The sequence below is a fragment of the Oceanibium sediminis genome (assembly GCF_003265325.1).
Taxonomy (GTDB): Bacteria; Pseudomonadota; Alphaproteobacteria; order Rhodobacterales; family Rhodobacteraceae; genus Halovulum; species Halovulum sediminis.
The window spans coordinates 397,416-450,999 of sequence record NZ_QGNX01000003.1 but is presented as its reverse complement, the minus strand read 5'-3'; the positions used below and the strand labels follow the sequence as shown (position 1 = coordinate 450,999).

61 protein-coding genes (2 of these 61 only partly in view) are annotated in these 53,584 nt (G+C 66.3%); 31 read left to right on the top strand and 30 right to left on the bottom strand.

What is annotated here, in order from left to right:
* Positions 1-559: the 3' portion of a tRNA pseudouridine(55) synthase TruB gene (truB, locus tag DJ029_RS10660; protein WP_112322408.1), read on the top strand. 356 nt of this gene lie to the left of the window's left edge; only the last 559 of its 915 coding nucleotides appear in the window; its start codon lies beyond the left edge, outside the window; its stop codon occupies positions 557-559.
* A gap of 382 nt (positions 560-941) precedes the next feature.
* Here the strand turns inward: truB and aspS are convergent, their stop codons facing one another.
* The gene (aspS, locus tag DJ029_RS10655) at positions 942-2,720 is read right to left on the bottom strand and encodes an aspartate--tRNA ligase (protein ID WP_112322407.1); all 1,779 of its coding nucleotides are present in this window, start codon (positions 2,718-2,720) and stop codon (positions 942-944) included.
* Positions 2,721-2,861: 141 nt separating this feature from the next.
* Here aspS and DJ029_RS10650 point away from each other — a divergent pair, with 141 nt between their 5' ends.
* From DJ029_RS10650 to DJ029_RS10630, 5 genes are all read left to right on the top strand, one after another.
* Complete coding sequence (locus DJ029_RS10650; RefSeq protein ID WP_112322406.1) at positions 2,862-4,133, top strand: SAM-dependent methyltransferase; 1,272 nt, start codon at positions 2,862-2,864, stop codon at positions 4,131-4,133.
* A 165-nt stretch (positions 4,134-4,298) separates the two neighbouring features.
* Positions 4,299-7,589 carry a carbamoyl-phosphate synthase large subunit gene (gene carB / locus DJ029_RS10645; RefSeq protein ID WP_112322405.1) on the top strand — a complete coding sequence of 1,097 codons (3,291 nt, stop codon included), beginning with the start codon at positions 4,299-4,301 and terminating at the stop codon, positions 7,587-7,589.
* A gap of 654 nt (positions 7,590-8,243) precedes the next feature.
* On the top strand, positions 8,244-8,699 hold the full coding sequence (locus DJ029_RS10640; RefSeq protein ID WP_112322404.1) for a hypothetical protein: 456 nt from the start codon (positions 8,244-8,246) through the stop codon (positions 8,697-8,699).
* 260 nt (positions 8,700-8,959) lie between these two features.
* Positions 8,960-9,205 carry a hypothetical protein gene (locus tag DJ029_RS10635; RefSeq protein WP_112322403.1) on the top strand — a complete coding sequence of 82 codons (246 nt, stop codon included), beginning with the start codon at positions 8,960-8,962 and terminating at the stop codon, positions 9,203-9,205.
* Positions 9,206-9,389: 184 nt separating this feature from the next.
* Positions 9,390-9,965 carry a thymidine kinase gene (locus DJ029_RS10630; protein ID WP_112322402.1) on the top strand — a complete coding sequence of 192 codons (576 nt, stop codon included), beginning with the start codon at positions 9,390-9,392 and terminating at the stop codon, positions 9,963-9,965.
* 60 nt (positions 9,966-10,025) lie between these two features.
* Here DJ029_RS10630 and DJ029_RS10625 read toward each other — a convergent pair whose 3' ends face one another.
* The 8 genes from DJ029_RS10625 to DJ029_RS10590 all read right to left on the bottom strand — a co-directional run bounded on the left by DJ029_RS10625 (position 10,026) and on the right by DJ029_RS10590 (position 16,532).
* Positions 10,026-10,988 (bottom strand): 2-hydroxyacid dehydrogenase, encoded by a 963-nt coding sequence (locus DJ029_RS10625; RefSeq protein ID WP_112322401.1) that lies wholly within the window; start codon positions 10,986-10,988, stop codon positions 10,026-10,028.
* Positions 10,988-11,326 carry a tRNA-binding protein gene (locus DJ029_RS10620; protein ID WP_112322400.1) on the bottom strand — a complete coding sequence of 113 codons (339 nt, stop codon included), beginning with the start codon at positions 11,324-11,326 and terminating at the stop codon, positions 10,988-10,990. The genes DJ029_RS10625 and DJ029_RS10620 overlap by 1 nt, the downstream gene beginning before the upstream one ends.
* Positions 11,327-11,465: 139 nt before the next feature.
* Positions 11,466-11,921: a phasin family protein gene (gene phaP, locus DJ029_RS10615; protein ID WP_112322399.1), complete on the bottom strand. Its 456-nt coding sequence runs from the start codon at positions 11,919-11,921 to the stop codon at positions 11,466-11,468.
* Positions 11,922-12,001: 80 nt separating this feature from the next.
* Positions 12,002-12,829, bottom strand: coding sequence for a pyrroline-5-carboxylate reductase (gene proC, locus DJ029_RS10610; protein ID WP_112322398.1), 828 nt, complete (start codon positions 12,827-12,829; stop codon positions 12,002-12,004).
* Positions 12,830-12,980: 151 nt separating this feature from the next.
* The gene (locus DJ029_RS10605) at positions 12,981-13,484 is read right to left on the bottom strand and encodes a type III secretion system chaperone family protein (RefSeq protein WP_112322397.1); all 504 of its coding nucleotides are present in this window, start codon (positions 13,482-13,484) and stop codon (positions 12,981-12,983) included.
* A 178-nt stretch (positions 13,485-13,662) separates the two neighbouring features.
* The gene (locus DJ029_RS10600) at positions 13,663-15,525 is read right to left on the bottom strand and encodes a methyl-accepting chemotaxis protein (protein WP_112322396.1); all 1,863 of its coding nucleotides are present in this window, start codon (positions 15,523-15,525) and stop codon (positions 13,663-13,665) included.
* 47 nt (positions 15,526-15,572) lie between these two features.
* Positions 15,573-16,154 carry a PDC sensor domain-containing protein gene (locus tag DJ029_RS10595; protein WP_112322395.1) on the bottom strand — a complete coding sequence of 194 codons (582 nt, stop codon included), beginning with the start codon at positions 16,152-16,154 and terminating at the stop codon, positions 15,573-15,575.
* A 123-nt stretch (positions 16,155-16,277) separates the two neighbouring features.
* Positions 16,278-16,532 carry an accessory factor UbiK family protein gene (locus DJ029_RS10590; RefSeq protein WP_112322394.1) on the bottom strand — a complete coding sequence of 85 codons (255 nt, stop codon included), beginning with the start codon at positions 16,530-16,532 and terminating at the stop codon, positions 16,278-16,280.
* 123 nt (positions 16,533-16,655) lie between these two features.
* Between DJ029_RS10590 and lgt the strand changes: the two genes are divergently transcribed.
* From lgt to pgeF, 3 genes are read left to right on the top strand one after another with little or no spacing between them, the layout of a single operon-like run.
* On the top strand, positions 16,656-17,552 hold the full coding sequence (lgt, locus tag DJ029_RS10585; RefSeq protein ID WP_112322393.1) for a prolipoprotein diacylglyceryl transferase: 897 nt from the start codon (positions 16,656-16,658) through the stop codon (positions 17,550-17,552).
* On the top strand, positions 17,549-18,619 hold the full coding sequence (locus tag DJ029_RS10580; protein ID WP_112322392.1) for a class I SAM-dependent methyltransferase: 1,071 nt from the start codon (positions 17,549-17,551) through the stop codon (positions 18,617-18,619). The genes lgt and DJ029_RS10580 overlap by 4 nt, the downstream gene beginning before the upstream one ends.
* Positions 18,609-19,361: a peptidoglycan editing factor PgeF gene (gene pgeF, locus DJ029_RS10575; protein ID WP_112322391.1), complete on the top strand. Its 753-nt coding sequence runs from the start codon at positions 18,609-18,611 to the stop codon at positions 19,359-19,361. Before DJ029_RS10580 ends, pgeF begins: the two co-directional genes overlap by 11 nt.
* 115 nt (positions 19,362-19,476) lie before the next feature.
* On the opposite strand, the gene DJ029_RS10570 is transcribed toward pgeF, so the two are convergent.
* Entirely contained in the window at positions 19,477-19,926 is a 450-nt protein-coding gene (locus DJ029_RS10570) for a hypothetical protein (RefSeq protein ID WP_112322390.1), read from the bottom strand.
* 478 nt (positions 19,927-20,404) lie between these two features.
* Between DJ029_RS10570 and DJ029_RS10565 the strand changes: the two genes are divergently transcribed.
* Entirely contained in the window at positions 20,405-20,995 is a 591-nt protein-coding gene (locus DJ029_RS10565; RefSeq protein ID WP_112322389.1) for an ATP-dependent Clp protease proteolytic subunit, read from the top strand.
* 78 nt (positions 20,996-21,073) lie between these two features.
* Here DJ029_RS10565 and DJ029_RS10560 read toward each other — a convergent pair whose 3' ends face one another.
* Together DJ029_RS10560 and DJ029_RS10555 are read right to left on the bottom strand one after the other, a co-directional pair.
* Positions 21,074-21,595 (bottom strand): PRC-barrel domain-containing protein, encoded by a 522-nt coding sequence (locus DJ029_RS10560; RefSeq protein WP_112322388.1) that lies wholly within the window; start codon positions 21,593-21,595, stop codon positions 21,074-21,076.
* Between the two features lie 171 nt (positions 21,596-21,766).
* On the bottom strand, positions 21,767-22,267 hold the full coding sequence (locus DJ029_RS10555) for an Lrp/AsnC family transcriptional regulator (protein ID WP_112322387.1): 501 nt from the start codon (positions 22,265-22,267) through the stop codon (positions 21,767-21,769).
* Positions 22,268-22,503: 236 nt separating this feature from the next.
* Between DJ029_RS10555 and trxB the strand changes: the two genes are divergently transcribed.
* Positions 22,504-23,469: a thioredoxin-disulfide reductase gene (gene trxB, locus DJ029_RS10550; protein WP_112322386.1), complete on the top strand. Its 966-nt coding sequence runs from the start codon at positions 22,504-22,506 to the stop codon at positions 23,467-23,469.
* A 120-nt stretch (positions 23,470-23,589) separates the two neighbouring features.
* Here the strand turns inward: trxB and aroA are convergent, their stop codons facing one another.
* From aroA to DJ029_RS10535, 3 genes are all read right to left on the bottom strand, one after another.
* The gene (gene aroA / locus DJ029_RS10545) at positions 23,590-24,861 is read right to left on the bottom strand and encodes a 3-phosphoshikimate 1-carboxyvinyltransferase (protein WP_112322385.1); all 1,272 of its coding nucleotides are present in this window, start codon (positions 24,859-24,861) and stop codon (positions 23,590-23,592) included.
* Between the two features lie 86 nt (positions 24,862-24,947).
* Positions 24,948-25,175: a DUF1150 family protein gene (locus DJ029_RS10540; RefSeq protein WP_112322384.1), complete on the bottom strand. Its 228-nt coding sequence runs from the start codon at positions 25,173-25,175 to the stop codon at positions 24,948-24,950.
* A 4-nt stretch (positions 25,176-25,179) separates the two neighbouring features.
* Positions 25,180-25,593 carry an Hsp20 family protein gene (locus DJ029_RS10535; RefSeq protein ID WP_112322383.1) on the bottom strand — a complete coding sequence of 138 codons (414 nt, stop codon included), beginning with the start codon at positions 25,591-25,593 and terminating at the stop codon, positions 25,180-25,182.
* Between the two features lie 134 nt (positions 25,594-25,727).
* Between DJ029_RS10535 and DJ029_RS10530 the strand changes: the two genes are divergently transcribed.
* Genes DJ029_RS10530 through DJ029_RS10520 form a run of 3 tightly spaced genes read left to right on the top strand, consistent with a single transcriptional unit; the run spans position 25,728 to position 27,533 of the window.
* A complete protein-coding gene (locus DJ029_RS10530) occupies positions 25,728-25,946 on the top strand; it encodes a YdcH family protein (protein WP_112322382.1) in 219 nt (72 codons plus the stop codon).
* A 29-nt stretch (positions 25,947-25,975) separates the two neighbouring features.
* Positions 25,976-26,464, top strand: coding sequence for a 5-(carboxyamino)imidazole ribonucleotide mutase (gene purE, locus DJ029_RS10525; protein WP_112322554.1), 489 nt, complete (start codon positions 25,976-25,978; stop codon positions 26,462-26,464).
* Positions 26,457-27,533: a 5-(carboxyamino)imidazole ribonucleotide synthase gene (locus DJ029_RS10520; RefSeq protein WP_112322381.1), complete on the top strand. Its 1,077-nt coding sequence runs from the start codon at positions 26,457-26,459 to the stop codon at positions 27,531-27,533. The genes purE and DJ029_RS10520 overlap by 8 nt, the downstream gene beginning before the upstream one ends.
* 51 nt (positions 27,534-27,584) lie before the next feature.
* Here the strand turns inward: DJ029_RS10520 and cysK are convergent, their stop codons facing one another.
* The 3 genes from cysK to DJ029_RS10505 all read right to left on the bottom strand — a co-directional run bounded on the left by cysK (position 27,585) and on the right by DJ029_RS10505 (position 30,034).
* Entirely contained in the window at positions 27,585-28,658 is a 1,074-nt protein-coding gene (gene cysK / locus DJ029_RS10515; RefSeq protein ID WP_112322380.1) for a cysteine synthase A, read from the bottom strand.
* Between the two features lie 110 nt (positions 28,659-28,768).
* On the bottom strand, positions 28,769-29,080 hold the full coding sequence (locus DJ029_RS10510) for a YegP family protein (protein WP_112322379.1): 312 nt from the start codon (positions 29,078-29,080) through the stop codon (positions 28,769-28,771).
* A 93-nt stretch (positions 29,081-29,173) separates the two neighbouring features.
* Positions 29,174-30,034 carry a DMT family transporter gene (locus DJ029_RS10505; protein WP_112322378.1) on the bottom strand — a complete coding sequence of 287 codons (861 nt, stop codon included), beginning with the start codon at positions 30,032-30,034 and terminating at the stop codon, positions 29,174-29,176.
* A gap of 96 nt (positions 30,035-30,130) precedes the next feature.
* On the opposite strand from DJ029_RS10505, the gene DJ029_RS10500 reads away from it, so the two are divergent.
* Complete coding sequence (locus DJ029_RS10500; RefSeq protein WP_112322377.1) at positions 30,131-30,577, top strand: NUDIX domain-containing protein; 447 nt, start codon at positions 30,131-30,133, stop codon at positions 30,575-30,577.
* Between the two features lie 43 nt (positions 30,578-30,620).
* Here the strand turns inward: DJ029_RS10500 and DJ029_RS10495 are convergent, their stop codons facing one another.
* The 3 genes from DJ029_RS10495 to DJ029_RS10485 all read right to left on the bottom strand — a co-directional run bounded on the left by DJ029_RS10495 (position 30,621) and on the right by DJ029_RS10485 (position 33,286).
* Positions 30,621-31,616: an NAD(P)H-quinone oxidoreductase gene (locus DJ029_RS10495; RefSeq protein ID WP_112322376.1), complete on the bottom strand. Its 996-nt coding sequence runs from the start codon at positions 31,614-31,616 to the stop codon at positions 30,621-30,623.
* The gene (locus DJ029_RS10490; RefSeq protein WP_112322375.1) at positions 31,613-32,485 is read right to left on the bottom strand and encodes a branched-chain amino acid aminotransferase; all 873 of its coding nucleotides are present in this window, start codon (positions 32,483-32,485) and stop codon (positions 31,613-31,615) included. The genes DJ029_RS10495 and DJ029_RS10490 overlap by 4 nt, the downstream gene beginning before the upstream one ends.
* A gap of 87 nt (positions 32,486-32,572) precedes the next feature.
* Positions 32,573-33,286 carry a COQ9 family protein gene (locus DJ029_RS10485; RefSeq protein ID WP_112322374.1) on the bottom strand — a complete coding sequence of 238 codons (714 nt, stop codon included), beginning with the start codon at positions 33,284-33,286 and terminating at the stop codon, positions 32,573-32,575.
* Positions 33,287-33,401: 115 nt separating this feature from the next.
* Between DJ029_RS10485 and rpsU the strand changes: the two genes are divergently transcribed.
* Together rpsU and DJ029_RS10475 are read left to right on the top strand one after the other, a co-directional pair.
* A complete protein-coding gene (gene rpsU, locus DJ029_RS10480; protein ID WP_112322373.1) occupies positions 33,402-33,608 on the top strand; it encodes a 30S ribosomal protein S21 in 207 nt (68 codons plus the stop codon).
* Positions 33,609-33,714: 106 nt separating this feature from the next.
* Positions 33,715-34,455: a metallophosphoesterase family protein gene (locus DJ029_RS10475; RefSeq protein ID WP_112322372.1), complete on the top strand. Its 741-nt coding sequence runs from the start codon at positions 33,715-33,717 to the stop codon at positions 34,453-34,455.
* Here the strand turns inward: DJ029_RS10475 and DJ029_RS10470 are convergent.
* The gene (locus DJ029_RS10470; protein WP_112322371.1) at positions 34,415-35,407 is read right to left on the bottom strand and encodes an L-threonylcarbamoyladenylate synthase; all 993 of its coding nucleotides are present in this window, start codon (positions 35,405-35,407) and stop codon (positions 34,415-34,417) included. The two genes, DJ029_RS10475 and DJ029_RS10470, sit on opposite strands and share 41 nt — an antisense overlap.
* Before the next feature lie 100 nt (positions 35,408-35,507).
* On the opposite strand from DJ029_RS10470, the gene DJ029_RS10465 reads away from it, so the two are divergent.
* From DJ029_RS10465 to DJ029_RS10445, 5 genes are all read left to right on the top strand, one after another.
* Positions 35,508-37,202 (top strand): acyl-CoA dehydrogenase family protein, encoded by a 1,695-nt coding sequence (locus tag DJ029_RS10465; RefSeq protein WP_112322370.1) that lies wholly within the window; start codon positions 35,508-35,510, stop codon positions 37,200-37,202.
* The gene (locus DJ029_RS10460; RefSeq protein ID WP_232823042.1) at positions 37,199-38,245 is read left to right on the top strand and encodes an MBL fold metallo-hydrolase; all 1,047 of its coding nucleotides are present in this window, start codon (positions 37,199-37,201) and stop codon (positions 38,243-38,245) included. The genes DJ029_RS10465 and DJ029_RS10460 overlap by 4 nt, the downstream gene beginning before the upstream one ends.
* A gap of 169 nt (positions 38,246-38,414) precedes the next feature.
* Positions 38,415-38,549 (top strand): aa3-type cytochrome c oxidase subunit IV, encoded by a 135-nt coding sequence (locus DJ029_RS10455; RefSeq protein ID WP_112322369.1) that lies wholly within the window; start codon positions 38,415-38,417, stop codon positions 38,547-38,549.
* Complete coding sequence (locus tag DJ029_RS10450; RefSeq protein ID WP_112322368.1) at positions 38,549-38,935, top strand: hypothetical protein; 387 nt, start codon at positions 38,549-38,551, stop codon at positions 38,933-38,935. The genes DJ029_RS10455 and DJ029_RS10450 overlap by 1 nt, the downstream gene beginning before the upstream one ends.
* Before the next feature lie 40 nt (positions 38,936-38,975).
* On the top strand, positions 38,976-39,551 hold the full coding sequence (locus DJ029_RS10445) for a hypothetical protein (RefSeq protein WP_157966340.1): 576 nt from the start codon (positions 38,976-38,978) through the stop codon (positions 39,549-39,551).
* A 24-nt stretch (positions 39,552-39,575) separates the two neighbouring features.
* Here DJ029_RS10445 and DJ029_RS10440 read toward each other — a convergent pair whose 3' ends face one another.
* Positions 39,576-40,589 carry a cytochrome d ubiquinol oxidase subunit II gene (locus DJ029_RS10440; RefSeq protein WP_232823041.1) on the bottom strand — a complete coding sequence of 338 codons (1,014 nt, stop codon included), beginning with the start codon at positions 40,587-40,589 and terminating at the stop codon, positions 39,576-39,578.
* Position 40,590: 1 nt separating this feature from the next.
* Positions 40,591-41,958 carry a cytochrome ubiquinol oxidase subunit I gene (locus tag DJ029_RS10435; protein WP_112322366.1) on the bottom strand — a complete coding sequence of 456 codons (1,368 nt, stop codon included), beginning with the start codon at positions 41,956-41,958 and terminating at the stop codon, positions 40,591-40,593.
* Between the two features lie 220 nt (positions 41,959-42,178).
* Between DJ029_RS10435 and DJ029_RS10430 the strand changes: the two genes are divergently transcribed.
* Complete coding sequence (locus DJ029_RS10430; protein WP_112322365.1) at positions 42,179-42,496, top strand: hypothetical protein; 318 nt, start codon at positions 42,179-42,181, stop codon at positions 42,494-42,496.
* Between the two features lie 71 nt (positions 42,497-42,567).
* On the opposite strand, the gene DJ029_RS10425 is transcribed toward DJ029_RS10430, so the two are convergent.
* The 4 genes from DJ029_RS10425 to DJ029_RS10410 all read right to left on the bottom strand — a co-directional run bounded on the left by DJ029_RS10425 (position 42,568) and on the right by DJ029_RS10410 (position 45,651).
* Positions 42,568-42,939 (bottom strand): Lin0512 family protein, encoded by a 372-nt coding sequence (locus tag DJ029_RS10425; protein ID WP_112322364.1) that lies wholly within the window; start codon positions 42,937-42,939, stop codon positions 42,568-42,570.
* Positions 42,936-43,283, bottom strand: coding sequence for a Lin0512 family protein (locus DJ029_RS10420; protein ID WP_112322363.1), 348 nt, complete (start codon positions 43,281-43,283; stop codon positions 42,936-42,938). The genes DJ029_RS10425 and DJ029_RS10420 overlap by 4 nt, the downstream gene beginning before the upstream one ends.
* A gap of 58 nt (positions 43,284-43,341) precedes the next feature.
* Positions 43,342-44,283 carry a pirin family protein gene (locus DJ029_RS10415; RefSeq protein WP_112322362.1) on the bottom strand — a complete coding sequence of 314 codons (942 nt, stop codon included), beginning with the start codon at positions 44,281-44,283 and terminating at the stop codon, positions 43,342-43,344.
* 108 nt (positions 44,284-44,391) lie between these two features.
* A complete protein-coding gene (locus DJ029_RS10410; protein ID WP_112322361.1) occupies positions 44,392-45,651 on the bottom strand; it encodes a Coenzyme F420 hydrogenase/dehydrogenase, beta subunit C-terminal domain in 1,260 nt (419 codons plus the stop codon).
* Between the two features lie 93 nt (positions 45,652-45,744).
* On the opposite strand from DJ029_RS10410, the gene DJ029_RS10405 reads away from it, so the two are divergent.
* The 8 genes from DJ029_RS10405 to DJ029_RS10370 all read left to right on the top strand — a co-directional run bounded on the left by DJ029_RS10405 (position 45,745) and on the right by DJ029_RS10370 (position 52,170).
* On the top strand, positions 45,745-46,545 hold the full coding sequence (locus tag DJ029_RS10405; RefSeq protein WP_112322360.1) for a S49 family peptidase: 801 nt from the start codon (positions 45,745-45,747) through the stop codon (positions 46,543-46,545).
* A gap of 4 nt (positions 46,546-46,549) precedes the next feature.
* Complete coding sequence (locus tag DJ029_RS10400; RefSeq protein WP_112322551.1) at positions 46,550-46,729, top strand: thymidine kinase; 180 nt, start codon at positions 46,550-46,552, stop codon at positions 46,727-46,729.
* Between the two features lie 27 nt (positions 46,730-46,756).
* A complete protein-coding gene (locus DJ029_RS10395; RefSeq protein ID WP_112322359.1) occupies positions 46,757-47,692 on the top strand; it encodes a calcium/sodium antiporter in 936 nt (311 codons plus the stop codon).
* 22 nt (positions 47,693-47,714) lie between these two features.
* A complete protein-coding gene (locus DJ029_RS10390) occupies positions 47,715-48,494 on the top strand; it encodes an SDR family oxidoreductase (protein ID WP_112322358.1) in 780 nt (259 codons plus the stop codon).
* A gap of 328 nt (positions 48,495-48,822) precedes the next feature.
* Complete coding sequence (uvrC, locus tag DJ029_RS10385) at positions 48,823-50,718, top strand: excinuclease ABC subunit UvrC (protein WP_112322357.1); 1,896 nt, start codon at positions 48,823-48,825, stop codon at positions 50,716-50,718.
* Positions 50,719-50,798: 80 nt separating this feature from the next.
* Positions 50,799-51,467, top strand: a complete 669-nt coding sequence (pgsA, locus tag DJ029_RS10380) for a CDP-diacylglycerol--glycerol-3-phosphate 3-phosphatidyltransferase (RefSeq protein WP_112322356.1) — start codon at positions 50,799-50,801, stop codon at positions 51,465-51,467.
* Positions 51,468-51,469: 2 nt separating this feature from the next.
* On the top strand, positions 51,470-51,715 hold the full coding sequence (gene moaD / locus DJ029_RS10375; protein WP_112322550.1) for a molybdopterin converting factor subunit 1: 246 nt from the start codon (positions 51,470-51,472) through the stop codon (positions 51,713-51,715).
* Positions 51,715-52,170: a molybdenum cofactor biosynthesis protein MoaE gene (locus DJ029_RS10370; protein ID WP_112322355.1), complete on the top strand. Its 456-nt coding sequence runs from the start codon at positions 51,715-51,717 to the stop codon at positions 52,168-52,170. The genes moaD and DJ029_RS10370 overlap by 1 nt, the downstream gene beginning before the upstream one ends.
* A 4-nt stretch (positions 52,171-52,174) precedes the next feature.
* On the opposite strand, the gene DJ029_RS10365 is transcribed toward DJ029_RS10370, so the two are convergent.
* Both DJ029_RS10365 and DJ029_RS10360 read right to left on the bottom strand, forming a co-directional pair.
* Positions 52,175-52,516, bottom strand: coding sequence for a hypothetical protein (locus DJ029_RS10365; RefSeq protein WP_112322354.1), 342 nt, complete (start codon positions 52,514-52,516; stop codon positions 52,175-52,177).
* 2 nt (positions 52,517-52,518) lie between these two features.
* Positions 52,519-53,584, bottom strand: partial view of an OmpA family protein gene (locus DJ029_RS10360; protein WP_112322353.1) — the end only. The gene runs 1,337 nt beyond the window's last position; the window shows 1,066 of its 2,403 coding nt (coding positions 1,338-2,403); its start codon lies off the right edge, out of view — the gene reads right to left on this strand; it ends in the stop codon at positions 52,519-52,521.

Genomic DNA, 53,584 nt, shown 5'->3' with positions numbered 1-53,584 from the left:
CCAGACACCGCCCGCCTTTTCCGCCGTCAAGGTGGACGGGCAGCGCGCCTATGACCTGGCCCGCGGGGGCGAGACGCCGGAACTTCAGGCCCGCCCGCTTTACGTTGATGAGTTGACGCTGGACGCCACCCCGGACGCAGACCACGCCCAGCTGCACATGGTCTGCGGCAAGGGCGGCTACGTGCGCGCCATCGCCCGCGACCTGGGCGAGGTTCTGGGCTGCAAGGGCCATGTCGCTAGCCTGCGCCGGATCTGGTCCGGCCCCTTCGCGCTGGACGACGCCAAGACCGTGCAGTGGCATGACGACATCGCCGCCGAAACGCTGGAGGCGGCCTTGCAGCCGCTGGAAGCGGGGCTGGCGCAGGTCGCCGAATGCCGTGTCGCCCCGGGGGACGCGGGGGCCCTGTCCAACGGCAACCCCGTCACCGTAACCCACACCACCGCCGAAAACGGCGATCCGGCCTGGGCCAGCGTCTCGGGCGCGGGGCGCGCACTTGGCACCTACAAGTTCGGGCATTTCCACCCGGCGCGGGTGTTCGTGCTGCCCGAGCAGGGGTAGGCGCGCGCGACCGGCGGCTAACGCCTTGAGACAGAACTCTAAAAACGAAAAGGGCGCGCCGTTCTGGCCCGCCCATATCGCGTCTTGCAAACTGTGAACCGGATCTAGAAACCGGCCAGCGGGGGGGTGCCCCATGTGGCGCCCGCGAGCACCAGCACCATCGTACCTATTACCGCGACGCGAATTGCGTCCATCAGACCAGACATGTCTGCCATCATAACAAACCCCAACTGCATAACTCGTTACAAAGACGGCAACCGCGCCGTCTGCGAATATCTATACCAGAATCTTCGCGAAATTGAAGAAAAATTGATGTGATTTTCGCAACGTAATGCAGGTTTGGTTAACCGGACCGTCGAAAATCCGGTTAACCCCGAAGGACTTACTTGTCCTGGGGGATCACCCGCAGGCCGAGTTCTCTCAGCTGTTCGTTGGTCGGCTCGGAGGGGCCGCCAAGCATCAGATCCTCGGCGCGCTGGTTCATCGGGAACATGATGACCTCGCGGATGTTCGCCTCGTCCGCCAGCAGCATCACCATGCGGTCGATCCCCGCCGCGCAGCCGCCATGGGGCGGGGCTCCGTAGCGGAAAGCGTTGAGCATGCCGCCGAATCGCTTCTCCACCTCTTCGGGGGGGTAGCCGGCCAGCTCGAAGGCCTTGAACATGATCTCGGGCTTGTGGTTCCGGATCGCGCCGGAAACCAGCTCGTAGCCGTTGCAGGCCAGGTCGTATTGGTAGCCGAGCACGTGCAGCGGGTCGTGGGACTCGAGCGCCTCCAGCCCGCCTTGCGGCATGGAGAACGGGTTGTGCGAGAAGTCGAGCCGCCCGTCGTCGTCCTGCTCGTACATCGGGAAATCCACGATCCAGGCAAAGCGGAAGGTGTCGGTTTCGCTGAGGCCCAGCTCGTTGCCGATCACGTTGCGCGCACGCCCCGCGACGCCTTCGAACGCCTCGGGCTTGCCGCCCAGGAAAAAGGCGGCATCGCCGACACCAAGGCCGAGCTGCTGGCGGATCGCCTCGGTCCGCTCGGGGCCGATGTTCTTGGCCAGCGGGCCGGCGGCTTCCATGCCCTCGCCCTGGTCGCGCCAGAAGATGTAGCCCATGCCCGGCAGGCCCTCGCCTTGGGCAAACTTGTTCATCCGGTCGCAGAACTTGCGGCTGCCGCCCTTGGGCGCGGGGATGGCGCGGATTTCCGTGCCTTCCTGCTCCAGCAGCTTGGCGAAGATCGCAAATCCGGAGCCGGCGAAATGCTCGGACACCACCTGCATCTCGATCGGGTTGCGCAGGTCTGGCTTGTCCGAGCCGTACTTCAGCAGCGCCTCGGCATAGGGAATGCGGGGGATGTCCTTGATGACCTTGCGCTCCCCGGCGAACCGCTCGAAGCAGCCCAGGATCACCGGCTCGATCGTGGCGAAGACGTCTTCCTGCTCGACGAAGCTCATCTCCACGTCAAGCTGGTAGAAATCCGTGGGCGAACGGTCGGCGCGCGGATCCTCGTCCCGGAAACAGGGGGCGATCTGGAAATACTTGTCGAAGCCCGCGACCATGATCATCTGCTTGAACTGCTGCGGGGCCTGGGGCAGAGCATAGAACTTGCCCGGATGCAGGCGGCTGGGCACCAGGAAGTCCCGCGCCCCTTCCGGGCTGGAGGCGGTGATGATCGGCGTCTGGAACTCGGTGAAATCCTTGTCCCACATGCGCTGGCGCAGGTCCTGCACCACCTTGGAACGCAGCATGATGTTGTTGTGCAGCTTCTCGCGGCGCAGGTCCAGGTAGCGGTACTTCAGACGCGTTTCCTCGGGGTAGTCGAGGTCGCCGAACACCGGAAGGGGCAGTTCTTCGGCCGCGCCAAGGACTTCGATGTCGCGGATGAACACCTCCACCGCGCCGGTGGGGATGTTGGAGTTCACAAGGCCCTCGTCGCGGGCCTTCACCTCTCCGTCGATGCGGATCACCCATTCGGAGCGCACCTTCTCGACCTGCTCGAACACGGGGCTGTCGGGATCGGCCAGCACCTGGGTCACGCCGTAATGGTCGCGCAGGTCGATGAACAGGATGCCGCCGTGGTCGCGGACCCGGTGCACCCAGCCCGAAAGGCGGACGTTCTGGCCGACATTGGCCTTCGTCAGGTCGGCACAGGTCTGGCTGCGGTAGATGTGCATTACGGGTTACTCCGGATCGGTCGGCGGGAAAGCTATGGCGATACACAATCTTGCACCCGCTTTGTCAACCCAAGGGCCACACAGCGCTTGCTTGCAGGCAGGGGTTCTGGTCTGAAAGTGACATTAAAGAAATGTAGGTAAATGCAAGACAGTCTTCATAAAGTATTCTCGCGCTCCATTACAAAGGGGCAACTTGGCGTCACCTATCCATCGGAGCGGACCGAAACCTATGGCGGCGCCCCGATGCCCCATGACGCGGACAGCGCGCTTGCCGCGCCGCACCTTGGGCCGGTGGCGATCCGCATCGCGGATGACGCGGCGCTGAAAGCCATCCTCGCCGATCCGGGCCTCGCCATTGGCGAGATGTACATGCAGGGCCGCCTCGTCGTCGAGGAAGGGACGATCTACGACTTCATTTCCCTGATGAAGCGCAACGGGGCGATGCGCGCCCTGCCCGCGCGCACGATCCTGACGCATCTGCGCCGCTCGATTACCGGGTCGGTGCGCAAGCGGGCCGGAATCAGCGCCGCGCGGCGCAATATCGCGCATCACTACGACCTGGACGAGCGCCTGTTCCGGCTCTTCCTCGATACGGACATGAACTATTCCTGCGCCTATTTCGAGCATGATGACCAGTCGCTGGAGGATGCGCAGACCGCCAAGCAACGGCTGATTGCGGGCAAGCTGCTGAGCAAACCGGGCGGCACCGCGTTCGACCTTGGCTGCGGCTGGGGCTCCATGGCGCTCTACCTGACGGAAGTGGCGGGGCTGAAGACCACCGGCATCTCCATCTCCGAAGAACAGGTGCGCGTCGGGCAGGCCCGCGTCGCCGACAAGGGCCTTCAGGAGCGGTGCGAGATCCGCCTGCAGGACTATCGCAAGGCGACCGGCACCTACGATCACGTCACTTCCATCGGGGTGCTGGAACATATCGGCCTGCCCCAGATGGACGCCTATTTCGGCAAGGTGGCCGAACTGCTGGACAAGCAGGGCACCGCGCTGATCCACTCCATGTTCCGCACCAAGCCCGCCACCTACTCCCAACCCTTTGGCGAGAAGTACATCTTTCCCGGCGGCTACATCCCCGCCCTGTCCGAGGTGCTGCCCGCCATCGAACGCGCGGGGCTGCTGGTGAAGGACGTGGAAATCCTGCCCCTGCACTACGCGCAGACCTGCCGCATCTGGCGCGAACGCTTCCTGGCAAACCGCGAGGCGGTGCTGGAGTTGTACGACGAGGCCTTCGTGCGAATGTGGGAAATCTACCTCGCCGCGTCCGAGGCCAGCTTTCGTCATGACCGGATCCACGTCGGCCACCTGCTGCTGGCCCGCCACCAGGACCGGATCCCGATCCGCCGCGGCTGGCTTGAGCCGGAACTCGACCGCCTGCGCCGGGCCGAGGCGGCGCGCAGATAGGCCGCCGCGCCGGGCGCGCCCATGCCCGGTGCACACCGCTTTCACGGTGGCCTCTGCCGCATGGTTCAGGCCCGCGGCAGGCCTTGGCCCGACGCCCCCTTGCGCAGCCCCCCCGCAGCCCGTAAACCACGCCCAATTTGCGCGTTGTCAGGCCCGGGGTAAGAGATGCCAAAAAGAACCGATATCAACTCTATCATGATCATCGGCGCAGGCCCCATCATCATCGGGCAGGCGTGCGAATTCGACTATTCCGGCGCACAGGCCTGCAAGGCCCTGCGCGAGGAAGGCTACCGGGTGATCCTGGTCAATTCCAACCCGGCGACGATCATGACGGATCCGTCGCTGGCGGACGCTACCTATATCGAGCCGATCACGCCGGAAATCGTCGCCAAGATCATCGAGAAGGAGCGCCCCGACGCGCTGCTGCCCACCATGGGCGGGCAAACCGGCCTAAACACTTCACTCGCGCTGGACGACATGGGCGTGCTGGAAAAATTCGGCGTGGAGCTGATCGGCGCCAAACGCGCCGCAATCGAAATGGCCGAGGACCGCAAGCTGTTCCGCGAGGCGATGGATCGGCTCGGCATCGAGAACCCCAAGGCGACCATCGCCAACACCATGCAGGAATGCATGGACGCCATCGATTACGTGGGCCTGCCCGCCATCATCCGCCCCGCCTACACGCTTGGCGGCACCGGGGGCGGCGTGGCCTACAACCGCGAGGATTACGAGCGGATCTGCAAATCCGGCCTCGACGCCTCGCCCGTCAGCCAAATCCTGATCGACGAGTCCCTGCTCGGCTGGAAGGAATACGAGATGGAGGTGGTGCGCGACACCGCCGACAACGCCATTATCGTGTGCTCCATCGAAAACGTGGACCCGATGGGCGTGCACACCGGCGACTCGATCACCGTCGCGCCCGCGCTGACGCTGACCGACAAGGAATACCAGCTGATGCGCACGCACTCGATCAACGTGCTGCGCGAAATCGGCGTGGAAACCGGCGGCTCCAACGTGCAGTGGGCGGTGAACCCCGAAGACGGTCGCATGGTCGTGATCGAGATGAACCCCCGCGTGTCCCGCTCTTCGGCGCTCGCCTCCAAGGCGACGGGCTTTCCGATTGCCAAGGTCGCGGCGAAACTGGCCGTGGGCTACACGCTGGACGAGCTGGACAACGACATCACCGGCGTCACCCCAGCCAGCTTCGAGCCGACGATCGACTACGTCGTCACCAAGATCCCGCGCTTCGCGTTCGAGAAGTTCCCCGGCGCCGAGCCGCTGCTGACCACCGCGATGAAATCCGTGGGCGAGGCGATGGCCATCGGCCGCTCGATCCACGAATCGCTGCAAAAGGCGCTCGCCTCGATGGAAACCGGCCTGACCGGCTTTGACGAGATCGATATTCCCGGCGAGGGCGAGGCCGCCATCATCGCCGCCCTGTCCCGCCAGACGCCCGACCGGATTCGCGTCATCGCCCAGGCCATGCGCGAAGGGCTGTCGGACGAAACCATCCACGGCGTCACCAAGTTCGACCCGTGGTTCCTGGCCCGGATCCGCGAAATCATCGACGCCGAGGCGGTGATCCGCAAGAACGGCCTGCCCGTGACCGAGCGCGCCCTGCGCCGAGTCAAGTCCATGGGCTTCACCGACGCCCGCCTCGCCACCCTCACCGGCCGGGACGAGGACCAGATCCGCCGTGCGCGCCGCAACCTTGGCGTTTCAGCGGTGTTCAAGCGCATCGACACCTGCGCCGCCGAGTTCGAGGCGCAGACCCCCTACATGTATTCCACCTACGAAGCCGACGCTGGCGGCACCGTGGAATGCGAGGCCCGCCCGACGGACGCGCAGAAGGTCGTCATCCTCGGCGGCGGCCCGAACCGTATCGGCCAGGGGATCGAGTTCGACTACTGCTGCTGTCACGCCTGCTACGCGCTGACCGACGCAGGGTTCGAAACCATCATGGTCAACTGCAACCCGGAAACCGTGTCCACGGACTACGACACCTCGGACCGGCTGTATTTCGAGCCGCTGACCATCGAGCACACGCTGGAAATCCTGCTGAAAGAGCAGGAAAACGGCACGCTCAAGGGCGTCATCGTGCAGTACGGCGGCCAGACACCGCTGAAACTGGCCCGCGCGCTGGAAGCCGAAGGGATCCCGATCCTCGGCACCACGCCCGACGCCATCGACCTTGCCGAGGACCGTGAGCGTTTCCAGCAGCTTCTCCAGAAGCTCGACCTGAAGCAGCCTAACAACGCGCTGGCCCGCACCGATGCCGAGGCCCGCGAAAAGGCCGAGCTGATCGGCTACCCGCTGGTGATCCGCCCCTCTTATGTGCTGGGCGGGCGCGCGATGGAAATCGTGCGCGATACCGATCACCTGGAACGCTACATCCGCGACGCGGTGGTGGTGTCCGGCGACAGCCCCGTGCTGCTGGACAGCTACCTATCCGGCGCGGTGGAGGTCGACGTTGACGCCATCTCCGACGGCAAGCAGGTGCATATCGCCGGCGTCATGGAACATATCGAGGAAGCGGGCGTGCACTCCGGTGACAGCGCCTGCTCGTTGCCGCCCTACTCGCTGCCGCCCGAAATCGTTACCGCGCTGAAGGAGCAGACCGAGAAGATGGCCCTCGCCCTCGGCGTCGTCGGTCTGATGAACGTGCAGTTCGCGATCAAGGACGGCGACATCTACGTGATCGAGGTAAACCCGCGCGCCTCGCGTACCGTGCCCTTCGTGGCCAAGGCGACGGATTCCGCCGTCGCCGCCATCGCCGCGCGCGTCATGGCGGGCGAGCCGCTATCGAATTTCCCGATGCGCGCCCCCTACCCCGAGGGCGTCGGCCCGGAAGATCCCCTTCCCTACGCCGACCCGATGACGCTGGCGGACCCGGACATGCCCTGGTTCTCGGTCAAGGAAGCGGTAATGCCCTTCGCGCGCTTCCCCGGCGTGGACACACTCCTCGGCCCCGAGATGCGCTCCACGGGCGAGGTCATGGGCTGGGACCGGTCCTTCCCCCGCGCGTTCCTGAAGGCGCAGATGGGTGCGGGCACCGACCTGCCCCAGACCGGCACGGTCTTCGTGTCGATCAAGGATGCAGACAAGGGCGAGATCATGGCCGAGGCGGTGGAAACAGTTGCCGCACTCGGCTTTCACCTGCTGGCAACCCGCGGCACCGCCAAATGGCTGAATTCCATCGGCCAGGCGTCCGAGGTGATCAACAAGGTCTATGAAGGGCGCCCCGACATCACCGACCGGATGAAGGACGACGGCGTGCAGTTGATCTTCAACACCACCGAAGGGGCCGAGGCGATCAAGGACTCGCGCTCCATCCGCTCGATCGCGCTTTACGACAAGATTCCCTACTACACGACCGCCGCCGGAAGCCGCGCCGCCGCGCGCGCCATGAAGGCAAGGGTCGAAGGCGGCCTTGGGGTGGCGAAGCTTCAGGGCTGACCCCGACCTTCGGAAACCACCCCGTAGGGTGCGCATTCATTGCGCACCTTCTAACATCAGGGCCAGCGCCAGCCCGCGGGATGGCGCAGCTGCCCCCGACGCTGCGCGCTTCACCCCCGCCCAAATCTTAACCGGCACCGCCCCTCCCGGCAGTCAAAGCGCCATCCCGCCCGAACGGGCTGGCGCTGGCCCGGCGCGCTTTGCTCTGGATTCCGGGTCGGGTGCGGGCCGTAGGGGGCGCGTTCACTGTGCACCTTTCCCGCCTTATCGGCACCTCGAAACCGTAACCTGAACATCGGGATATTGTGATGCCCGCTTCAGGCGACATCAAAAATTGACAAATCCAATTCATATATGCTGTGCTTGGGCTTAAATTTATAAAACACCCTAAGGTATTTGACATGCCAATTCCTTTACTGCCAATAGCCACGTTATTATCCCAAGCGACAGTGCAAGTGATGACAAAGCCATACCCATGGGTTGTTATAGGTGGCTGGATCCTTGTTTCGAAATTCGATCTGGCAGCCTTTGGGGAGGAAACGCGAAAGACTGTGGGCAGCCTGTGGTGGGTTGTCGTTCTTTTCTTACTCACTCTTATCGCAAAGGAGTACATAAGAAGATCGCATAACCGGGCTCAGGCAAGGAATGCTGAGGATGAGTGAAGGTAGCAACCGACGTTTCCTCTTGCGGCTTTTTACCCTTGTCCTGTTTGCCTTTGTGTTTTCGATGGGGGCCCTAGTCACCCTTGAGAGTCACGAGATGGAAAGCCTCGCAGAACGAACGAAGTTAAGAGATTTCCTGATAATTATAGGACCAGCGGCCGGATTGGCGCTCCTGAACTTCCACCTGTCGGTAAGATCATTCTCAACCAAGGGTCTGAAAACCGAAATCCTGGTAGTTTCTTCAATATGGCTCTTCTATTTCGCAATCGTTCTGGGGCGCATATCCCCATTCTCACCCGACAGTGAGGAATGCAGCATTGGAAACTTCCTCTGCACCGAAATAGAGCCCTATTTCGATTGGCGAATATCTCTCACACTTTTTGCGATTGGCGTATCTGCGATTGTTGCCGCGATTAAAAACGATGCCGGGCATTTTAGAGGCCGCTAGATACACTCCCACAGAAGCAAGGGTCATACACCCAGACCCCGCCCAGCCGCAGCCAGAACGCCATCACGCCCCTACGGGCTGACACTGGCCCGGCGGCGCTGAAGCGCCTTGGTCCGGGACCCTTTGGCCGCGCACTCACGCTCACCACCCACGCACCACACGCCCTCGTGATCCGCAAGCCCGGCGCTGACATGCTAGAGTTCGCTCGCGGCCTTTGGAGCCCACCCATGGCGCCGCCCAACCAGAAAGGGAGGATCACCATGAAACGGACACTTCTCGCCACCGCGACGCTGCTCGCCTTGGCCACCACCCCCGCGCTCGCGTTCCAATGCCCTGCCGACATGGCCGAGATCGACGCCGCCCTCACCACCGCGTCCCTCTCGGCAGAGGACTTGGCCCGCGTACAGGAATTGCGCGCCGAGGGCGAGGCCCAGCATACCGCCGGCAACCACCAGCAATCGGTCGACCTGCTGGCCGAAGCCAAGATGCTTCTGGGCCTGGAATAAGCCCCGCGCCACCGACCACGCATTTCCTGCGCCCCGCCTTGCCCAGCCGGGGCGCAGCGGATAGAGGTGAGCGATCCAAGCACAGGAGCTTTCGATCATGCGCACCGCCCTTATCCTCACCGCACTTCTGGCCCTTGCCGCGTGCGACGTTCCGATCGTTCCCCTCGTCTGACAGACCGGCCCCATGGCCAAGCTGTACTTCAACTACTCGACGATGAACGCCGGCAAGAGCGCGATCCTCTTGCAGGCCAGCTACAACTACAACGAACGGGGGATGGAGACCTACCTCCTCACCGCCAATTTCGACCACCGCTCGGGTGCTGGACGGATCGCGTCGCGCATCGGCATCTCGGCGGCGGCGGACACCTTCGACCAGGACAGTGACCTGTTCGCCATGATCGAGCGCCGCCTCGCCAAAGGCCCCATCGCCTGCGTCCTGCTGGACGAGGCGCAATGGCTGACCGAGGGGCAGGTCTGGCAACTGGCGCGCGCGGCGGATGACCTGAACGTGCCGGTGATGACCTATGGGCTCAGGGTGGATTTCCGGGGCAAGCTGTTTCCCGGCTCCGCCACGCTGCTGGCGCTGGCCGACGACATGCGGGAAATCCGCACCATCTGCCATTGCGGGCGCAAGGCGACCATGGTGGTGCGCCAGGACGATCAGGGTAACGCCCTGAAGGACGGGCCGCAGATCCAGGTGGGCGGCAACGAAACCTATGTCTCGCTGTGCCGCCGCCACTGGCGTGCGGCGGTGAGCTAGTGCGCCCCGGACCCGCGGTTTACCGCGGGCCGGGCCCAACCAACGGGCGGGAGCGCCCCCTCACACCACGCGTGCCGGGTAATCACTGCCCGCGAAATGCGCCGTCAGGTTGTCCACCGCCAGCATGCCCATGGCGGTGCGCGTCTCGATCGTGGCCGATCCGATGTGGGGCAGCAGGCACACGTTATCCAGTGCGATCAGCGCCTCGGGCACCTTCGGCTCCTCTGCAAAGACGTCCAGGCCCGCTCCGGCGATCCGGCGTTCCTGCAACACTTCGATCAGCGCCGCCTCGTCCACCACGTCGCCCCGCGCGGTGTTGACCAAGTAGGCATCCGGCTTCATCGCCCCGATCAACTCGGCCGAGATCACGCCCCGGTTCGCCCCGCCCCCCGGCAGGTGGAGCGAGATGACGTCCGCCTCCGCCATCACCGCGCGCATGCTGTCGCGCGCCTCGGCCGGGCCCTCGGTGTCGGCGACGGGTGAGCGGTTGTAATAGATCACCTTCATTCCGAACCCGTCACGGGCCCTGCGGGCCACCGCCTTGCCGATCCGGCCCATGCCGATGATGCCCAGCGTCTTGCCCTGAAGGCCGCTGCCCAGCAGCAGCGTGGGCTGGAAGCCGGGCCAACGGCCCTCACGCAGCATCCGCTCGCTTTCCCAGGTGCGGCGGGTGACGTTCAGCATCAGCGTCAGCGCGACATCCGCCGTGGCGTCGGTCAGCACGCCCGGCGTATTGGTGACGACGACGCCATTGGCCTTCGCCGCCTCCAGGTCGATGTTGTTCACGCCCACGGCGAAATTCGACACGATCCCGGCGCGCCGGTCGGCTGCGCCCAGCACATCGGCGGTGATCGCATCCGTCACCGTGCTGAGCAGCGCATCCGCGGATTGCATCGCGGTAATCAACGCCTGCGGCGTCATGGGCGTATCGTCGTGATTGAGCGTCGTGTCGAACTCCGCGGCAAGCCGCGCCTCGACAGCGGCGGGCAGCTTGCGGGTGACGACAACCTTGGGCTTTGGCATCAGTGCATCCTTTGTCCGGGGGCGACGTCCTGGTCCGGGGTGATCAGCACGATCGCACCGTCACTGTCCGCCACGCCGAGCACCAGCACTTCCGAGCGGACCGGGCCGATCTGGCGCGGCGGGAAGTTGACGACGGCCATGACCATGCGCCCCAGCAGCGTTTCCGGGGTGTAGTGCACGGTGATCTGGGCGGAACTTTTCTTCTCCCCGATTTCCGGGCCGAAATCGATCCACAGCTTGTAGGCGGGCTTGCGCGCCTCGGGAAAGGGTTCGGCGCGGGTCACCCTTCCGGCACGGATATCTACCGCCATGAAGTCCTCGAAATCGATCTCCGCCATTCTGCACCCCTCGCGCCTGTCCTTGTGTTTATCGGGGACGAGACGTGCCACGCTGTCGAGGTCACGGCAAGGGGCAGGCACGAAAACGCCGCGCCAGGGGGCTGGCGCGGCGTATCACGGGATTGCGGCTTGGGCGGGCTTACTTCGCCTTGGCGGCAATGTCCTTCAATTCCTCGACAGAGGCTTTCACGCGGGCGGACACGATCTCATACGCCTCGGTGTTGGCCTTCTGGGCGGTTTCGGCCAGGTCCTTCATGTTGGCGATGGCCTTCTCGAAGGCAGCCTTGGCCAGTTCCGCCTGGGCGGTGGCGGCTTTGCCGTCCAGCTTCATTTCCGTACTTTTAATCTGCTTCTGCGCTTCTGCGAGGGTTTCCTCGAAGATCGCCATCTGCTTCTGGAACAGCTCCTGGTAGCCGGAGGCGGCGGCCTTGTTGGCCTCGACCAGCGCGTTCATGTTCTTTTGCTGCGCGGCGAACAGGTCCGCGGTGTCGAAACCGGGGATCTTCGCGTCGGCGAAAGCCTTGGTGAAATCGTTCTGACGGAAGAAATCCATCATCTTCTCGGGGTCGAAGGCGAAAGCGTTTTTCTCAGCCATGTCATGTCTCCTCTTGGGGTGTGACCTCTATTTATGTTGCAGCGCAGCATTTGTCAACGTATTTTGTGCAGTGCAGCATATCAATCCTCGGACAACTCCCTGCTGCGCGCGGCGGCGGCGGCCACCGTTGCGCGGATCAGCGGCGGCAGGCCGTGATTCTCATCCATCAGAACCGCAAGCCCGGCCTGTGTCGTGCCGTTCGGGCTGGTGACATTGGCGCGCAATTGCGCCGGGTCCCCCTCCGCCGCCGAGGCAAGCAGGCCCGCGCCGCGCACCGTCGCCTTGGCGAGTTGCATCGCCATGTCCGCGGGCAGGCCCTCGGCCACTCCGGCGGCGGCAAGGCACTCGATCATGTGGAATACATAGGCAGGACCGGAACCGGAGACACCGGTCACAGCGTCGATCTGATCCTCGCTCGCCAGGCGCACGGTCTGCCCGATCGCGCTGAGCACCGTTTCGGCAAGGTCCAGGTCGGCGGCATCGGTCCGCGCATTCCCCACCATCGCCGTGATCCCCTCGCCGATCGCGGCGGGCGTGTTGGGCATGGTGCGGATGATCGGCGTGTCCGGGCCGAAGGTGCGTTCGAATTGCGCCAGTGTCGTGCCCGCGGCGATGGAGACGACCAGCGTGCCGCCACCGCCCAGCGCAGCGATGGCTGGCAGCGCCTCGCCCATCATCTGCGGCTTGACCGCCACGAGGCAGAGCGCGGGCGACTCGGGGATCGGCGCGTTCAGATGCAGACCCTCTTTCTCCAACGCCCGCAACCGGGCCGAGGGATTCGGATCGATCACATGGATCGAAGCGGGGCTCAGGCCGGCCGCCAGCCACCCCTCCATCATTGCGGAGCCCATCTTGCCGCAACCCAGCAACAAAATGCCATCCGCCTCCAGCCTGTCAAAACCGCTCATCCGTCCGTCCCTTTCATTCGCAACACCCCGAGGGGCAGATGGCCCCACATAACGTAAAAGCCGGAGAGTCTGAAACAGACCCTCCGGCTTTCGTGGCCCTGGTCGGCAGGTGACCCGGGATTCGCGTTGCGCGATACGCCGCTCGGGCGTGTCAGGCGCGTCCGTAAGCTTCCGTCATGGCGACCTGCATCGCCTTTTCGGGCGTCTCGCCGCTCCAAAGAACGAGCTGGAAGGCGGGGAAGAATCGCTCGGAAGTGGTGACGGCGTTGCGCACCATCTCGATAATCTGCTCGGCGCTGGCGCTGGCGCCGCCCGACAGGATCAGCCCGTAGCGGAACACCATCAGCTTCTGCTCCAGCCAAAGCGTGAAGGCCCCAGCCCAGCACTTGTCATTGGCCCGTCCCATCGCCTCGTAAAGGGCGGGCAGACGCTCGGTCTCGGGGTCCAGGTCGAAAGCGCAGATCATGCGTAGGGTTTCATCGTGGCCTGACCAGGCGAGCGTCAGCGAATAGGTCCGCCAAGACCCTTCGATGGCCATCGCGATCTGGTCGTCCCCCACCCGGTCGAAATCCCAGTCGTGCGATTCGGCCAGCGTCTCGACGATATCTATGGGGTGAAGGTCTTCTGAAAGGAAGTCTTGCTCGACAGTGCTCATGCCCGGTCCCTCTAGGTCTGGCCGCTGGCGGAGCAAAACCCCGCAAGGGGCTGTGGGGATATCAACAGATCGACAGTTCGTTGTGCCGGTCTACGAGATATGGTGGCAGAAAAATCGCCCCTGTAAAGACAAATTTGAGGAACTCCGTATGACGGCGGGGCCCGAAGGCCCCGCCGCTTCATTCCGCGGCGATCGACGCGGCAGCGCTGCGTTGCCCGTTGCGGAAGAAACTCAGCAGCTGCGCCAATGTCTTGGACTGCTGGGACAGGCTCGCCGCCTCGGTCGCCCCACGAGAAGCGATGTTGGCGCTGTGCTGGGTCATGTCATCGAGCTGGCTGATCGTGCCCGCCACTTCAGAAAGTGCGCCCGACTGTTCGGTCGTGGCCTGCGCGATTTCTGTCAACGCGTCAGACACTCCGGCGATGGAGACCATGATCTGGCCCAGCGCCTCGCCGCTTTCATTGACCAGCGCGGAACCGGAGGCCACCTGGCTGGTGCTTGTCTCGATCAGCCGGGTGATGTCGCGCGCCGCCTCCGCCGAGCGTTGGGCGAGGGTGCGCACCTCCGCCGCGACCACGGCGAAACCCTTGCCCGCCTCGCCGGCCCGGGCCGCTTCGACGGCCGCGTTCAGCGCCAGCAGGTTGGTCTGGAACGCGATGCCGTCGATCACCGTGATGATCTCGCTGATCCGCGCAGACCCCTGTTCGATCTCGCTCATTGCGTTGATCGCGCGGCCGACGACTTCCTGGCCGCTGGTCGCGACGCGTCGGGTTTCCTGCGCGCTGACCGCCGAGGATTTGACCCGCTCGGAGTTGGACTTGGTGGTGGTCGTCAACTCCTCCATCGTGGCCGAGGTTTCCTCGAGCGCCGCCGCCTGCTGGCCGCTGCGCTCGGACAGGGCGCGGCTGTCGTTCTGCAGGCGATCCACGGTCCCGACGATATTCCCCTCGGCAACGCCCAGTTCCTGGACGAGGTCGTTCAACGTCTCGAGCGAACTGTTCAGACGCTCGGCCATGGCGCCGAAACGTCCCTGGAAACGGCTTGGCATGCGCTGTGTCAGGTCACCGCTGGCCAGGGCCTGCACGGCGCGATCGACCTCGCCCAGGAAGTCGTCGATCGTTTCACTGAAGGCATTCATGCCATCGGCCATGCGCCGCAGCACCTCGTCATCGAACTGCTGGTCGATTCTGGTGTCGAACTGACCGCGGCGCGCAGACTCGACGACGGCGCCGAAGCTTTCCTCGAGACCCTTAAGCGTGGCCGCGTGGGCGCGTTCCTGCTCTGCCTTGTCCTCGGCCCTTGCAGCACGATCCGCTTCCGCGTTCGATAGCTGCTGACGCAGATCCTCGACACGGGCGGCGGTCTGGCCCACCTCGTCAGGGCGATGGGTCAGCGGGATCGCCGCAGTCAGATCGCCCTTGGCGACCTTTTCAATCGCCACCGCCAACTGGCCCATCGGTCGCGACACAAGTTGACGCATCAGAAGGAAGACCGCCGTCACCGCGAGCCCCATCAGAAGCAGCCCGACAAGCGCGGACGACAGGATCGACGCCTGAAGGTTCGCGATGATCCGGTCCTTGCTCCAGACAACGAGCAGGGCGCCCACCGGCTCTTCGCCCTTGCCGAAGTAGATCGGGACGGCCACCGTTTCGCCCACCATTTGGGCGGAAGCGCCCGTCACGACCTGTCCGGCCAGCCGCACGCCGGTCGGCTCGGGCGCGGGGCCGTTCAGGTATACCGTTGCGAGATCCAGGTCGAGCACCGCGACGGAAACGATATCCTCACCGGCATCCGCCAGGAAGCCGGTGACCGCCGCGTCCAGATCCTCCAGCTTGCGGAACCGCGTCGCGCCGCCAAGCCCGTCCGCGAGGAATTCCGAATCCAGCGCTGCATTCTGTTCAAATTCCGCCAGACGATAGGACCAGGTGTCGAGCACCTTGATCACCGTCATGGCACCGACCGTTATCAAAAAGGCGACGCCGACCATCAGCGACAACATCCGCCCCAGGCCAAGTCTCAACAGTGTGTTCGCGAGCTTCATGGCGTCGCCTCCACGCTAAAATGTGTTACGTTTTAATCTGTTACAGGTTACTGAAGCTGTTCGAGGTTGACCCCGACAGTGACGGTACCCAGCGGATCGCCGGTATCCGGGTCGTTGATCGGGAAGGATACCTGGCTCTGGTAGGCCTGGGTGCTTTCATCAAGCTCCACCTCGCCCATCTGGACGGTATCGGCGGACTTGGCGTAGGTCAGCTTCCACTTGTCCTCGTCACCCTGCCAGTAGTCGGAGGTGACATCGCTTTGCGCAACGTTCAGCCCCTTGGCGTCCACGACGAAGACTTCGGTGATCAGGCCACCCATTTCTTCCTTCATGTCGCGCAGCCAGGCAGACGCGGCATGATCGATGACACCATCGATGAGGGGGGAGTTCCCGGCCCCGACCTCCGCCCGCCACTTGGCGTCGAGCGCTTCGACATCGGCCTGGCTCAGCCCGGCGTGGGCGGCGTTCTGCGCGCGCAGCGCATCAAGGATGACCGGGGCCGCGGCGATCCGGGCCAGGTCGCCCGCCGCAAGGGCGCGAAGCTGGGGTTCGAATTCGTTGGCCCCGGCCGAGACACCCTGCGCAGCAAGGACAAGGCCGGCCACAAGACCAGTGATACGGAAAGACATGAATACCTCCTATACGGGCGTTACCTTGGCCAGCCCGGACCGGGTGACCTGCATAACGAACGAGGAAGTACGGCCCGCCCCCTTAAGAAGCGGTTACAGTCAACATGCCGTATATCTAAGGTTTTACTTATCCGCGCTTCTGGCGGATTCCAGCGCGTCTATTCTGGCGGACAAGGCGGCGTTTTCTTCGCGCGCCTTCTGCGCCATTGCCAGAACCGCGTCGAATTCCTCACGCGTGACCAGGTTGCGATCCGCGAGCCAGCGGTCCAGCAGGGATTTCAGCGCCGTTTCCGCCTCGTCCCGCGCGCCCTGGGCCACGCCCATCGCATTCGTCATCAGCTGGGAGATATCGTCGAAGATCTTGTCACGGGTCTGCATGGGGCGGCCTTTCATCAGCGTTCCCCCGAATATGGCAATGACGCGCCGGAACAACAAGGCGTTGCTTGACTTCACGCCTGCGGCACGGTTTCACGGGGGCTTCACGCAAAGCAAGGAATTCTCATGCTGGCGGCCATTCAGTTCCCCGGTCTGCAACCGGAAATCTTCAGTATCACGGTCTTCGGAACCGAACTGGCGCTGCGCTGGTATGCCCTGGCGTATATCTGCGGCATCGCCCTTGGCTGGTGGCTGGTCGCGCGGATGATGAAGCGCCCGGCGCTCTGGCGGGGTGGCGCGCCGATGGCGCCGAAGAAGGCCGAGGACCTGCTGACATGGATGGTGCTGGGCGTGATCCTGGGCGGGCGGCTCGGCTACGTGCTGTTCTACCAGTGGGATTACTACCGCGAGAACCTGGGCGAGATTGCCGCCGTTTGGCAGGGGGGCATGTCCTTCCACGGCGGGTTCCTCGGCGTGGTGCTGGGGGTCGTCGGCTTCAGCCTGGCCAACAAGGCGCCGATGCTGAAGGTGGGCGACGCGGTGGCGACGGTCGCGCCCATCGGCATCTTTTTCGGGCGGCTCGCGAATTTCGTGAACGCGGAGCTCTGGGGCCGGCCTACGACCCTGCCCTGGGGCGTGATCTTTCCCGGCCCCGCCGCCCAGGACTGCGCCGCCGAGTTCGGCGCGCTCTGCGCCCGCCACCCAAGTCAGCTTTACGAGGCGGGGCTCGAGGGGCTGCTTCTCGGGGCGGTGCTGTTCTGGGGCGTATGGCGGCGGGGCTGGCTGCGCACACCGGGCAAGGCGATCGGCGTGTTCCTGCTTGGCTACGGGCTGAGCCGGGTCATCGTCGAGGGGTTCCGCCAGGCGGACGCGCAGTTCATCACGCCCGACAACCCCTGGGGGCACGTCTGGCGGCTGGGCCAGGACGCAGAGGCATTCGGGCTGACCATGGGCCAGGTGCTGTCGCTGCCGATGGTCGCGCTCGGGGTGCTGGTGCTGCTGCTCGTGCGGCGCCGCGCATGAGCGAAACGGGCACCCCGGACGTGCTGCTCCAGCGGCTTCGCGCGCGGATCGCGTCGGAGGGGCCGCTGCCCGTCGCCACCTACGTGCAAGCCTGCCTCAGCGATCCGGAGGCGGGATATTACACCACTCGCACCCCGCTGGGGCGGGAGGGGGATTTCATCACCGCCCCCGAAATCAGCCAGATGTTCGGAGAGATGATAGGCCTCTGGGTCGCGCAGGTCTGGCTGGACGCGGGCCGCCCCGACCCCTTCGCCCTGGTCGAGCTTGGCCCCGGCCGAGGCACGCTGATGGCCGATGCGCTGCGCGCCGCCCGGATCGTGCCGGGGCTGGCCGACGCCGCGCGCGTGCTGCTGGTGGAAATCAGCCCGACCCTGCGCGCCGCGCAGGCGCAAGCCGTTCCCGGCGCAGAACACCTCGACCGGGTGGAGGATCTGCCCCGCGACCTGCCGCTGATCGTGCTGGCCAACGAGTTCTTCGACGCGCTGCCGCCGCGCCAGTTCCAGCGCCAGGGCGAGGGCTGGGCCGAGCGGCTCGTGGGGCTTGAGGGCGCACAGCTGTCGTTCACCACCGGAACGGCCCGCCCCCACGCAGGGCTGGACCAACGCTTTCCGCTGGCAGGCGATGGCACGATCGTCGAGGTGCACCCGCGCGCAGAGGAAATCGCGACCGAACTGGGCCGGCGCGACACGCGGGCGCTGATCTTCGATTACGGTGCCTGGGACGGGGTGGGCGACACCTTGCAGGCCGTCGCCGGGCACGGCTACGCGGATGTGCTGCAAAACCCCGGCGCGCAGGACCTGACCACCCATGTCGGCTTTCGCTGGCTGGCCGAGGCCGCCGCCCCCCTGCGCCCCGCCTTTGCCGAGCAGGGCGCGTTCCTGCACCGCCTGGGCATCGGCGCACGGGCCGAGGCGCTGGCCCGCGCCGCATCCCCCGAAGGGGCCGAGCGGATCGCAGATGCGCTGGAACGCTTGACGGGGCCGGATCAAATGGGAAGCTTGTTCAAGGCACTGGCGCTTGTGCCGCAGGACGCCCCACCACCACCGGGATTCGACCATGACGCTTGAGGTACTGACCACCCCCACCCTGCCCGCGGGCCGCCACGGGTTCTTCACCCGCAAGGGCGGCGCGTCCAGCGGCATCTTCGCCGGGCTGAACTGCGGCCCCGGATCGTCGGACGATCCCGGGGCTGTCGCCGCAAGCCGGGACATGGTGGCGGCGCACATGGGGGTTGGTGACCTGCGCTCGCTGAACCAGGTGCATTCGGCGGATGTCGTCACGGTGGACGCGACGCCCTTCGGCGAACGGCCCAAGGCCGACGGCATGGTCAGCGCGACACCGGGCGTCGGGCTCGGGGTTCTGACGGCGGACTGCGCCCCCGTCCTTTTCGCCGAGGAACAGTCCGGGGTGATCGGCGCTTGCCACGCGGGCTGGAAAGGCGCCTTCAGCGGCATCCTGGAAGCGACGGTGGACGCCATGTGCGCCCTCGGCGCGCAGAGGGGCAGCATAAGGGCGGTGATCGGACCGACAATTAGCCAGCGCGCCTACGAGGTGGGGCCGGAATTCCTGGAACGCTTCCTCGACGAGGATCCGGACCTGTCCCGGTTCTTCTCCAGCGGGCGCGACGACCGCTATCACTTCGACCTGCCCGGCTTCGTGCTGCACCGGCTGCGCGCGGCGGATGTGGGCGGCGCGGAATGGATCGGGCGCTGCACCTATTCCGACCCGGAGCGGTTCTTTTCCTACCGCCGCACCACCCACGCGGGCGAGGCCGACTACGGGCGGCTGATCTCCGTCATCAGGCTGTGAGGATCGGGGCGGCGTGACAGGCCCTGCCCCAAGGTAACGCCAGGAAGGTCACGCAAAAAAAACGGCGCCCCGCAGGGCGCCGAGTAGGCAGTTTCAACTCATCCGCGGGGGCAGCTTACCCCTCGATGATCGCCATGATCCGTTCTTTCTGGTCATCGCTGGACATCTCGCTTTCAAGGATGCCCTTGATCTCTGCCACTTGGGTGAAGGGAAGCGTGTCCACATCCACCTCCACGCCCATGGCGATGAGGTCGCCTTCGACAATGTCGCGCAGGCTGCTTTCGGGCGTCATGATCTCGAAGTCCACGCCTTGCGAGGTCATGGAGGTATCGACGATCTGCTCGATCTCGAACGCCTTGCGGTTGCTCGACTTGTCGCTTTCCAGGATCGCCTTGATCTGGGCCGTATCCTCGGTGGTCAAGTACTCGTAGGACGAGACTTCGACCCCCACGGTCGCCATGTCGTTAATCAGGCCATCCGCGATCTGAGTCTGTGCGGACGCCATCGGCGCCATGGCGGCAATGGCGATGGCGGATGCGAGAAATTTTGCTTTGATCGGTTTCATTTCGGAACCTCCTTAAGGCACTTTCGTTCAAGCCGGGCCCGGGCTCTGACCCGTCCGCACCGGCTGGACACTGACCCAACAAGGGAGCGGAGCGAAAGTTCCAAACGTTTCTGTGAAGGCGCCCATATACTGGATTTCAAACCAGAGTTTTACGACGCTCTCGTTTTGCACCATCCGCCACCAAGGCACGAAACCGGGCGCAAAGGACCCGGCGGGCCGGCGTTGCGCGGCCCCGGGCCCTGACGCGTCAGACGCCCGGCACCTCACATTCGGAATATAGAATGCGATTCCACCGCAACGCCAAACCGCGCCCCCTGAACAAGCGGCGTTATCCAAACAGTCACGTTTCCGCGCAATACATGGCCAACCCTGAGCGATCCGGCAGGGGCGCCCAGGGGGGCGGCGCGACGGGCGCTGCCCCTTGCCCTCGGCCGGAAACACGCTTACCTCCGTCTAGGACACCAGCAAGGAACGCCTCATGACCGCCCTTTCCGAACCCGAAAAAGACACCGAAGGCCGCACTGCCGATCCGATCGCCGACCGCCTGATGTCAGCGCGCAAGATCATCATCTGCGAGGCGATCGACCAGAAGATGGCCAAGCGCGTCAGCGCGCAGCTTCTGGCCATGGCCGATGAAAGCGACGCGCCGATCACGATGTTCATCAACTCTCAGGGCGGACACGTGGAAGCGGGCGACACGATCCATGACATCGTGCAGTTCATCAAGCCCAAGGTCCGCATGATCGGCACCGGCTGGGTCGCCAGCGCGGGGACGCATATCTTCCTCGCCGCGGACAAGGGCAACCGGTACTGCCTGCCGAACACGCGCTTCCTGATCCACCAGCCCTCGGGCGGAGTCGGCGGCAAGGTCTCGGATATCGAGATCCAGGCCGAGCAGATCGAGAAGATGCGCGAGCGCCTGGCGCAGATCATCTCGGCAACCACCGGGACCGACATCGACACCGTGCGCAAGGATATCGAGCGGGACAAGTGGATGAACACCGACGAAGCGAAGGCCTACGGCATCCTGTCCAAGGTCATCCGCTCGGAAGCCGATATTCCCGCCTGATCCGGCAATCGGCGGCACAACAGGAAAAGGGCGCCCTTGCGGGCGCCCTTCTTGTCTTCTGGCGGACATGTCCCCGGCTTATTGCACGGGTTCATACTCCGGCATGTCCTCCAGCGCTTCGCGGGTAAGGGTCACATCCACGCGCGCAGTGTTCTGGTCCTGCATCGTGACAGTGACGTCATTCCCGGACAGGGCGACCGTATGCTCACCAAATCCGAGGAAACCGCCCACATCCACCAGGAACCGCACGTCTTCATCGGCCGAGGCGAAGACGATGTCCGAGATCTCGCCCACATCATCGCCCTCGACGCTGTAGACTTCGGCGCCGATCAGCACATCCACGGGAACCGGGCCGTCCATACCTGTCACCACCACCGTATCAGCAGCGCCTTCCATCCCGGCATCCGGGGTTTCGACCAGTTCGGTCGCGCTCTCATCGGTTGGCAGCGTGGCGTCGGGGCCGGGCGCGACGGTCGCGTCGACCCCCGCGGAGGTTTCGGCTTCACTTTCCATCGTGCCGCCCGCGGCGACGTGACTTTCGGCCTGTGCCGATGCGCTCAGGGCAAGGGACGCGGCCGTTACCAGAAGAAACATTTTCATCGGTCATCTCCTTTCGTATGACATCAGGGCACCGGTCATCGGCAACCTGTGACGTCACAACGAAGGGAATCCCCGCTTCGTTCCCAAGGGCTTCTGGGATCGGCGGGAACCTGCCACAACCCCAAGGCGTAACTTCAATATTGCTTTGTTATCAGAGACTTGATCGAACGCTCAGTCGTCCAACGCGGCGCGCGCTTCGATCACCTCAAAGGGAATGCCCGGCTCATCCTTGGCGTTGCGGATCACCAGCGAGGTCTTCACGCTCGCCACGTTGTCGGCGGCGGTCAACTCCTCCGTCAGGAAGGTCTGGAAGGTGGACAGGTCCGGCGCGGCGCATTTCAGGATGAAGTCGATCTCTCCGTTCAGCATGTGACACTCGCGCACCAGCGGCCAGGAGCGGGCCTTCGCCTCGAACGCGGACAGCGCCGCTTCGGCCTGGCTGGTGAGCGAGACCATGGCGAAGACCTGCACCTCGAAGCCAAGCTCACGGGCGTTCACATCCGCGTGGTAGCCCCGGATCAACCCGGCTTCCTCAAGCGTGCGGACACGGCGCAGGCAGGGTGGCGCGGAAATGCCGACCCGCCGCGACAGTTCGACGTTCGTCATGCGGCCGTCAGCCTGAAGCTCAGCAAGGATCTTGCGATCGATGGGGTCGAGTTTGATACTGGGCATGTCGCTGTCGTTTCTAGATTGTTGCCGCACCTGCGGGGTCAGACGAAAGTATATTTCACGTTCGCGCAAGAAAGGAAAGCCTTGGCGACGCTGCGCCACATCAACGCGCGGCAGCGCCGGTGTGCGCGCGTCCCCCTTCATGCGCGCCCCGCAGGTCCGCCAGGCGGCGGCACGGGTGATTGCGCTCAACCGCCCGCGCGCTTATATCAGAGCACCGCTTTCGAAGGAGACGCGCCATGTCCGAGACCCGCCACACCCGCCTGTTGATCATCGGCTCCGGCCCGGCCGGATATACCGCCGCCGTCTACGGCGCACGCGCGATGCTGGAGCCGATCCTGGTGCAGGGCATCCAGCCCGGCGGGCAGCTCACCACCACGACCGAGGTCGAAAACTGGCCCGGCGATACCGAGGTGCAGGGCCCCGACCTGATGGTGCGCATGGAAGCGCACGCGAAATCCGTCGGCACCGAAGTGATCTCGGACCATATCTCGTCATTGGACCTGTCCAAGCGCCCCTTCACGGCGCAATCCGACAGCGGTACCGTCTACACCGCGGACGCGGTGATCCTGGCGACCGGCGCGCAGGCGAAATGGCTGGGCCTGCCGTCCGAGGAAAAGTTCAAGGGCTTTGGCGTGTCCGCCTGTGCGACCTGTGACGGCTTCTTCTATCGCGGGCAGGAAATCGTGGTCGTGGGCGGGGGCAACACCGCCGTGGAAGAGGCGCTGTTCCTGACCAACTTCGCCTCGAAGGTCACGCTGATCCACCGCCGTGACGAGTTGCGGGCCGAGAAGATCCTGCAGGACCGCCTGTTCAAGAACCCCAAGATCGAAACCCTCTGGTTCCACGAGATCGAGGAAGTCATCGGCGCCGACCAGCCCCTCGGTGTCGAGGGGGTGCGCGTGAAGCACACCAAGACCGGCGAGATTACCGAGATTCCGGCCAAGGGCGTGTTCGTCGCCATCGGCCACGCCCCGGCGTCTGAACTGGTGAAGGACCAGCTGGAAACCCACATGGGCGGCTACGTGAAGGTCAAGCCGGGCACCACCGAAACCTCGATCCCCGGGGTGTTCGCGGCGGGCGACCTGACCGACCACGTCTACCGCCAGGCAGTGACGAGCGCCGGCATGGGCTGCATGGCCGCGCTGGACGCGGAACGCTTTATTGCGGCGATGGACGCTGAAATCGTTCAGGCCGCCGAGTGAGCCGACGCCCGGGCACATCGGGATTTCCCGGCTGACTGCCCCCCTGAAAAACAAGCGCCCCGGCACCAATCTATTGCCGGAGCGCTGATAGCGGGGCGCCTGAGCCCCCACTCGGCGGCGTCAGTCGTAGCGCACGCCGAGGTCGTGCATCACCTGCCAGTACTCAGGCCAGGTCTTCCCCGTGCAGCCCGGGTCCAGGATGCTGAGGCCGCCCACCTTCAAGCCCAGCAGCGCGAAGCTCATGGCGATGCGGTGATCGGCATAGGTCTCGATCCGGGTCGGCAGGGTCTGCCCCGCAAGGCCGGGGTCGGCGTGCACGATCAGGTCATCGCCCTGCTCCTCGGCCAGGCCGGGGCGGATCCGGTTCAGCTCCGTCGACAGGGCCGCGGTCCGGTCGCACTCCTTGACGCGCAGGTTCGCGATGCCGGTGCACCGCACCGGCGTGGCGTTCAGCGCGGCAAGGACGGCAATGGTGGGAATGGCGTCCTGCATCTGGCTGCCATCGATCTCGGCAGGCATGTGGGGGAATTGAGCGATCACGGCGGCTGCCGCCGCGTCGGGCTGGGTGAAATCACCGGGCTGAAGGCCAAGGTCGATCTGCCCGCCGGTGATCGCCGCCGCGCCCCAAAGGTAGGTCGCGGCCGAGGCGTCGGGCTCCACCACGAAATCGGTCGCCGTGTAGCCGGTGGGCGCGACACGCCAGGCGGCGTCGCCGATCTGCTCGGCCACCGCGCCGAAGCTGCGCATCACCGCAAGGGTCAGGTCGACGTAGCCGCGCGCGCCGATGTTGGGACCTGTCAGCGCCACCTCGACCGGGCCGTTCGCACAGGCCGCCGCGATCAGCAACGCCGAGACGTACTGGCTGGAAAGCCCGCCGTCGATCTCGACCCGGCCGGCGCCGAAATGGCCCTGCCCTTCGACCGTGACCGGCGGCATTCCGTTCGTGTCGCGCGCCACGACGCCGACAGAGGTCAGCGCGGCGACCAGCGGGCCGATGGGGCGCTTGCGCATGTGCTCATCGCCATCGACGACAACCGTCCCGTCCGCCAGCGTGACCGCCGCCGTCAGGAAGCGCATCGCCGTGCCCGCGTTGCCGAGGAAAAGGGGTTTCGCCGGGGCCTTCAGCGCGCCGCTCGACGTGACGGTGAAGCTGGTCGCGTCCGGCTCGTCCACCGTGCAGCCCATGTCGCGCAGGGCCTGCGCCATCAGCGCGGTGTCCTTGCTTTTCAGCGCGCCGGTGATGTGACTGGTGCCGCGGGCAAGGCCTGCGACCAGCAAGGCGCGGTTGGTGATGGATTTGGAACCCGGAGGCGCGGCGCGTCCCTGCAGGGGCGCGGTGACTGGAATTACAGTCAGCGCCTCGAGTTTCGCCACATTCGTAAGATCCGCCATGATGCTTCGCCCGCCCTGCCCAAGTCTCGGCGGTTGTTCTGGCAGGGAATCGCAGCGCCGCCAAGGGGGCGGCGCACGCTTTTGCATCAGTGAACGCTGACCGGGGTCATCTCGTTCATGCGCGCGACCGAAAACGCCTTCTTCCGGTCATCGACCAGCGCCAGAACGCGGCCCGATCCGTCGTGGATCGAATAGATCGCGTCCATCCCGGCGGTCTGGACCTTAACTTCGTCGGGAAGCGAGTCCCGCTCGACCTTGCGGACGTAGACGATGCTGTCGTCCGTCGGCATGGTCATGAATTTGTGGTCTGCCATCTGCTCACCCCTTTCTGATCTTGATCGTCTGCACCACGTTGTCGGGGACCTGGCGATGCAGGTCGATGTGGAGCAGTCCGTTTTCCAACGCCGCGCCCGAAACCTCGACGCCATCGGCCAGCACGAAACTGCGCTGGAACTGGCGTGCGGCAATGCCGCGGTGCAGGAAAACCCGCTCGCCCGGATCGTCGGCCTGTCGGCCACGGACCACGAGCTGGGCGTTTTCAAGCGTGATCGAAAGATCCTCTTCCGCGAAACCGGCGACTGCCAGCGTGATACGGTAGGCGCCTTCGCCCCGGCTTTCGATATTATAGGGTGGGTAGCCATCTGCGCCCGCTTTCGCGGTCCGCTCCATCAGGCGTTCGAGTTGTTCAAACCCCAACAGGTAGGGATGGCCGGCAAAACTCGCCTTTGTCATCGTATCTCACTTCCGTCCTTCGTTTAAGCGACGTAGCTCTCGCATCCACGGCCCCATTTGCGGCAGCCTTGGCTCTTGAAAATATGGGGACCACATGGGCATAAGACAAGGGCCCAAAGCGCTGGAACCGCCTGATGACCGATGCTTCGAAGATGAAACGAGTGGAGGTGATCCGCGCCAGACTGGGCGGGTTGCGCACGGAGCACCGGGACCTGGACGATGCGATCCGCGCACTCGAGGAGCAGCCCGGCGTCGACATGCTCGCGCTGCGCCGGCTCAAGAAGCGCAAACTCGCGCTGAAGGACCAGATCGCACGCCTGGAAGACGACCTGACCCCCGACATCATCGCCTGAACCCCACCTGAACACGAATGGAACCGCGCATGTCCAACCCTTTGATCGGCATCGTCATGGGAAGCCAGTCCGATTGGCCCACGATGGAAAAGGCGGTCGAGATCCTCGATGAGCTCAACATCTCGCATGAGACGCGAATCGTCAGTGCCCACCGCACCCCCGACCGGTTGTTTGACTACGCCGAGACCGCCGCGACGCGCGGCCTGCGGGCGATCATCGCTGGCGCGGGCGGCGCGGCGCACCTGCCGGGGATGCTGGCGGCCAAGACCCGCGTGCCGGTGCTGGGCGTGCCGGTGAAGTCGAGCACGCTGAACGGCCTCGATTCGCTGCTGTCCATCGTGCAGATGCCCAAGGGCGTGCCCGTGGGCACCCTGGCCATCGGCCCTGCGGGCGCGGCGAACGCGGCGCTGTTCGCCGCCGCGATGCTGGCCACGACCGACAACGCCCTGGCCGGGCGGCTCGACGCCTGGCGCGCCGCGCAGAGCGACGCCATCCCCGAGGAGCCGGCTCATGACTGACGCGGCAGTGTTGGCACCGGGCAGCCGGATCGGCATTCTGGGCGGGGGGCAGCTGGGCCGTATGCTGGCGCTGGCCGCCGCCCCCCTGGGCCTGAAGGTGACGGTCTTCGACCCCGACCCCGCCGCGCCCGCCGCGCAGGTGTGCGATCAGCACACCTGCGCGGGGTATGACGATGTCACGGCGCTGAACACCTTCGCCGCCGCCGTCGATGTCGTCACCTACGAGTTCGAGAATATCCCCACCGCCGCGCTCGACGCGATCGAGGCGCTGGTGCCGGTGCGCCCCGGGCGCAAGGCGCTGGCGGTGTCACAGGACCGCCTGTCCGAGAAGCAGTGGCTCGAGGGGATCGGCCTGACCGTTGCGCCCTATGCCGAGGTGAACGACGAAGCCTCGCTCAGCGCCGCGCTCAATGCGATCGGCGCGCCCGCGATCCTGAAGACGCGGCGTTTCGGCTATGACGGCAAGGGGCAGGCCCGGCTGTCCGGGCAGCAGGACATACCCGCCGCGCTGGATGCGGTGGCTGGCGCGCCCTCGGTGCTGGAGGGGTTCGTCGACTTCACACGCGAAATATCGGTGATCGGCGCGCGCGGGCTGACCGGGGACGTCGCCTGTTTCGATCCCGGTGAGAACGTGCACGAGGATGGCATCCTGTCCACCACCACCGTTCCCGCGGACATCCCCCCTGCCCTTGCCACCGACGCGGTGCTGATCGCGGCGCGCATCCTGAACGCGCTCGATTATGTCGGTGTAATCGGGGTGGAGCTGTTCGTCACCGACGCGGGCCTCGTGGTGAACGAGTTCGCCCCGCGGGTGCATAACTCCGGCCACTGGACGCAGGACGCCTGCCTGATCGACCAGTTCGAGCAGCATATCCGCTGCGTCGCGGGCTGGCCGCTGGGCGACGGGCAGCGCCACTCGAACGCGGTGATGACCAACCTCATCGGCGAGGAGGCCGACGGCTGGCTCGCCAATGGCGCGCGCGGCGGGCTGCACCTTTACGGCAAGGCCGAGGCGCGGCCGGGCCGCAAGATGGGCCATGTGAACCGGATCACCCCGAAGTCGAAATAGGCCCGCCAAAATGCAGGGGCGTGCGCCAGGGCACGCCCCCTGCGAATCCTGTCAGAGCCGGGCACTCGGCGTGGAGGCGGCGATCTTCTGCTCCTCCTCGGTCATCTCCTCGGGGATGCCCTCGAACATCGGGGTGGAGAGATAACGCTCCCCCGTATCGGGCAACATGGTCAGGATCGTGGTGCCCGGCGCTGCCTTCTCGGCGATGCCCATGGCGATCGCGAAGGTGGAGCCGCCGGAAATCCCGGTGAAGATCCCCTCCTCCGAAGCCAGCTTCCTAGCCCAGGCGATGCCGTCGGGTCCGGCGACCGGGATCAGCTCGTCATAGTACTTCTTGTCGATGGCTTCCTGCAGGACGTTAGGAATGAAATCCGGTGTCCAGCCCTGGATCGGATGCGGCTCCCACGCGGGGTGGCCACGGGCAGGCGCGCCGCCCTCGCCCCGTTCCTGCGCCACGCCGCTGCCGATCAGCGCCGCGTTCGCCGGTTCCGAGAGGATGATCTTCGTCTGCGGCATTTCCTTGCGCAGCACCCGGCCAACGCCGGTGACGGTGCCCCCGGTACCGTAACCGGTGACGAAGTAGTCCAGCGTCGTATCGGCGAAATCATTGACGATCTCGCGCGCGGTGGTGTGCTCGTGGATATCGGCGTTGGCCTCCGTCTCGAACTGGCGGGCAAGGAACCAGCCGTGCGCCTCGGCCAGCTCGACGGCCTTCTTGTACATCCCCATCGCCTTTTCCGCGCGCGGCGTCAGCACCACTTTCGCCCCGAGCATCCGCATCAGGCGCCGCCGCTCGATGGAAAAGCTGTCGGCCATGGTCACGACCAGCGGATAGCCCTTGGCCGCGCAGACCATCGCCAGTCCGATCCCGGTGTTCCCGGACGTCGCCTCAACCACGGTCTGGCCGGGTTTGAGGGTGCCGTCACGCTCAGCCGCCTCGATGATGCCCACTGCCAGCCGGTCCTTGACCGAGGCGGCGGGATTGAAGAACTCGGCCTTCACGAACATGTTCACGCCTTCGGGCGCGAGGTTGTTCACCCGGATGCAGGGCGTGTCCCCGACGGTGTCCACGATGCTGTCGTACCGGCGTCCGCGGCCGTTGGTGGTGCGTATTGTGCTGGTCATGGATGGTCCCCCGTTTCTGTTGTCTGAGTCGAGGTAAATGTTACCACAGACGAAAAAGCCCGCCCGCATTTCCTGCGGACGGGCGCGCATGCCCTGCTTTCAGTCCAGGGTCAGCCGGTGTAGCCCTGCCGGGACGCGTTCGCCTCGGCGTCCGACTTCTTGGTGTACCCTTCCGAGGACGCGCCGACGACCTGCCCGTTGGACGCCGTGCGCCGCCAGCGGTATTCGCCCTTCTTGTCGGTGTAGAATTCCCACTTGTCCGACGGGTTCGGACCGCGGTTCATGTTCGCCTCGCAGTCGGACTTGTTCTTGTACCCCTCGCAGGAGGCGCCGACGATCTGCCCGTTCGTTGCCGTGCGCCGCCAGCGGTACTCGCCCGCCTTGTCCTGGTACACTTCGAATTTGTCGTTCTCGCCTGCCATGAGGTCCCCTCGCCTGTTGCCAATCCGGTTCGTCCACGAACCTGCGCCGGAGTTTGCGAGACACCGGGATTTCGCGCAAGTCCCTGCGCGCGATCAACCGCCCCGTGTGTTGCGCCCCGCCGACAGGCGCGGGCCGAAGACGGCCAGTACGACCCCGCCAAGGATCAGCCCCGCGGCCAGCGCGAAGGCCGGGGTCGGCACCTCCGCCAGCCAGATCATGCCCCCGACCAGCGCAATCAGCGGCACGGTCAGTTGCGCGATGGCGGCGATGGCCGGATCAAGATGGGGCAAAGCGCTGTACCACACCGCGTAGCCCAGCCCCGAGGCAAGCGCGCCCGAGGCGACCGCCAGCGCCACGCCGGCGGCGCTCAGCTGCGTTTCCGCGCCGAACCCCACGGGCAGCAGCAGCGCCACCCCCACGGGGACCGAGCGCAGGAAGTTGCCCGCCGTCGCCCTCAGCGCCGCGCCCGATGTCGCGCCGCGCAGCGAATAGACGCCCCAGGCGATCCCGGCCAACACCATCAGCGCGACCCCCGCAACCCCGGGCGCGGCGGCACCGGGCAGGAACAGCACGCCCAGCCCCGCCAGCCCCAGCCCCGAGCCGAGCCAGCGCCAGCCCCCCGGCCGCTGCCCGCCCAGCAGGCCGCCCGCGAACATCGTGATCTGCACCGATCCGAACAGGATCAGCGCCCCGACACCCGCATCGAGCCACTGGTAGGCATAGGAAAACGCCACCGCGTAGACCACCAGCGCCCCGGCAGAGGCCCAGCTGCCGCCGACGCCCCGCCCCCCGGAGAGGCGGAAGATCGCCATCAGCATCAGCGCCCCGGACATCAGCCGGATCGCGGTGAACAGCCCCGGTTCCATCCCCGCCCCGGCCAGCGCGGCGCGGTTCAGGACCGAGTTCGCCGCGAAGGCGACAAGGGCGAGCACGGTGATCAGGAACACTCTCATCGCCCGACTATGCGCCCGGGCAACCCGAACGCGCAATCTTTTCACACCGCGCCCCGCAGCACTGGACGGGGGCGGTATTTGCGCCGAAAAGGGGGCATGAGCCAACCCCGCCTTGCCGCCCGCGCGCTGATCCTGCGCGACAACCGCCTGCTTCTGGTCAACGCCTATCCGGGCGATCAAAGCGACCTGTGGTGCGCCCCCGGCGGCGGGGTCGAGCGGGGCGCGTCACTGCCCGACAACCTGGCGCGAGAGGTGTTCGAGGAAACCGGCCTGACCATCCGCGTGGGCGCACTGGCTCTGGTGAACGAGTTCCACGACCCGAAGGGCAGCTTTCACCAGGTGGAACTGTTCTTCCGCGCCGAGATCACCGGCGGCACCCTGTCCGACAACTGGCAGGACCCCGAGGCCGTGGTCACCCGCCGGCGGTTCTTTTCCGAGGCAGAGATCGCCACCCTGCGCTTCAAGCCCGACAGCCTGCCGCGGGTTGCCTTCGACGGCGCAGGCCCGGCGCGCTACGATCCGCTGGAAGCGATCGTTCGCTAGGCGATGGCCCGGCGCGCGTCGCGCTTGCTTCCGGGCAACTGCCTCACACCGTCAGCACGATCTTCCCGATATGGGCAGAGCTTTCCATCCGCGCGTGCGCCTCTGCCGCCTTTTCCAACGGAAAACTCTGATCCATGACCGGCGCGATCCGCCCCGCAGAGATCAACGGCCAGACCCGTGTTTCCAGCTCCCGCGCAATGGCGGTTTTCGCGGCCACCGATTGCGGGCGCAGGGTGGAGCCGGTGATCGTCAGGCGTTTCACCATCGCCGGAGCGAGGTTCAGCTCGACCTTCGGCCCTTGCAGGAAGGCGATCATCACCAGCCGCCCGTCCGGGGCCAACAGCTTCAGGTCCCGCGCGATGTAATCGCCGCCGACCATGTTCAGGCTGACGTCGATGCCCGCGCCGGCAGTCGCCTCGCGCAGGGCGTCCACGTAGTCCTCTTGCCGGTAGTTGACCGCAACTTCCGCGCCCAAACCTTCGCAGGCGGCGCATTTCTCGGGCGATCCGGCGGTGGTGAAGACCCGCGCGCCGAATTGGCGGGCCAGTTGGATCGCCGTGGTGCCGATGCCCGAGCTGCCGCCGTGGACGAGGAAACGCTCGCCCGCTTGCAGGCGCGCGCGCATGAACACGTTGCTCCAGACGGTGAAGAAGGTCTCGGGCAGGGCCGCGGCCTGTTCCATGCTCAGCCCCTCGGGGACCGGCAGGGCATGATCGGCGGGCGTGGTGACGTATTCCGCGTAACCACCGCCGGGCAACAGGGCGCAAACCGCGTCGCCGGGGCGCCAGCGCCCGACGCCGGGACCGACGGCGGCCACCTCGCCCGCGCATTCCAGCCCCGGCAGGTCCGAGGCATCGGGCGGCGGATCATAGGCCCCCGCGCGTTGCAGCGCATCGGGGCGGTTCACCCCGGCGGCGGCCAGTTTGATCAGGATCTCGCCCGGGCCGGGCACGGGCACGGGGCGCTCGGTCAGGCGCAACACCTCCGGCCCGCCCGGGGCGGAGATTTCGACGGCGCGCATCTTGGCAGCTTCGCTCATACCGTGGCCGCCATGCGGCTGTGCGCATAGTCCCAGTACAATTCGCGGGTGCGGCGGAACACCGGGCCGACGGACAGCGCGCGTTCCTCCAGCCGGTCCACGGGCATCACCTTGGAGGCGTTGCCGGTCAGGAAAATCTCCTCCGCCTCGTCGAAATCGGCAAGCGTGAGCGGGACTTCATGCACCCTGACGCCATCGCGCCCGAGCAACTCGATCACCCGCGCGCGGGTGATGCCGGCAAGGAAGGTCCCGTTCGGGACGGGCGTGAACACCTCGCCCCCGCGCACCATGAACACGTTGGTCGAGGCGGTTTCGGCGACGTTGTCCTCAAGATCCAGCGACAGCGCGTTGTGAAAGCCGCGCGCGCGGGCGTCGCGCACGATCCGCGCATTGTTGGGGTAAAGGCAGGCGGCCTTCGCCTCGGTCAGGGCCGTGTCCTGCCGGGGGCGGCGGAAGGGTGAAACCGTCAGCGACAGCGGGTTCGGCGCGGGCATCGGCAATTCCTCGATGCAGATCGCAAGCCGGGTGGAACCGGGGTCCGCGTCGATGATCGCGGGGCTCGCCTCGGTCGACCACATCATCGGGCGCAGGTAGAGCGACGCGCCATCGGGGCAGCGCGCGATGCCATCGCGCACCAGCGCTTCGATCGCCTCGGCCTCCATCGGGGGTTCCATGCCCATGGCGCGTACCGAGCGCGTGATTCGCGCGCAATGCAGGTCCAGGTCGGGCGACACGCCCTCAAAGGTGCGCGCACCGTCGAACACCATCGTGCCCTGCCATGTGCCATGGTCCGTGGCGCCCATGATCGGCGTGTTGCCGGTCTGCCAGCCGCCATCGAACCACGTATGCGCATACTTGCCGAGCGCCATGCCTGCCTCCACCAAATGCCTTTGCGAGGCAACCTAAGCGGAGGTCAGGGCCGGGACAAGTCAAACGACGGCCCGCGAGCCCGCCGATTACGGCTTCCAGCGCCCGGGCATGTCGTCCCGCGCGGGGCCGGGCGCGCGCACCTTGTCGAAAAGGCGTCCCGGGCCGGCCATGAACGCGCGCCCCAAGGGGTTCTCACGCAGCCGCGCCTTGGCCTTCTCGATCTGCATGACATCGCCGATCCGGCGCGCGATGAAGGCGCGGGTCGCGCTCATGTCCTCGCTCTCGTCCCCGAGCCAGAACAGCACGGAGGCGGAGTAAACGCCCGACAGCGTCGCGCGCTTGGTGTACCAGTTCACATCATCCGAGGTGTCGCCCAGCGCGGTCCAGATCGTGTCGGCCGTGTGCCAGATCGCCCGCGCCCCGTCCGGCGCGTGATGGGGCAGCGCGAACATCGCGACAGCACGTCGCACCGCCTCGCGGTGGGGGGCGATCAGCTCCAAGCGCAACTCTATCGCGCGCGCCACGCGGTCGGAATACCGCAGGCTGTTGAGGTCGCCGGCCTCCATCGCGTCCCCAAGGGCCGCGTCGTTCAGGTAGTGAAACGCCAGCGCCAGATCGATTGCGCCGCGCGGAAAGGCCAGCCGCGCCAACCCGGGGTCCACCCCGGCATCTTCGACTGCCTCGGCAAGGGTGCGATCGGACCAGCCGTCGAACGCGACGTTCGGCAAGGCGGCCTCAACCACCCGCGCACGCACCTCTTCCACCGGGTCGGGGCCCGTCTCGCGTTGTGTTTCCGTCATGTCTACTCTCTCTTGCTTCGCCGCATCCGGGTGTGGACACCACGCCGTGACGTTGCTATATAGCGCGTCCCTGCGATATTTCTAAAACTCTTAACCCGAAAGGTGGTGAAAGCCAGTGCAGGTACAGGTTCGCGACAACAATGTCGATCAGGCGCTTCGGGCGCTGAAGAAGAAATTGCAGCGCGAAGGTGTGTTTCGTGAAATGAAGCTTCGGCAGCATTTCGAAAAACCCTCCGTGAAGAAAGCTCGTGAGAAAGCGGAAGCGGTACGCCGTGCGCGCAAGCTCGCGCGTAAAAAACTTCAGCGTGAAGGTCTTCTTTAAAGACATTGCGTGACCAGCCGGGGTTTATCCCCGGCGTCAGACGGGCCCCGGGCGAAAGCTGCGGGGCTTTGTCATTTCAGGCGGGTGCATTCCCAAGGGGGGCCGGATGACGGACACCGACGGCAAGCGGATTTACGCGATCGGCGACATTCACGGTTGCCTCGGCGCGCTTGAGCATGTGCTTGGCCGGATCGCGGCGGACTTCTCCGCGCGCCCGCACCCTGCCCCGGTGACCCTGTGCGTCGGCGATTATGTCGATCGCGGCCCCGATGCGCGCGGCGTGCTCGACCGGCTTTTGGCGCTGGATGGCGCGGTGCTGCTGCTCGGCAACCATGACGAGCTGTTCCGGGACTTCCTGCTCGGCGACCTGCCGGGCGAGATGTTCGCCTCCTGGCAGCGCGGCGCGATGGGCGGGCGGGAGACGCTCGCCTCCTACGGGCTCAACCCCGGGGTCAGCCCGGAGGAGGCCCGCGCGGTCGCGCCCGCGTCCCACCTCGGGTTTCTGCAACGCGCCCCGCGCCTCGTGCGGATCGGCGGCTATGTCTTCGTTCACGCGGGGATTCGCCCCGGCGTGCCGCTTGATCGGCAGGACCCCCATGACCTGATCTGGATTCGTGAGCCGTTCCTCAGCTGGACCGGGCCGCATCCGGGCATCGTCGTCCACGGGCACACCCCGGTGGAGCGCGTCACCCATCACGGCAACCGGATCGAGATCGACACTGGCGCGGTCTTCGGCGGCCCCCTGTCCTGCCTGGTGCTGGAGGGGGACACGGCCATGGTGCTCGGCAGCGACGGGCCCCGGCCCCTTACGCCGGTGGGGTCGCCGCGCGGGAAAGCCGGTCGTTGATCGCGATCCCCAGCCCGTGGGCGGGGATCGGATCGACCAGCACCTGGCGCACCCCGGCGTCGCGGGCCACGGCGTCGATGTCGTGCAGGGCCGCGAACAGGTTGGCGGCGGCCTCGACCAAGTCACCGGTTTCGCTCAAGCTGATGCCGCGCCGCCCCTTCAGCGGGCCGAAGGCCAGCCACAGCGCCCCGGCATCCGCGACCTCGGCATTCAGGTGCAGCGCCACGTCCGGCGCGTAGTGCGAGGCAAGCTGACCCGGCGCACGCACGCCATCCCCCGGCCCGTGGGGAGTCGTGTCGCGCGGCACCGGGCCGATCATCGCCTCAACCGCCTCGATCGGCAAGCCGCCGGGGCGCAGCAGCGTCACCGCCCCCTCCGGCTCGACCGCCAGGATCGTCGACTCAAGCCCGACGCCGGTCGGCCCCGCGTCGAGCACCCCCGCGATCCGCCCCGAAAGCCCCTGCATCACGTGATCCGCCGTGGTCGCGCTGACCTTGCCCGACGGGTTGGCCGAGGGCGCGGCAACCGGGCGGCCGAGCGCGCGCAGCAACGCCTGCGCCACCGGGTCGGCGGGCACGCGCACGGCAACGGTCGGCAGCCCCGCGCTGACCAGGTCCGCCAGGCCGCTGTCCGCGCGCAACGGCAGCACCATGGTCAGCGGCCCGGGCCAGAAGGCCGCCGCCAGATCCGCCGCAACCTGCGGAACGCTGGCGATCGCCTCAACCTCGGCAAGGTCCGGCACATGCACGATCAACGGGTTGAAGCGCGGCCGCCCCTTGGCCGCGAAGATCCCCGCGACGGCGCGGTCGTTGGTGGCATCCGCGCCAAGGCCATAGACCGTTTCCGTCGGGAACGAGACAAGCTGCCCCTCGCGCAGCATCGCCACGGCGGCGCGCAATCCGCGCGGCGTGTTGCTCAGGCGAATCGTGTTGGGTCCGTCGGCTTCGGTCATGACGCGTGGTCCCTTCTTGTCCGGCGGGGCCGGAATACCTACTGTGCGCGCAAATATGGGATGATCCCGAATATCACAAGCACAGGCAAGGAGGTGGTCCATGGGATATCGGGCGCCATTGACGGAAATGCAGTACTACCTGACCCATGTTCTCGGTGCGGACCGCCTTGCCGCGACCGAGCTTTTCTCCGAAGCGACGCCCGACATGATCGACGCGATCCTGACCGAGGCCGCCCGCCTGTCCGAAGACGTGCTCGCCCCCCTGAACCGCGCGGGCGATGAAACCCCCGCGCGGCTGGAAAACGGCTTCGTGCGCACCTCGCCCGGTTACGCCGAAGGGTATCGCGCCATTGCCGAGGGCGGCTGGACCGCGATGACCGGCGCGCCTGACTGGGGCGGCATGGGCCTGCCCCAGGCGCTGAGCACCTGCGTGGTGGAGATGATGTCCAGCGCCTGCCTGTCGCTGGCGCTGAACCCGCTGATGACCCAGGGCCAGATCGAGGCGCTGGAACATCACGCCAGCGACGCGCTGAAGGACCTGTACCTGCCCAAGCTGAATTCGGGGCAATGGACCGGCACGATGAACCTGACCGAGCCTCAGGCGGGCTCGGACGTGGGCGCTCTGCGCTCCCGGGCCGAGGATAACGGCGACGGGACCTACGCGATCACCGGGCAGAAGATCTATATCTCCTGGGGGGATCACGACGTGGCGGAAAACGTCTGCCACCTGGTGCTGGCCCGCCTGCCGGATGGCGTGCCGGGCACCAAGGGGATCAGCCTGTTCCTGGTGCCGAAGTACCTGCCCGACGCGGCCGGCAACCCCGGCGCGGCGAACAGCCTGAAGGTCGTCTCGCTCGAACACAAGATGGGGCTGCACGGCTCGCCCACCTGCGTGATGCAGTATGACGGCGCGACGGGCTGGATGGTCGGCGCGCCCCACGGCGGCATGGCGGCGATGTTCACCATGATGAACAACGCCCGGCTCGGCGTCGGCGTCCAGGGGCTGAGCCAGGCCGAAGCCGCGTACCAGCACGCGCTGGCCTACGCGATGGAGCGCACGCAGGGCCGGTCGCTGGTGAAGGACGGCACCGGCACGATCCTCGATCATGCGGACGTGCGCCGCATGCTGATGACGATGAAGGCGCTGACCGCGATGGCGCGGGCGATCTGCCTGGACTGCGCGCTGTCCATCGACCTCGGGCGCAGCGGCGACGCCGCCGCGCTGGCCCGCGCGGCGGTGCTGACGCCGATCGCCAAGGCCTTCGGCACGGACACCGGCTGCCGCGTGGCCGAGCTGGGTGTGCAGGTCCACGGTGGCATGGGCTATATCGAGGAAACCGGCGCGGCCCAGTATTACCGCGACGTGCGCGTCACCGCGATCTACGAGGGCACCAACGGCATTCAGGCCATGGACCTTGTGGGCCGCAAGATGATGTCGGACGGCGGCGCGGCGATCTTCGCCCTGCTGGACGCGGTGGTCGCGACAGCCGCCGAAACCGGCGCGCCCGCGCTGGCCGATGCAGCCGCTGCACTGCGCGCCACGACGCGATCCATGCTGGACGCGGACGACCCGAACCAGCGTTTCGCCGGGGCCGTCCCCTACCTGCGCGCCTTCGCGCTGGTGCTGGGCGGGCACTACCTGCAACGCGCCGGCGCCGCGGGCGGCGGAAACCGCGCCGCGCTGGCCCGTTTCGCGCTGAACCAGCTGCTGCCCGAGGTCCACGCCCTCTGCGCCGCCGCCACCGCCCCCGCGGACGACCTTTACGCCCTTTCAGCGGAGGCCCTTTCCTCGTGAACAAGCCGCTCCTCAGCCAGGAAATCGCCTATCCCTTCGACACCGCCCCCGCCGCAGGTGAGGCGCGCGAGGTCGCGCCCGGCATCCTCTGGGCGCGGCTGCCGCTGCCTATGGCGCTGGATCACGTCAACATCTACGCGCTGGATGAGGGCGACAGCTGGACCATCGTGGACACCGGCCTGCACACCCGCGCATCCCGCGCGGCCTGGGACGGGCTGCTGGACGGCCCGCTGGCCGGAAAGCCGGTGGCGCGGGTGGTCCTGACCCATCACCACCCGGACCACATCGGCATGGCCGGATGGCTGGTCGAACGCTTCCAGGCAGAGGTCTGGACCACGCGCACCGCCTTCCAGGTGGGCCGCGCGCTGTGCCTTGACGCGCAGCCCGCGCTGACCGCCGAGGCCGAGGCGTTCTATCGCCGCGCCGGGATGGACCCGGCCATCCTGGAGCAACGCCGCACCACCCGGCCCTTCAACTTCGCCGATGTCGTCTATGCCCCGCTTGAGCGGTTCCACCGCCTGTCCCAGGGGCAGCTTTTCCACGCCGCGGGGCGCGACTGGCGGGTGGAAATCGGCCACGGCCACGCGCCCGCCCACGCGACGCTCTGGTCCGAGGATGACGCGCTGATCCTGTCGGGGGACCAGATCCTGCCGGGCATCTCGCCCAATCTCGGCGTCTATCCATCCGAGCCTGAGGCGGACCCGGTCGGCGAATGGCTGGAAAGCTGCGAGCGGCTGCTGGCGCGCACCCGTGGCGAGCCGCTGGTGCTGCCCGGCCACAAGCTGCCCTTCACCGGCGTGCACCCGCGGCTGGCGCAACTGATCGACAACCACCACGGCGCGCTGGCGCGGCTGGTCGAGCACCTCGCGACGCCGCGCACCGGGGGGGCGTGTTTCAAGCCCCTGTTCAAGCGCGACATCGGCGAAAGCGAATACGGACTGGCCCTGGCGGAAACCCTTGGACACCTGAATCACCTGGTCCGCACCGGCAAGGCGATCCGCACCCTGGGTGAGGACGGCGCCCACCGCTGGCGGCGCGCCTGAGCGGCGGGGCGAAGGCGGGGCGAAAAGGAACGCGTTTTCCTAGGGTTTGGCCCCGATGCACGGCGCGGATTCAATTGCCCGCGGGTGTCGCTTCCTACGTGACATTCTGCTAGCGTCGCATTAAGGCAATGCGCGAAAGACGCCCACGCGAGAACGGAGAAATCGTCAAATGAGCGATCATGAACACGGCAAGATGGACGTAAGCGATCACGAGAGAACCTTCGAAGGGTTCATCAAGTTCTGGATCTGGCTTTTTGGCATCAGCGCCGGCGTCCTCATCTTCCTGGCGATCTTCAACTCCTGATGGGTCTGGCGGGCGACCGGATCCGGCCTTGGCTGCTCCTGTCCGCCCTGCTAGTGCCGCTCATCACGGCAACACCCGGCTTTTCCGTTGAAAACAGGACGGTTGAGCGGTTCGTGCGCCTGTCGCAGGCGTTCCACGACCAGTTGCCCCGCTCAGGTATCGCGGGGCTTTCCCCCGCGGCGCAGCGTGCGCGGGCCGTGTGCATCCTGTCACGCTTCGAAACCGGATATGGCCCCGACGGGGTTGCGGCATTGATGCGATTGATGTCCGTGCTATCCAGTGGCGCGGAGTTCGATGATCCAAGCATCGTTGCCTTCAACGAGCGATTCGGCGGCTCCTACGACAGGATCGTTGGCGAATGCACCCGCGCCTCCAGCGGGTCCTAGGCCGATCAGGGGATCTGGTGGAAGGATGGCGATGCGAATCATGCGTATCATTGTCGGTTTGATGGTGCTGGGCCTTGTCGCGGCCTGCGCCGTGGAAGAAGGGGCGAGCGTCCAGCAGATCGACGCCGCGCGCGCGGTGACGGACAAGCCGCCCTCCATCGCGGTCGTGACGATGGTCAAGCGGCGCGACAACCGCGCCGCGCACTCCGCCCTTGTGATCAACGGTTCGCAGCAGGTGATCTACGATCCCGCGGGGTCCTTCAGCCACCCCGAACTGGTCGAGCGCGGCGATATCCTTTACGGCGCGAACGACCGGCTGGTGGACTATTACGAACGCTACCACGCACGCTCCGCCTATTTCGTGCATGTGCAGAAGTTCAACGTGTCGCCAGAGGTGGCCGAGATCGCGCTGAACCGCGCCCAGGCGCAAGGGCCAAGCCCCAAGATGTTCTGCAACATCGACACCGTCGCCGTCCTGAACGAGGTGCCCGGCTTCGGCGGGCTGAAAAGCAGCTTCTTCCCCGAGGACCTGCGCCGCCAGATCGCCCAAAAACCGGGCGTGCAGAACCGCTACCTGTACGAGGAAGACCACGGCAAGAACGTGCCCATGAACTGAGCCCGCCCCGCGGCGCGCGCCGCACTATTCATAGCGCAGCACCGTCGCCTTGCCCCCGAACACCCTGTAGGCGAACACCGTGTAGCCAAGGATGATCGGCAGCACGAACACCGCCCCGTAGAGGATGATCAGCAGCGCATCGCGGGACGCGGCCGCCTGCCAGATCGTCAGCTGCCCCGGCACGATGTAGGGGAAGAAGGAATAGGCCAGCCCCACGAAGCCGAGGATGAAGATCGCGGCGGTGATCCCGAAAGGCGCCCAGCGCAGCCGGTCCCCGGTGAAGGGCATGTCGCGCACCAGAAGGAACAGCAGGACGAACAGCCCCCCCGCCATCAGCGGGATCGGCGCGAGGTAGAGCGCCTCGGGCAGGCGGAACCATTTCGCGAAGATCTCGTCACTGGCCAGCGGCGAGGCGATGGAAATCGCCACCATGCCCAGCGCCATCGGCAGGATCAGCCGCCGCGCCCATTGGGCGGCCGCCAGTTGCAGCACCCCTTCCGTCTTGGCCAGCAGCCAGGTCGCCCCGATGAACGCATAGGCCGCCGCAAGGCAGACCCCGGTGAGCAGCCCAAAGGCGAAGCCCGACAGCGACTGATCCAGCCCGATCACGTAAACGCCCAGCATGTAGCCTTGCGCCAGCGCCGACATCGCCGAGCCGGCGAAGAACGTCATATCCCAGGTCCGCTTGCGCGCGCTCGGGGCCTTGGCGCGGAATTCGAAGGCAACGCCGCGCAGGATCAACCCGATCAGAAGCAGCAGCGTGGGCAGGTACAGCGCGGTCAGGATTGTGCCATGGGCCGCCGGGAAAGCCACCAGCAGCAGGCCGACGGCGAGGACCAGCCATGTCTCGTTCGCGTCCCAGAACGGCCCGATGGAGCCGATCATGATGTCGCGCTCGCCCTCGTTCACCAGCGGCGACAGGATGCCGACGCCCAGGTCGAACCCGTCCAGAACCACGTAGATCAGGATCGACAGCCCCATCAGCCCCACGAAGGCCAGGGGCAGCCAATCCGCCAACATCTGTTCGATCGTCATCATCCTACTCCGCCGGTACGGGCATCGGCCCGGTGATACCCTTGTCCAGGTCCTTGTCCTGCCCCTGCGTCGCCTTGCGCGCCAGGTGCAGCAGCGCCCCGATATAGGCCGCCAGCAGCACGCCATAGATCGCGAGATACAGCGACAACGACAGCCCGAGGATCGGCGCCGGGTGATCCGCCGCCGCCGTGGCCGTGTCCAACACTCCGGTCACAAGCCAGGGCTGGCGTCCGATCTCGGTCACGTACCAGCCCGACAGGGTCGCAACCCAGCCCGAGAAGGTCATCAGCACCAGCGCCCGCGCGCCCCAGACGCCGGGATTGGCATGACGCCACATGCGCCAACTCAGCGCCCAGGACACCGCCAGCATCGCCAGCCCGATGCCGACCATGATGCGGAACGAGAAGAACACCGGCAGCACGGGCGGGTGCAGCACTTCGCCCGTTTCGGTGACGAAGTCGTTCAGGCCCGGCACCACGCCGTCCGCGTGATGGGTCAGGATCAGCGACGCGCCGTTGGGGATCGTCAGCTCGAACCGGGTTTCGCGGGCCTCTTCATCGGGGATGCCGAACAGGACCAGTGGCACGTTGGGGCCGGTGTCCCAGTTCGCCTCCATCGCCGCGACCTTGGCGGGCTGGTGCTCCAGCGTGTTCAGCCCGTGCAGGTCCCCGACAAGGATCTGCGCCGGAATCAGCAGGGCGGCGGTGAACACCCCCGCGCGCAGCGCCTTCATCAGCCCGGGCGAGCGGTCCCCCCAGAGCCAGCGCAAAGCGGAGATGCCCGCGATCAGGAAGCTGACCGTCAGGAAGGACGCGATCAGCATGTGGACAAGGCGATACGGCATGGAGGGGTTGAAGATCACCGCCCACCAGTCCGTGGCGAAAACCTGCCCGTCGATCACCTCGTACCCGGCGGGGGTGTGCATCCAGGAGTTCAGCACAAGGATCCAGAAGGCCGACATAGTGGTTCCGAAGGCAACGAGGAAGGTCGCCAGCGTGTGCACCCGGCCCGAAACCTTGTTCCAGCCGAACAGCATGATGCCGAGGAACACCGCTTCAAGGAAGAAGGCGGTCATGATCTCATAGGCCAGCAAGGGCCCGGCGATATTGCCGACGGTTTCCATGTAGCCCGGCCAGTTGGTGCCGAACTGGAAGCTCATGGTGATCCCCGACACGACCCCCAGCCCGAAGCTGAGCGCGAAGACCTTCACCCAGAAGCGATAGGCCGCCATCCACGCCGGATCGCCCGAGCGGTTGAAGCGCACCCGCAGGTACAGAAGGAACCATCCCAGCGCGATGGTGATCGTGGGGAAGAGTATGTGGAACGAGATATTCGCGGCAAACTGGATCCGCGCAAGCATCAGGGCGTCCATGGCAGAACTGCTCCTATAACCATTATGCCCTCAGAAGTAGGCCCGTTTCCCCCCACACCAATACGCCGGGCCTGTGACAGACCGTAGCAGCAGGCCTGCTGGCCCGTCGACCCGGGCCACTTGTCCGGCGTGTAAATACACCTGCCGAAACAGATGACGGCGCGTAATCGCCACGCGCCTGTGGTAGTATTCAGGCGTAACGATCAGAGGAGTACTTACGATGACCATGATTGCACGCTGGCACTTCGATGCAAAATTCGGCCACAAGCAGGAGGCGATCGCCCTCAGCAAGCAATGGGATGAGCAGATCGGCAAGCAGACCGACATCGACATGGACAAGGCGCGCATGCTGTCCGGCTCGGTCGGGGCGAAGGAATCCTCGGTCCAGATCGAGTTCGAGATCGACGGCCTTAGCGAGTTGCAGGACTTCTTCGACAAGATCGCCGGCATCAAGATGCACGAGGATTGGGGCAAACGCATGGGAGAGGTGATCGTCTCCGGCTCCACCTATTGGGAGGTGTTCCGCGTCCTCGACTGATCCTGACGGGGCGGACGCAAGCTATTGCCCAGCCCGCCCCGCGATGCGGCCGCTACCCCCCTGCGGCGGGGCTACGCCTGTTCTTCGCGCAGCGCCCAGCCGGTCTGGCGTGGCAGAAAGGCTTCGACGGCGGCCGTCGCGATCACGATGGTGGTGCCGATCTCGTCGTTGACCACGTTCAGCCCGCCTTTCACGGCCCGCACCTCGGCCCGGCCGCGGGGCAGCTTTTCCGCCAGCGCGGCGGTGTCCACCTTATCGGGCTCGGCCACGGCCACGGTGACGCTGACGCGCATGTCATCATGGCTGATATCCAGCGCCTCGAACAGCGGCAGCGAGGAGTGGCGGATCGCATCCTCGATCGCGCGCGCCGCCGCCTTGGTATAGTCCTGACCGAAAAGGTCGTTGCCCATGCCCATTTCGATGATGATCCGACCTTCGCTCATGACCTGCGCTCTATGTCGAAGGACACCGACAGGGCGGCGTTGGCGATGATCGTCGGGTTGCCCTCCCCTTCCGGGCGGGGAATGTCGAGGCCGCCGTGCACGATCACCACCTCGGGCTGTCCGTAGGGAAAGAGCGCGCCGAGCACGCCGGCATCCACTAGGTCGGGCTGCTGCACGCCGATTTCGACCTTGATCCGCATCGCGTCCTTGGGAAAGCCGAACAGTTCCGCCAGGTTGATGGAATTGTGCCAAAGCGCATCCTCCACCGCGCGTTTCGCGGCGTCGGTGTAGTCGCCCCGGCGCAGGGATGTGCCCATGCCGAATTCGGTGAGTAGTCTGTGCATTGCGCGCCTCCCTCTTGCTGCCCCCTCGTGCCACAGGGGGGCAGCGCGGAAAAGGGGCTCAGCGTTCCGGCAGGGGGATGAACTCCGCATCGTCGCTCGGGGGCAGGTGGAAGCGGCCGTTCTGCCAGTCGCCCTTGCGCCAGGCCTCCTTCGCGTCCTCGATCCGCTCGCGGGAGGAGGCGACGAAGTTCCACCAGATGTAGCGCGGGCTGTTGAACGTCTCGCCCCCCAGCAGCAGCAGGCGCGCGCCTTCGGGCCCCGCGTGCAGCGAAACCTTGTCGCCGGGGCGGAACACCATCATCCGCCCTGCCTCGAACGTGTCCCCGCCGACGCTGACCGACCCGGAGGAGACATAGGCGCCGCGATCCTCATGCCCGTCGGGCAGCGGAATGCCCGCCCCCGGGTCCAGCACCACGTCCACGTAGAACATGTCCGAAAAGGTCGAGACGGGGGCGCGTTCGCCGTAGGCGTGGCCCATGATCACGCGCGCACGCTTGCCCTCACCCTCGATCAGGGGCAGGGCGCCCTTGGGGTGATGGTGGAAGGCCGCGTCGGTATCCTCATGCGCATCCGGCAGCGCCACCCAGGTCTGGATGCCGAAGAGCGACCTTTCGCCAGCGCGCAACCGCTCGGGCGCGGAGCGTTCGGAGTGGGTGATCCCCCGGCCCGCGACCATCCAGTTCACCGCGCCGGGCGTGATCTCCAACTCCTGGCCAAGGCTGTCGCGGTGCATGATCGCGCCATCGTAGAGGTAGGTGACCGTGCCAAGCCCGATATGGGGATGGGGGCGCACGTCGATCCCCTTTTCGGTGATCAGTTCGGCGGGGCCCATCTGGTCGAAGAAGATGAACGGGCCGACCATCTGCCGTTTCGGGCTGGGCAGGGCGCGGCGCACCTCGAACGCGCCGATATCGCGGGCGCGGGGGATGATCAGGGTTTCGATGCTGTCGACCTCGTTGCCGGTGGGGCAATGCGGGTCGAGGGCGGGATTCCAGCTCATGGCGATACCTCTGTTCGTTCGGGTCAAGGAATAGATATCAGCGCAGCATTCGGGAACAAAGTGGCTATATGCGATAACATTGTTTCCAATTTCGACGCAAAACGGAGGTCAGCGGGCCGTGTCGTCCACCTCTCCGTCCTGGGGGGTCAGCCCGTAGGGGGCGACCAGCGCCCAGACATGGGCCGGGATCATCCACTTCATCCGCCTTGGCGCGGCGCGGCGCAGGTGCAGCACCGACTCCGCCGCCTTCATCTCCAGCCGTGCGCGGGCGAACTCCAGCCCGCGCGGGCCGGTGCGCGGTTGCAGCCAGGCGACGATGGGGCGGGCCCAGTCGGGTATCCGGCGCAAGGGCAGCCCCCCCGCCGCGCGGGCCGTGTTGGCGATGAACCCCTTCACCGCGCCACGCCGCTTGCCGCGTGTGCCCACGGGCGCCAGCGTCACGCGATCCGCCAGGCGTTCCAGCACCGCGGCGCCACGGGCGTTGCGCACCAGCAGCCACTGCTCCCCCTCGCCCGCCATGTAGCCCACGGTGATGTCCGCCAGCGCGTTGGTGTAGTCCACGCAGGTGCGGCAGGTCAGCGGGAAGAAGTCCGCCGGCAAGTCGGAAAGGGGCAGCTTCAGGAAGGGAATGAACCGGCGCGAGCCGTCGTCGAAGCGCATCTCCACCCGGTAGTCGGCGCGGAACTCAAGGTAGCTGACCGTCTCGGGGCGGGGGGTCAGGCGGGCCAGGAAGGCATGGAAGTTTTCCGTCGTCGTGTTGTCCGAGCAAGGGGTGCCGATGACGGTGATCTCGTCAAAGCCCAGCTCCGCCTCCAGGGCGCGCAGGGCGTGAACCTGGCAGGGAATGCCGATCACCGCGATCCGCCGGTGGCCCGCGTCCCGCGCCGGTTCCAGCGCCGCCAGCAGCGGCGCGTAGCCCATGCGCATGCCCCGCGCCTCGGCCATGGCGTCGGGATCGGTGATGATCGCGGGCACAGGCGCCCAGCGGTCGGCGGGGTCGGGCACCACGCAGATCACCGCGTCGACCGCACCCTCGCGCAGCAGCGTCGCGGCGAGTTCCGTCGTCAGCCCCGTCCATTGCGCGCCCGGCGCGGGCGGGGTCAGGTGGGCGCGGTACATGGCGCGCAGCGGGCCGAACCAGGGCTCGGCATCGCCACTGCGGCGGCGGGCCCTTCCGTGCACCTGGAGTTCCAGCGCGGGATAGTCCGGGCGGATGAACTGGCAGGCGCGCCCGCAATCCTTCGCGCGCGGCCCCCGGCTGAGCCCGCAATCCGTGCACAGGCTGCGATGCTTCGCGGGTCCCGCGGCCACCCTGAGCAGCGGCGGCGCCACGGGGAACCCGGCGTTTCGGGGCGAGGTGTCATCCATACCTGACACTACGCTGTTGCCCCCCGGCCCGGTCAAGCAAAGATCATGCCCTGCCCGCTTGCGGCGCCGCCGCGAACGCCCTACATCGCCTAGATGGTCCTGATCAGAAATCCGCTTTCCCGCGCGCCCGTCGTCTCCGTCATCCGGCTGGAGGGCATGATCTCGTCCGCCGCGCGGGGCAGCGGCGGACTGTCGGACGCGGCCACCGCGGAGATGATCGAGCGGGCTTTCCGCCGCAAGCCCACGGCGGTTGCGTTGCAGATCAACTCGCCCGGCGGCTCACCGGTCCAGTCGGCGCTGATCGCCGCGCGGATCCGGCGGCTGGCGGCGGAAAAGCAGCTGCGCGTCTATGCATTCTGCGAGGATGTGGCGGCCTCGGGCGGCTACTGGCTGGCCACGGCGGCGGACGAGATTTACGCCGACGCGAACTCCATTCTCGGCTCCATCGGCGTGATTTCCGCCAGCTTCGGGCTGCATGAGCTGATCGCGCGCTACGGCATCGAACGCCGCGTCTATACCGCGGGTGAGGACAAGAGCATGCTCGACCCTTTCCGCCCCGAACGCGAGGAAGACGTGGTGCGGCTGAAGGCGATCCAGGCGCAGGTTCATCAGAACTTCATTTCCCAGGTGCAAAGTCGACGCGCGAAGCTGGACACGACCAAGGATCTGTTCAGCGGAGAGATCTTTGTCGGCCAGACGGCGGTGGACGTCGGCCTGGCCGACGGTCTGGGCCACCTCGCGCCGGTGATAAAGCAGAAGTACGGCGAAAAGGTCCGCTTCCAGGTGTACCGCCCGCGCCGCTCGCTTCTGTCGCGTTTCGGGCTGCCCGGCGCGGCCGCGGCAGCGCTGAGCGGCATCGAGGAGCGCGCGCTCTGGTCGCGTTACGGGCTGTGATGTGATGATCAAGGCCGTCACCTTCTTCCTGATCTTCATCATCATCCTAGGGATATTCGGCAAGTTGCGCTGGCCGAAACTGCCGGATTTCCGGCGCAAGAACCGGATTGCCGCCCCGAAGAAATGCCCCAAGTGCAACGCCTATATTGTCGGCTCGGGGCCGTGTCCCTGCCAATCGCGCTGATCTGCGCATTCTGATCCGAAGGTTTTCATGGAAATTCTGCTCGCCGTTGTCGGTCTTGTCATTCTGGTTATTGGCGGTGACATCCTCGTGCGTGGCGCAGTCGCTCTCAGCCTGCGACTCGGCGTGCCGGCGCTGATCGTCAGCCTGACGATCGTGGCTTTCGGAACCTCGGCCCCGGAACTGCTGATCTCGATCAAGGCAGCGCTAGAGAATGCGCCGGGCCTTGCGTTCGGCAACATCGTCGGCTCCAACATCGCCAACGTGATGCTCGTGCTCGGCGTGCCCGCCGTTATGGCCGGGATCGACCCGAAGGCCTCGGACACGCGCTCAAGCTATCTTCAGATGCTGGCGGCGACGGTCGTGCTCATCGCGCTGATGTTCCTTGGCCCGATGCATATCTGGCACGGGCTCGTGCTGCTGGCGCTGCTTGCGGCCATGCTGGGGCACACGATGGTCACCGCGCGCCGCGCCCGCAGCGCCACGCTGGACCCGGATTTTGACCCGGACGAGGCCGCCTCCGTCCCCACGTGGCGCGCGGTGGTCTATATCGCCATCGGGATCGTCAGCCTGCCCATCGGGGCGGATATCCTTGTGGACGCGGCGCGCGACATCGCACTGCAGGTCGGCGTCTCGGACGAGGTGATTGGCCTCACGCTGGTCGCGATCGGCACCTCGCTGCCGGAACTGGCGACCACGGTCATGGCCGCGATCCGCAGGCAGGCGGATGTGATCCTCGGCAACGTGATCGGCTCCAACATGCTTAACATCCTTGCCATCATGGGGGTGACCAGCCTTTTCGGGCCGCTGGCGGTGGATCCGCACCTGTTGAAGGTGGACGTCTGGGTGATGCTCGTCACGGCGCTGATGGTCGCGCCGCTGGCGCTGTGGAAACTGCGCATGTCGCGCGGCGTCGGCTTGGCTTTCCTCGGGCTTTATGCAGTCTACATGGTCACCCTCTTCTGACCCCTGACCCACGGAGCCTGACATGCCCGCAGCCCTGATTACCGGTTCCGCCAAACGCCTCGGACGCGCCATGGCGCTGGAACTGGCCGAGGCTGGGTACGACGTGGCGATCCACTACGCGGGAAGCGCCGAGGCCGCCGAGGAAACGGCCCGCGACGCCCGTGCCGCCGGGGTCAGGGCGATCACGCTTCAGGCGGACCTGCTGGACCCCGCGGCGGTGGACACGCTGGTGTCGCGCGCCGCCGACGGGCTGGGTCAGCCGCTGACGGTGCTGATCAACAACGCCTCCATCTTCGAGCATGACGACATTCACAGCGCCACCGCGGAGAGCTGGACGCGCCACATCGACAGCAACCTGCGCGCGCCCCTGTTCCTGACGCAGGCCTTCGCCGCGCAATGCCCCAAGGGCGCACGGGATGCGCAGGGCGAGGCCGTGGCCAGCGGGCTGGTGGTCAACATGCTCGACCAGAGGGTGCGCAAGCTGACGCCGGAATTCATGACCTACACCCTGGCCAAGATGGGGCTGTGGGCGCTGACCCGGACCGCCGCGCAGGGGCTGGCGCCCGACATCAGGGTCAACGGCATCGGCCCCGGCCCGACGATGCAGGGCGCACGCCAGAGCGCCGCGCATTTCGCCGCCCAGCGCGCCGCCACGATCCTTGAGCGTGGCTCCTCCCCGGAGGAGATTCGCCGCGCGCTGCGATTCCTCCTGGAAAGCCCCGGCGTGACCGGACAGCTGCTCTGCATGGACGGCGGACAGCATCTGGCATGGAGAACACCGGATGTTCTGGGGGTCGAATAAGGCCAGTATCGGCCGCTTCGCGCCCCTTGCCGGGACAGGGACCGGCCCGGTTTGTCCACCGGACCCGGTCCCCTCTTAACACCTGTTATAATTGTGTAATGAAATCAGGATTTTGCCCCAACACAGAAATTATTTCCCGCAATTTCAATGAGTTGAAAAAATGCCTAAAATTTGGGCAAAGCGTAGATCGCCCTTGTATCGCTGGTTTTCGTGAACGCTCACGATGTTTATACCCACACTTATCCACAGGAATCGTGGAAAGGTTTATCCTTGAAATCACCCCCCGGAGAGGGCAGCCCGGCCGGGAATCACAGAAAGGTGAGCAGACATGCCCCAGGCTCCTGAAAATACGGGCTTCGAGGAAGAGGGCAGCGCCAACGCGCAGCGCGGGCATCGCCTGATCGCAAGCTACGTGAAGCGCCTCGGGAACGGCCCCGGCGTCTACCGGATGCTCGATGCGCAAGGGGCGGTCCTGTACGTCGGCAAGGCGCGGAGCCTGAAGAAGCGCGTGTCGTCCTACGCCAAGCCGACCGGCCATTCGGCGCGGATCGGGAGGATGATCGCGAACACCGCCTCGATGATGTTCCTCTCCACCGAGACGGAGACAGAGGCCCTGCTGCTGGAGCAGAACCTGATCAAGCAGCTGAAGCCGCGCTACAACGTGCTGCTGCGCGACGACAAGAGCTTTCCCAATATCCTGATCCCGAAGGACCACGCCTTTCCCGCGATCAAGAAGCATCGCGGCATGAAGCGCGAGAAGGGCGACTACTTCGGCCCCTTCGCCAGCGCGGGCGCGGTGAACCGCACACTCAACCAGCTGCAAAAGGCGTTCCTTCTGCGCAACTGCACGGACTCGATGTTCGAAAGCCGCACCCGCCCCTGCCTACAGTACCAGATCAAGCGCTGCAGCGCGCCCTGCGTGGGCCGCATCTCGCAGGCGGATTACGCCAGCGACCTGGCCGACGCCCGCCGCTTCCTGGAGGGGCGCACGACCACGGTGCAGGCGGACCTGGCGGCGCAAATGCAGGCAGCCTCCGAAGCGATGGAGTTCGAGCGCGCCGCCGCGCTGCGCGACCGCATCCACGCGCTGACCCACGTGCAGTCCACCCAGGGCGTGAACCCCGCCGGCGTGCGCGAGGCGGACGTCATCGCCCTGCACCAGGCCGAGGGGCAGGCCTGCGTCGAGGTGTTCTTCATCCGCGCGAACCAGAACTGGGGCAACCGCGCCTATTTCCCGCGCCTGTCCGCCGGAACCGAGCCAGGCGAGGTGCTGGAGGCGTTCATCACCCAGTTCTACGCCAACAAGACCCCGCCCCGGCAACTGCTGCTGAGCCACCCCGTGGACAACACGGACCTGGTGACAGAGGCGCTCTGCGCCGCACTCGGCAAGAAGGTGGAGCTGCTGGTGCCCCAGCGCGGCGAAAAGGCGACGCTGGTCGAAGCCGCCATGCGCAACGCGCGCGAGGCGCTGGCCCGCAAGATGGCCGAAAGCGCCAGCCAGGCCCGCCTGCTGGACGGGCTGGCCAAGGCGTTCGACCTGGACGGGCCACCGCAGCGGATCGAGGTTTACGACAACTCGCATATCCAGGGCACCAACGCCGTCGGCGGCATGATCGTCGCCGGGCCGGAAGGGTTCCTGAAGTCGCACTACCGCAAGTTCAACATCCGCTCGAAGGAGATCACGCCAGGCGATGACTTCGGCATGATGCGCGAGGTGCTGGAGCGCCGCTTCACCCGCCTGCTGAAAGAGGACCCGGAGCGCGCCTCGGACGCCTGGCCCGACCTGCTGCTGATCGACGGCGGGCCCGGCCAGGTCTCGGCGGTCGAGGCGGTGATGAAGGAGCTGGGCGTCGACGACATCGCCATCGTGGGCGTCGCCAAGGGGCTGGAGCGGGACGCCGGCAAGGAAGAGTTCCACCGCCCCGGCGCACGGCCCATGGCGCTGCCCCACCGCGACCCCGTGCTCTACTTCATCCAGCGCCTGCGGGACGAGGCGCACCGCTATGCCATCGGCGCCCACCGCGCCAAGCGCAGCAAGGCTATCAGCGCCACGCCGCTGGACGATGTGCCGGGCGTCGGGGCGACGCGCAAGCGCGCGCTGCTTTCGCACTTCGGCTCGGCCAAGGCGGTGTCGCGGGCGGGCCTGCAGGACTTGCAGGCGGTCGACGGAATCTCGGCGGCACTGGCGGAAACGATCTACGCGCATTTCCACGAAAAGGGCTGAGGCGGGCGCGCTGCGGCAAAGCGCGCAGCTTGCACCCGCCCCGCCCCACGGCCATAACGGGGGCGAAAGAGGGGGGCGTCATGCGCTGGACCATTCCGAACATTCTGACCGTCGCGCGCCTGCTCGCCGCACCGGCCTTTGCGCTGGTTTTCATTGTGCTGCCCCGCCCGCTGGCGGACTGGGTGGCGATGACGCTGTTCATCGGCGCCGCGCTGACGGATTACCTTGACGGCTGGCTGGCGCGGCGGTGGAACCAGATCTCGGGCTTCGGGCGGATGTTGGACCCGATCGCCGACAAGGCGATGGTGGTGATCGCTCTGGCGGTGATCATCGGTCTCAGCGGGCTTGCGCCGCTGGTGCTGATCCCCGCGACGCTGATCCTGTTTCGCGAGGTTTTCGTTTCCGGGCTGCGGGAATTCTTGGGCGCGGATGCGGGCAAGCTGGCGGTGACGAAGCTCGCCAAGTGGAAGACCACCGTCCAGATGTTCGCGATTCCCGCCCTGTTGGTCGCCGGGATCGCGCAGTACGAATACCTGTCGATCTACAACCAGATTGGCCCGCAGGCGGAACTTGCCGTGCTGGCGGGCACGATGGAGGATGAGTTCGGGCTGCGCACCACGGTCTGGATCTTCCAGACAGTGCAGTGGATCGCGATCCTGCTGCTCTGGGGCGCGGCCTTGCTGACGCTGATCACGGGTATAGACTACTACACGAAGTCCCTGCCCTTTCTGAAGGAGGAACGCTCGTGAAGCTGGATCTTCTTTACTTCGCCTGGGTGCGCGAGCGGATCGGCGAGCCCGGCGAACAGGTGGAAACGAACGCCACCACCGTCGCGGAACTGATCGAGGACCTGCGCAGCCGCGCGCCGCGCTACGAGGCCGCCTTCAGCGACCCGAAGGCCATCCGCGTGGCGCTGGACCAGGAGTTGTCCACGCCCGACGCTCTGCTCACAGGGGTGCGCGAGGTGGCCTTCTTCCCGCCGATGACGGGCGGCTGATGGCGGTCCGGGTCCAGGCCGGGGATTTCGACATCTCCGCCGAACTGGCCGCACTGCGCGCGGGCCGGGCGGACATCGGCGCGATCGTCACCTTTACCGGCCTCGTGCGGGACACCGCCAAGGGCGCGCCGATCGAGCATATGACCCTGGAACACTATCCCGGCATGACCGAGAAGGCCCTCAGCGCCATCGAGGCGGAGGCAAACGCCCGCTGGGATCTTCAGGTGAGCCTGATCATCCACCGTTACGGTGCCTTGAAGCCCGCCGACCAGATCGTGCTGGTGGTGACCGCCTCGCCCCACCGGGGCGATGCCTTCGCGGCGGCGGAGTTCCTGATGGACTACCTGAAATCCCGCGCCCCCTTTTGGAAGAAGGAGGGGCGCGGCAATCAAGGGCACTGGGTGGACGCGCGGGACGCCGATGAAAGCGCGCTGGCGCGCTGGACCAAGGACTGACGCCTCAGGCTGACGGGGCCTTGGCGTCCTTCAGGGCCGAAAGCTCGGCATCCAGTTCATCGGCACGGCGACGGGCATCGCCGAGCGCCTCCATCGAGGCGCTCAACTCGGCCTGGGCCTGGGACAGGCGGTTGTTGAGATCGCGCTCGACCTCCTCCAGCCTGGCGGCGGTTTCGTTACGGGCGGCCTCGCAGGCCTTGGCGTATTCCGCCCACTCGCTGTCGGCCAGCGGCTCGGGCGGCGTGGGCGGGTTCAGAACGCCATAGACCCAGCGCAGGCCCCAGCCGATCAGAACGGCAACGATCAGCGCAAGGGACGCAAACAGGGTCAGTTCGGTGCGATCCATTTTCAGCCATCCTCGGCAAGGGATTCAGGGCGCGCGCGGGGGCGCAGACGGTCAGGGTCGCCCTCGGGCGCGGGGGCGTCGCCGGCAGTGTTGGGATCGTCGTCCCCCTCCTGCCCGGCATCGGCTTCATCGCCGGACGTTTCCGGCGCTTCGGCCTGTTCGGGAAGTTCATCGCCGGAGGCTTCCAACTCGTCGCCGGATGTCTCCAAAGCATCTTCGGTCGTCGCCTCGCCCTCTTCCTCGGGCGGGGTGACGTCCGCTCCGGGCGCGTCCTCACCGTCCCCGGTACCGGCGGCGGCGGTTTCCTGCGGCGCATCCTCGCCCATCGCCTCGGCGGCTTCTGGCGTGGCCTCGGCACCGGCGGCGTCCGGCTCAGCGGCTTCCGGGGCGGCGCCTTCGGTTGCGTCGTCCCCCGTTTCGGCCTCGGGGTCCTCGGCGGCGTCCCGGGCCGATGGCGGCAGGACGGAGTCCGGATCGGTCCCGGCGGGCACGACGATGGTCGTCGGGCTTTCAAGCCGCGCGGCATCGACGTTGTCAGGCCCATCCACCCCGGCCTGCATCACCGGGTTGTCAGGGTCGCCGGCCGTGTCCTCGATCAGGCGAAATTCGATCCGGCGGTTGCGCGCGCGCCCGACCTCGGTGTCGTTATCGGCGATCGGGTCCGTCTCTCCGTAGCCTTCGGTATAGAGGAAGACCATGTTCACATCGCGTTGCAGCAGCGCCGCCATCACCGCGTCGGCCCGCGCCTGGCTGAGCGCCATGTTGCTCGACTCGCGCCCCTGGCTGTCCGTGTGACCGGCGATTTCAAAGCGCGCGCCGGGGCAGCTGCGCAGGATATCGGCGATTCGGTCGATGATCGGCAGGCTGGTTTCGTCGATCTCCGTTTCCGAGGGCGGGAAGGTGATCGTCGCGCTCGCCAGCAGCAGGTCGATCTGCTCGGCGCAGAGCGCGACGGGAATCTCGCGCTGCGGTTCCACCTCCAGCACTTCCTGCTCGAAGATTTCCAGGCTGATGTCCACGCCGATCGGCAACCGCTCGCGCAGGCGCGATTCGATGTCTTCGCGGATG

Coding starts and splice junctions, on each gene's coding strand:
- aspS (WP_112322407.1), bottom strand. CDS start 2,720: ATGCACATCTACCGCAGCCAGACCTGTGCCGACCTGACGAAGGCCAAT.
- DJ029_RS10650 (WP_112322406.1), top strand. CDS start 2,862: ATGCAAGACAGTCTTCATAAAGTATTCTCGCGCTCCATTACAAAGGGG.
- carB (WP_112322405.1), top strand. CDS start 4,299: ATGCCAAAAAGAACCGATATCAACTCTATCATGATCATCGGCGCAGGC.
- DJ029_RS10640 (WP_112322404.1), top strand. CDS start 8,244: ATGAGTGAAGGTAGCAACCGACGTTTCCTCTTGCGGCTTTTTACCCTT.
- DJ029_RS10635 (WP_112322403.1), top strand. CDS start 8,960: ATGAAACGGACACTTCTCGCCACCGCGACGCTGCTCGCCTTGGCCACC.
- DJ029_RS10630 (WP_112322402.1), top strand. CDS start 9,390: ATGGCCAAGCTGTACTTCAACTACTCGACGATGAACGCCGGCAAGAGC.
- DJ029_RS10625 (WP_112322401.1), bottom strand. CDS start 10,988: ATGCCAAAGCCCAAGGTTGTCGTCACCCGCAAGCTGCCCGCCGCTGTC.
- DJ029_RS10620 (WP_112322400.1), bottom strand. CDS start 11,326: ATGGCGGAGATCGATTTCGAGGACTTCATGGCGGTAGATATCCGTGCC.
- phaP (WP_112322399.1), bottom strand. CDS start 11,921: ATGGCTGAGAAAAACGCTTTCGCCTTCGACCCCGAGAAGATGATGGAT.
- proC (WP_112322398.1), bottom strand. CDS start 12,829: ATGAGCGGTTTTGACAGGCTGGAGGCGGATGGCATTTTGTTGCTGGGT.
- DJ029_RS10605 (WP_112322397.1), bottom strand. CDS start 13,484: ATGAGCACTGTCGAGCAAGACTTCCTTTCAGAAGACCTTCACCCCATA.
- DJ029_RS10600 (WP_112322396.1), bottom strand. CDS start 15,525: ATGAAGCTCGCGAACACACTGTTGAGACTTGGCCTGGGGCGGATGTTG.
- DJ029_RS10595 (WP_112322395.1), bottom strand. CDS start 16,154: ATGTCTTTCCGTATCACTGGTCTTGTGGCCGGCCTTGTCCTTGCTGCG.
- DJ029_RS10590 (WP_112322394.1), bottom strand. CDS start 16,532: ATGCAGACCCGTGACAAGATCTTCGACGATATCTCCCAGCTGATGACG.
- lgt (WP_112322393.1), top strand. CDS start 16,656: ATGCTGGCGGCCATTCAGTTCCCCGGTCTGCAACCGGAAATCTTCAGT.
- DJ029_RS10580 (WP_112322392.1), top strand. CDS start 17,549: ATGAGCGAAACGGGCACCCCGGACGTGCTGCTCCAGCGGCTTCGCGCG.
- pgeF (WP_112322391.1), top strand. CDS start 18,609: ATGACGCTTGAGGTACTGACCACCCCCACCCTGCCCGCGGGCCGCCAC.
- DJ029_RS10570 (WP_112322390.1), bottom strand. CDS start 19,926: ATGAAACCGATCAAAGCAAAATTTCTCGCATCCGCCATCGCCATTGCC.
- DJ029_RS10565 (WP_112322389.1), top strand. CDS start 20,405: ATGACCGCCCTTTCCGAACCCGAAAAAGACACCGAAGGCCGCACTGCC.
- DJ029_RS10560 (WP_112322388.1), bottom strand. CDS start 21,595: ATGAAAATGTTTCTTCTGGTAACGGCCGCGTCCCTTGCCCTGAGCGCA.
- DJ029_RS10555 (WP_112322387.1), bottom strand. CDS start 22,267: ATGCCCAGTATCAAACTCGACCCCATCGATCGCAAGATCCTTGCTGAG.
- trxB (WP_112322386.1), top strand. CDS start 22,504: ATGTCCGAGACCCGCCACACCCGCCTGTTGATCATCGGCTCCGGCCCG.
- aroA (WP_112322385.1), bottom strand. CDS start 24,861: ATGGCGGATCTTACGAATGTGGCGAAACTCGAGGCGCTGACTGTAATT.
- DJ029_RS10540 (WP_112322384.1), bottom strand. CDS start 25,175: ATGGCAGACCACAAATTCATGACCATGCCGACGGACGACAGCATCGTC.
- DJ029_RS10535 (WP_112322383.1), bottom strand. CDS start 25,593: ATGACAAAGGCGAGTTTTGCCGGCCATCCCTACCTGTTGGGGTTTGAA.
- DJ029_RS10530 (WP_112322382.1), top strand. CDS start 25,728: ATGACCGATGCTTCGAAGATGAAACGAGTGGAGGTGATCCGCGCCAGA.
- purE (WP_112322554.1), top strand. CDS start 25,976: ATGTCCAACCCTTTGATCGGCATCGTCATGGGAAGCCAGTCCGATTGG.
- DJ029_RS10520 (WP_112322381.1), top strand. CDS start 26,457: ATGACTGACGCGGCAGTGTTGGCACCGGGCAGCCGGATCGGCATTCTG.
- cysK (WP_112322380.1), bottom strand. CDS start 28,658: ATGACCAGCACAATACGCACCACCAACGGCCGCGGACGCCGGTACGAC.
- DJ029_RS10510 (WP_112322379.1), bottom strand. CDS start 29,080: ATGGCAGGCGAGAACGACAAATTCGAAGTGTACCAGGACAAGGCGGGC.
- DJ029_RS10505 (WP_112322378.1), bottom strand. CDS start 30,034: ATGAGAGTGTTCCTGATCACCGTGCTCGCCCTTGTCGCCTTCGCGGCG.
- DJ029_RS10500 (WP_112322377.1), top strand. CDS start 30,131: ATGAGCCAACCCCGCCTTGCCGCCCGCGCGCTGATCCTGCGCGACAAC.
- DJ029_RS10495 (WP_112322376.1), bottom strand. CDS start 31,616: ATGAGCGAAGCTGCCAAGATGCGCGCCGTCGAAATCTCCGCCCCGGGC.
- DJ029_RS10490 (WP_112322375.1), bottom strand. CDS start 32,485: ATGGCGCTCGGCAAGTATGCGCATACGTGGTTCGATGGCGGCTGGCAG.
- DJ029_RS10485 (WP_112322374.1), bottom strand. CDS start 33,286: ATGACGGAAACACAACGCGAGACGGGCCCCGACCCGGTGGAAGAGGTG.
- DJ029_RS10475 (WP_112322372.1), top strand. CDS start 33,715: ATGACGGACACCGACGGCAAGCGGATTTACGCGATCGGCGACATTCAC.
- DJ029_RS10470 (WP_112322371.1), bottom strand. CDS start 35,407: ATGACCGAAGCCGACGGACCCAACACGATTCGCCTGAGCAACACGCCG.
- DJ029_RS10465 (WP_112322370.1), top strand. CDS start 35,508: ATGGGATATCGGGCGCCATTGACGGAAATGCAGTACTACCTGACCCAT.
- DJ029_RS10455 (WP_112322369.1), top strand. CDS start 38,415: ATGAGCGATCATGAACACGGCAAGATGGACGTAAGCGATCACGAGAGA.
- DJ029_RS10450 (WP_112322368.1), top strand. CDS start 38,549: ATGGGTCTGGCGGGCGACCGGATCCGGCCTTGGCTGCTCCTGTCCGCC.
- DJ029_RS10445 (WP_157966340.1), top strand. CDS start 38,976: ATGCGTATCATTGTCGGTTTGATGGTGCTGGGCCTTGTCGCGGCCTGC.
- DJ029_RS10440 (WP_232823041.1), bottom strand. CDS start 40,589: ATGATGACGATCGAACAGATGTTGGCGGATTGGCTGCCCCTGGCCTTC.
- DJ029_RS10435 (WP_112322366.1), bottom strand. CDS start 41,958: ATGGACGCCCTGATGCTTGCGCGGATCCAGTTTGCCGCGAATATCTCG.
- DJ029_RS10430 (WP_112322365.1), top strand. CDS start 42,179: ATGACCATGATTGCACGCTGGCACTTCGATGCAAAATTCGGCCACAAG.
- DJ029_RS10425 (WP_112322364.1), bottom strand. CDS start 42,939: ATGAGCGAAGGTCGGATCATCATCGAAATGGGCATGGGCAACGACCTT.
- DJ029_RS10420 (WP_112322363.1), bottom strand. CDS start 43,283: ATGCACAGACTACTCACCGAATTCGGCATGGGCACATCCCTGCGCCGG.
- DJ029_RS10415 (WP_112322362.1), bottom strand. CDS start 44,283: ATGAGCTGGAATCCCGCCCTCGACCCGCATTGCCCCACCGGCAACGAG.
- DJ029_RS10410 (WP_112322361.1), bottom strand. CDS start 45,651: ATGGATGACACCTCGCCCCGAAACGCCGGGTTCCCCGTGGCGCCGCCG.
- DJ029_RS10405 (WP_112322360.1), top strand. CDS start 45,745: ATGGTCCTGATCAGAAATCCGCTTTCCCGCGCGCCCGTCGTCTCCGTC.
- DJ029_RS10400 (WP_112322551.1), top strand. CDS start 46,550: ATGATCAAGGCCGTCACCTTCTTCCTGATCTTCATCATCATCCTAGGG.
- DJ029_RS10395 (WP_112322359.1), top strand. CDS start 46,757: ATGGAAATTCTGCTCGCCGTTGTCGGTCTTGTCATTCTGGTTATTGGC.
- DJ029_RS10390 (WP_112322358.1), top strand. CDS start 47,715: ATGCCCGCAGCCCTGATTACCGGTTCCGCCAAACGCCTCGGACGCGCC.
- uvrC (WP_112322357.1), top strand. CDS start 48,823: ATGCCCCAGGCTCCTGAAAATACGGGCTTCGAGGAAGAGGGCAGCGCC.
- pgsA (WP_112322356.1), top strand. CDS start 50,799: ATGCGCTGGACCATTCCGAACATTCTGACCGTCGCGCGCCTGCTCGCC.
- DJ029_RS10370 (WP_112322355.1), top strand. CDS start 51,715: ATGGCGGTCCGGGTCCAGGCCGGGGATTTCGACATCTCCGCCGAACTG.
- DJ029_RS10365 (WP_112322354.1), bottom strand. CDS start 52,516: ATGGATCGCACCGAACTGACCCTGTTTGCGTCCCTTGCGCTGATCGTT.